The following is a 46,101-nucleotide window of genomic DNA, read 5'->3' on the forward strand; positions in this document are numbered from 1 at the left end:
GACATGACCGAGCACATGCCCTGCGCCGGCCTCGAACGAACCGACGACTTTATCGGCAGGCATACCGGCGACGAGCGCCATGACGATCGACGTTACGAACAGAACGATGAATGGATTAAGGCGAAAACGCGCGATCAGGATGACGAGCGCGACAATTGCGGCGGTGGCCAGAGAGATGGCAAATATTGCGCTCATCCCGTGAGAACTCCTCGTTCCTGTTTTGATCACGTTCTTAACGTCGTGACGCAATACGGATAATGTTTCTAAAGGAAACGTGATGCCCATGGCCTGCGACGATGGTCCGCATCTCAGGTTTTCTACTGGAAACACCATGCCGCACGTGAAATGTTGACGCGCTGAGCAATTCACTGTGTCACTTCAGATCGAAGACCGGAGGACAAATACATATATCGGCAGGCAAAGCGAATAATCACCGAAACCGTCTTTTTTCAAACAGACACGGTGATGCCGCCGTCTACCATCAGGACATGACCATTGACGAAACCTGATGCGTCAGATGCAAGGAACACGGCTGCACCGACAAGTTCTTCAACACGTCCCCAGCGTCCCGCAGGCGTGCGTTTGCAAAGCCACTCGGTGAATTCCTTATTCGCTACCAGAATCTCATTCATTTCCGTCTCGAAATACCCTGGAGCAAGACCATTGATCTGCAGGCCGTGTCTCGCCCAGTCGGTCGCCATGCCTCTGGTCAGATTCTTTACGGCACCCTTTGTCGCGGTATAGGGAGCGATTCCCGGACGAGCGAGCTCGCTTTGCACGGAACAGATATTGATGATCTTGCCACGCCCACGCGGGATCATCTGGCGGGCGACAGCCTGTCCGACGAAGAAAACAGCATTCAGATTTGTTGCGATCAACGCATCCCAGTCAGCACGTGGAAACTGATCAAGGGGAGCGCGCCGCTGGATACCGGCATTATTGATCAGAATGTCGATCGGACCAACGTCACGCTCGATTGCATCGATTCCGGCGATGACGGCGGTCTGATCAGTTACGTCAAAAGATGAGGTCACCGCTTTCAGCCCGTCCTTCGCGAGGGCTGCTTTGGCTTCTTCGAGTCGGTCTGAATTACGACCATTCAGGATAAGTTCTGCTCCATGTTCCGCAAGACCTTTTGCCAGAGTGAAACCGATGCCGCGCGAAGCCCCCGTTACAAGAGCTCGTCGTCCTGCGAGCGAGAAGAGACCGGCATCTGACATATCCGCCTCACCTTTTTCTGAAATAGCCTGACCTAGCAGGCATTTTCGCAGGAACGGAAACACGTATCCGTGCGCCTCAGGAGCATTATTCGGGCAGAAGCACCCGCCTGAACAAAAATGGCTGTCCGAACACCCGTTCAGAGTAGTATCCGTGAACGGATATGAGTTGATGGCAGTCTAATCTGCTCCACCATCTGTCTCTCCGAGCGCAATTCGGACTTCTGCGATCAGCGCTTCCAGTGATGGCGGCAACCAGCGTGCTTCGCGAACGTAAACACCGAGATCGGTCGTCGCGCCGACATCGCGCAGTGGGACGTGTACCAGGCCTGTATTACCTGGTTCGAGCGCCAGCCAGGACTGGAAGGCTATACCCGCACCCTCGGCGACCATGCGGTTCGTCAGTTCGATCGAACCGGTCTCCACGACGATACGCAACTGTTCGCGCTGAGAGCGGAGGAAAGGCTCCATGACCCATCTTAATGACAGGGTGGAAGATGGCAGAATGAGGGGAAATTTCAGACATTCAGAGACCGAAACTGTGGCTTTTCGGGCAAGAGGATGGCCTTCCGGCACTATAGCGCCGACCGGAAATGTGGCGACGGTGATCTGACGCAGATCGGTCAGCGGCTCCAGTGAGAAAGCGATACCAAGATCAGTCTGACCGCTGCTCAGAGAGCGGGCGATCATACCGGGTGATCCCGGTTCAGCGTGAATGACGATGCCCGGATGGCGCGTCATCATGCGCTTCAGGATACGTGGCAGGAGACCACCCATGACCCCGGCGACCGCCATCACACTGACACGTCCCTCCTGACCTCCTCGCAATGCGGCGATGCGTTCGTCCGTACGGCGGGCGTCTTGCACGACAGTGACAATATGACGTGCGACGATTTCTCCTACGGCAGTCATTACCATGCCGCCGGGAAGTCTGTCGAAGAGGGGCGCCCCGATTTCGGCTTCCATCTGACCGAGTTGTCTGGTGAGAGCAGAAGGTGTGATGTTCAGACGGCGTGCGGCCTCACGGATAGAACCGTATTCACGTACTGCGTCGAAATAAAGAATGGCCCGGTCATGCAGCCGCATAACCTGTCCTGGACGCCACGGCCTCACAGTGCGTTATTCTTCCGGTGCAAAAGCCGTTCAATAATTTCCGCCGCGACGAAAGCGGCGATGATGGCCGGACGCTTGTCTCTGATCCCGCGATTTCCAATCGGGCACACCAGAGAGGCAATGCGGCTTTCGGACAGGCCCACCTCACGCAACGCACGCTCCAGACGCCGGCGTTTCGTTATTGAACCGATCATTCCGACATAAGTCAGATCACCGCGCTCGAGCAATTCAGCAACGATCACGCCGTCCAGAGCATGATTATGGGTCAGGACGAGGGCACCCGCACCAGCGGGAGCCCCGGCGACGACACGCTCCCAGGCTCCATCCGATACGATCTCGACTCCCGGTGGAACAATCCCGAACTCCTCAGGACGGGAATCCACCCAGATCAGACGCAATGGCAACAGCACCAGAGCAGCAGCAAGGGCTCGCCCAACATGGCCAGCTCCGAAAAGCAGCAGCACGGGAAGGCGAGTAATTTCAGTTCTGAACTCTTCAGCCACGCGTTCGAGGCCCTGGTCATCAAGGCATTCGATTTCGACGGCAACACTGCCACCACAACACTGCCCACTCTCCGGTCCGAGCGGGATGATGAGTTCTGCAGTACCACCGTCTCCCGTGAGCATGTATCTGGCCTCCCGGATAGCTCGCCATTCGAGTTCACCTCCGCCTATCGTGCCCCAGCTTTTATTGGCATTCACCAGCATGAAAGCACCTGCTTCTCGCGGAGTAGAGCCAAGCGCTCTCCGGATGGTCAGGCGCGCAACAGGAGCCTCCATTTGCCGCCAGCGGCTAATGGTCTCACAGATGCCATCCATCTGGTCCTCTCACGCAGTCCCTGCTGCTGCACGGCCAGAGGCCTCCGCACGAAGACGGCTGGCGCAGCGCAGGATAGTTTCCGGTGTAGCAGGCGCATCAAGGCGTGGGCAGGTATGATAATCATCCAGGCTGGCAAGCGCATCGGATATGGCATGAAGAACGGACAGGCCATGTACGAAAGGCGGTTCGCCCACGGCTTTGGAGCGGAAAATCGTCTCTTCCTGGTTAGGCGCATTATCCAGCAGGCGAACATTGAAAATACGCGGACGATCAGAGCAGCCCGGTATCTTATAAGTGCTGGGGGCGTGTGTCCGGAGCCGGCCGGAGGCGTCCCATACGAGTTCCTCCGTTGTCAGCCATCCGGCACCCTGCACGAAGGCGCCTTCGACCTGGCCGATATCGATGGCCGGGTTCAGCGACTGGCCGGCATCATGCAGGATATCGACGCGCTCGATGCGCATCTCACCGGTTAGCGTATCGACGGCGACTTCGGAACAGGAGGCGCCATAAGCAAAATACAGGAATGGGCGACCCCGACCCGTATCGGGATTCCAGTGAATCTTCGGTGTTTTGTAGAACCCGTTTGATGACAGAGATATCCTGGCAAAATAGGCGGCTTTAATCAGATCTGGAAACGGGATCAGAATTTTGCCAGCCAGCACACCCTCCGGTGTGAAAGATATCTGTTCCTGCGGAATGGACCAGTGTTCAGCAGCGAATATTACCAGACGGGTTTTGATCTTACGGACGGCATCGAGCACGGCCATCCCGTTAAGATCGGCACCGGAGGAGGCTGCCGTTGCAGAGGTGTTCGGAACTTTGCCTGTATTTGTAGCGGTAATACGCACGCGGTCAGCTTCAAGCGCGAATTCGCGCATAACGATCTGAACCATTTTGGTATGCAGTCCCTGCCCCATTTCGCACCCGCCATGATTCACCTGCACGGAGCCATCCGTATAGATGTGCACGAGAGCACCGGCCTGATTGTAATGAGTGGCCGTAAAAGCAATACCGAACTTAACCGGAAGGAGTGCTATACCTCTTCTGATAAAATGACTTTTTCCGTTGAAAGCCCTGATCGCCTTCCGACGATCTTTATAGTCGCAGTCTTCGGCAAGTGTTTTCATGATATCCGCCGCGATGCTATCTTCGACATTCATGTGATAGGGAGTCAGATCGCGGGGTGTTCCGGTTTCATACGTGTTGCGAAGACGCACGTCCAGCGGATCGAGGCCCGTAGCGTATGCAATTTCCTCGATTAAACGCTCGGCGCCGACGATGCCTTGAGGGCCACCAAAACCGCGATAGGCCGTATTGGACTGCGTGTTAGTCTTCAGAGGTTCGGAACGCAGGCGGACGGTCGGATAATAATAAGCGTTGTCTGCATGAAACAGAGCCCGGTCGGTGACGGGACCGGAGAGATCAGCAGACCAGCCACAGCGGGCAGCGAGCACCATGTCGACAGCATAGATACGACCATCATCATCAAAGCCGACATCATAATCGATGACGAAATCATGGCGTTTTCCAGTTATGACCATGTCATCATCGCGGTCGAGACGCAGTTTCGTCGCCTGGCCAGTGAGGGATGCGGCGAGAGCCGCAAGACAGGCCGGACCGTTGGCCTGAGTTTCCTTACCGCCAAAACCGCCACCCATGCGGCGTACCTCGACCGTAACAAGTGCACCAGGACAATTGAGCACATGGGTGACCATCAACTGGGTTTCGGTGGGATGCTGAGTGGAGGACCATATCCGCATTTCGCCCTCCTCGCCGGGAACAGCCATTGCGGCCTGTCCCTCGAGGTAGAAATGCTCCTGGCCGCCAACACTCAGACTACCCGATATGCGGCGCGGAGCTCTCGAAAGCGCGGCTTCGGCATCTCCCCGACTCATGGTAAGAGAGCGCCAGACAAGCGGGCTGCCAGCAGCCCGCGACTGAGCAATATCGAGAATGGCAGGCAGATCTTCGTATTCGATTTTAGCCAGCCGCACGGCGGCGCGGGCCTGCGCACGGGTTTCGGCTACAACAGCGAAAATCATCTGTCCATAATAGGAAACAATGTCTTCTGCCAGAAGTGGTTCGTCATGTTTTCCGACAGGGCTGACGTCATTATGACCAGGAATGTCTTCTGCTGTCAGAACGAGAACGACGCCCGGCGCGGCGCGAACTGCTTCCATATCCATTGCGAGGATGCGTGCATGGGCTTTCGTGCTGAGACCGGGCACCAGATGCAGAAGACCTTTTGGTTCAGGCAGATCATCGATATAGGCAGCACCGCCGGAAACATGGAGAATGCTACTCTCATGACGCTGAGACTGCGACGCACTTCCCTCCACAAGTTTCAATGTGCCATCGTGCGACGCCGTTCGGGAGTCCAGGGCAGTCGCTTCAGCTGTCGTTCCGTCGATGACTTCAGTGGAAAGTCCCACCATACCGGCTCCGAGATCAAATGCGCTGTCGGACTCAGACATTGACCGCCTCCCCATGGATGCTCCAGACGGAAACCTGCGCTGTATCAGATCCGGTTGTTTCGACATAAAAACGGGTCAGCAGATTACGAGCAACTTCCAGACGATACCACGATGTAGCACGTAGATCAGAAAGCGGCGCGAAATCCTGACTGATGGCGTCACGAGCGGCGGCAAGCGCAGCAGCGTCCCATGGATTGCCAGTCAGTGCGGCTTCGGCAGCAGCAGCGCGCTTCGGTGTGGAAGCCATGCCACCGAAAGCGAGACAGGCTTTCCGGATAATACCGTCGCTGATGATCAGCGAAAATCCAGCCATGACAGCAGAAATGTCCTGATCGAAGCGTTTAGAAATTTTATAGCCGCGAAACATTGTACCCGCTTTCGGGACCGGCACAAAAACAGCTTCGATAAATTCATCCGAAGCGCGATCCTGGACCCCATAATCGATAAAAAAGCCCTCAAGAGGTATCCGTCTTTTTTTATCGCCACGCCTGAGAATAAGTTCGGCGTCGGCGGCGATCAGCAGTGGCGGCCCGTCTCCAATGGGTGACCCGTTTGCGATATTACCGCATAGCGTAGCGGAGTTTCGGACCGGACGGGCGGCGACACGCCGAAGGGTGTCGCGCATTTCAGGGTATACGGCACAAAGCGGCGCTTCGGCCTCGCTCCAGGTGACCGCGGCGCCGATTGTCGCGCCATCTTCGGTGACGGTGATCTTCCGCAATTCAGGAATGTGACCGATGAACACTACATGGGGCAGTGTGCGACCAAGTTTTGTAACCCAGAGGCCAACATCCGTGGCACCGGCAACGATGCGAGAGGCGGGATCAGCCATGAGAGTAACAGCGAGTTCATCTGCGCTGGCAGGAATAGTCAGGCGGGCATTCTTCGTTGCGATAGACACCCCTTCTCCGCTCTCCATCATGGTCAGCCGCTCACCAATTTTTTTTATTTCAGCGTCGAAGCGGTCTGGCCCGGCGACAAGAGCCTGGCGCATTGCCCGGACTATCGGAGCGTAGCCGGTGCAACGGCATAGATTGCCAGCCAGAGCATCATCTATGTCAGCATCCGTAACTTGGTCTATCATCGAGCCGACACGTTTGCGGAAGGCAACCATCGACATAACGAAGCCAGGGGTACAAAATCCGCATTGCGAACCATGCTGGTTCACCATGGCGCACTGGACCGGATGCAGGACACCGGACGGATCACGGAGATCCTCGACTGTGTAAATCTGGGCGCCATCAAGCATAGGCAGGAACTGGATGCATGCATTGACAGCGTTCCATGAGAGATGGCCCGCACAGGCGTTGCGCCGGACGATAATGATGGCACAAGCACCGCAATCGCCTTCGTTGCATCCTTCCTTTGTGCCAGTCCGTCCCCGGGTTTCGCGAAGCCAGTCGAGGGCGGTCACGCTCGGCAGCACATCGTGCAGGACAATATATTCGTCACCCAGCCAGAATCTGATCGTGTCGCGCATTCGTCCCCCTGCAAACCCGGTTGCCACTAGTTCTTCAGCCGATATTCCCCCCGGAACAGATCAACCGCATCTCTGGCAGGCATCGATCCTATAACGAGGATCGGGCAAGGGCAAAGCTCTGTGATCCTGTTTCAGCGAAAGCCACAGATATCGTAGTTTTTGGGATCCCCAGCTTCCGTGCCACTCCTCGGTCCTGCGTTCATTATGGAAAGAAAAATGCAATGAAATATTATGCAGTTATCCTTGCAGCATGTGCGGTCTTAATGATTATGGTTACGCCGGAAAATACGCAGGCGCAGACAGTACAGTCGGCTCATCGCGAACTTCTGCTTCAATCGACATCGTCCTGGAACGGAAAAGCCTATACGCATTACCCGTCTGGCCAGCCCCAACTGACCACGATCAAAATCACTCTTGCACCACATACCGCGCTCCCATGGCATACACATCCGATACCGAATGCCGGCTATATCCTCGAAGGGCAGCTAACCATTCATGACCGGACGAGTGGAGCCGCACATACTTTCCATAAGGGAGAAGCCTTTTCAGAATCCGTCGATGACGAGCATCGTGGCGAAAGTGGAGACACGGAAACCAAAGTACTCCTGACTTATGCAGGAACGCCGGGCCTGCCGACTTCCGTGCCAGCGAAAGGTGAAAAGCCTGAGTACTGAGAGCTAAGGGACGTTCTCCCGTACAGATTTAGGTCAGCTTCTTTGGAGATTGCCTGTAGCGTACCGCCATGGCCCTGATCGTGAAAACGTGTACTCCTATGAGAACGCCGTTACAAATCTGCACAGGCCTCATAGTCTGTGTTGTTTGCTGATCACGAGAGAGGGAGTAATAGGAGCCATGCTCGTTTACGCCTCCTCATGCAACGCTGTCATTTATGCATATTTTATACCTCATGTTGGGGGTTATCAGACGCACAGCGAATGCTACATTAATCACCTGATTGCCAGACCTGCGACGATCCGGGCGCTCGTAAGGCCGCTCTGCCCGTGCTAAAATTAAAAACACTCGATCGGTATGTGATGCATCAGCTGTTCATGGCGTTGCTTGCAACCACCGGTGGTCTTGCCGCACTGATCTGGCTCACCCAGTCGCTCAGATTCGTATCGCTTGTTGTAGATCGTGGTCTGTCGCTTCGAGTGTTCATTGAGCTTACCAGCCTGATGATCCCATCATTCGTCGCTGTCGTGTTGCCGATCACGACATTCGTAGTGACTCTTTTCGTTTATCTTCGTCTCGCCGGTGACCGCGAGCTTACAGTGATGCGCGCCGCAGGCCTCTCGCCTTTCTCACTGGCCCGACCCGGGCTGATCTGCGCTTCCGTCGCGATGCTGCTCACCTTCCTGCTTAATCTGTGGATCGTGCCTGTTTCCTATCGGGATTTCCGGCAGTTCGAATTTCAGATCCGGAACAAGATGGCGGCATTCCTGCTTCAGGAGGGAGTGTTCACGAAACTCTCGGAGGCGATGACCGTGTATGTGCGTGAACGCGATCACACCGGAATGCTGCGAGGGATCATGGTAGAGGACGACCGTATTCCGAACAGTCGGGCGACGATCTTTGCGGAGCGGGGCACGATGCTGATTGTCAACGATCAGCCACGCGTAGTGATGTATGATGGCTCGCGGCAGGAAATCGACCATAAGACTGGTCGCCTTACCTTGCTGTTATTTGATCGCAACACGCTCGATCTGACATCTTCGAAATCCGATCAGGTACGCCCTCGCGACGCGGCAGAAATGTCTCTGTCGGAACTGCTCAATCCGGACCCGAAGGAAGTCAGCGAGCGTGACAGAGGCAAACTTGCGGTCGAAGGGTGGCGAAGGATGACATCTCCGTTCACTGCGTTTTCCTTTGCAATGATCGGCATGGTTGCGATCCTTCGGGGAGCTTTTTCGCGCCACGGCAATATCAGCCGACCGCTTTTCGCCGTTCTGACTGTAATTGGTCTTCTGGCGCTCAATCTCCTGCTGCAGAATCTTGCCAGCCGCAATATGACGCTGATCCCGCTGATCCTTGTGGAGGCTGTCGTCCCCGGCATGATCTGCGCGGTACTTTTGTTTGGCTCTGAATACAAAGCGGCACGGCTGACAGTTCCGTCTGCTTCCCGTCCGGGTATCTGAGGGCTGTCTGGTGGTCATTTCCGTCACGCTTTCGATCTATATCGCGCGTCAGTTCATGTTATCAGTTCTCGCGATGACGGCGTCTCTTACGGGAATTGTCTGTCTGTTCGATTTTATCGATCTGCTAAGACGTGTAGCTACAAAGCCGGACGTGCCGACAAGTCTGGTTACCGAAATCGCCGGCCTGCATATTCCTTATTTCTTCATGGAGATCATGCCGTTCGGCGTGCTTCTCGGAGGAATCGTCTGTTTCTGGCGGCTGACCCGCTCATCCGAACTGGTGGTTGCCCGTGCAGCAGGTATTTCGGCGTGGCAGTTTCTTGCTGCCCCCCTCGCCTGCGCTCTGGCGCTCGGAGCTTTAACGACGGGTGGGATCTCTCCGTTATCCTCCGCAATGTACGGACGCGCAGAGGCACTGGACGAACAGTATCTGCGCACAGGAGGTGGTCCACTGACCATGTCCGGCGCGTCGCTCTGGCTGCGACAACTTGATTCAGGCCTCGACGAGCGCGGTGTGGCGATTCTGCATTCACGCGATACACACCTGACACACGGGACACTTCAGATCAGTGATATCAGCGTGTTTCGCATCGACAGGCACGACCACCTCATTCTGCGGATCGAAGCGCCTTCTGGTTGTCTGGAGGCAGGACAGTGGCGGCTTAATCAGGCGCGCACGCTGAGGCCGGACGAAATTGCCGGACCACCGCAGACTGTCTTTTTACCGACGGATCTAACCCTGGCCCGTGTTCAGGAGAGCTTTGCCTCCCCTGATACGCTATCTGTCTGGGCACTCCCGGGTTTTATACGACTGCTGGAACGGTCAGGCTTCTCATCGATTCGTCACCGGCTGCATTTTGAAGCGCTTCTTGCTCTTCCGATCCTTGCGGGAACGATGGCGCTGGTTGCTGCCGGGTTCTCTATGCGGCCCACGCGGCGGGGCGGTGTGGCAAAGATGATCGGTTCGGGCGTAGCCGCCGGATTTCTGTTGTTCACAGTCTCGAAAGTTGCTGAACAATTTGGTAATTCAGGTGCGCTGCCACCATTGCTCGCAGCCTGGGCACCCACCGGAGCCGGACTTTGCCTCGCGGTCTCATTGCTATTGCACCTGGAGGACGGCTGATTGCCCTTTCCGATAACCAGCTTCACGCGTTTCCCCTCCCGCAGGGTCAGGCGCGCGGATGCCGCGCGGCTAAGAAACACGGGAGAGGAAAGTCATAAGCTGCTGACGGGTACGGGTGCCTTCCGGATGGGACTGGGCGCGGCATCCGTTCTTTTCGCGGCTTCATCACAGACAGCCTATGCGCAGTTCAGGCCGACGCCCTTACATGTGAATACGGGCAGCACGTCGTCCCGGAATGACCCTGTCACCTTTCAGTCCGATAAGGTAAGCTATGATGATCATGCTGGCGTCGTCACCTGGACTGGCAATGTGCAAGTCTGGCAAGGCGACCGCATCATGCGCGCCGACAAAATGACGTATGACCGCAATACGGGTGTCGTCGCGGCGACAGGTAATGTCGCCTCCAGCCAGCCGGACGGGTCGGTCCTGTTTTCTCATTATGCGGAACTGACGGGAAACATGCGTGATGGAGTGATGACGCACGTCAATGCGCTAATGAACGATAACGCAAAACTGGCCGCCAACGGCATGCGGCGGACAGGTGGTAAGATCAACGACCTGACACGCGCAGTTTATACGGCCTGTGAAATCTGCGCGAAGAACCCTTCACGAGCACCCTTCTGGCAGTTTCGCGCTTATAACGCGACGCAGGACCTTCAGCACCAGGAAATTGATTTTCGGGACGTCTACTGGGATATTCTCGGCATACCGGTGCTTTATCTGCCCTATTTTTCAATGACTGATCCGTCTGCGAAACGCCATAGTGGCTTCCTGATGGCTGGCGTCACACCGCATGATCGGTATCTTGGTACTTATGTCACAATTCCATATTACTGGGTCATTGACGACCAGTCCGATCTGACAGTGCAGGGACTCTTCTCGACAAAGACCGGACCTCAACTCAGCACCCAGTATCGTAATCGCTTTAATTTCGGCACGCTTAATATTCTCGGTGGTGTTGCCTACGATGATTATCGTCACAAAGGATACACTAACGATTTCGGCGACGCTGTCGGGGCGCAGAACGATCGCGGCATTCAGGGGTATGTGTTTGCCCGTGGTGAGGCCTCGATCACAAAGGCCTGGCGTGGTGGCTTTAATGTGCAGATTGCGAGTTCTGCCAACTACATGCGCGATTATCGCGTTCAGGGCTATGGCTCGGATACACTGAATTCTACCGCGTATCTCGAAGGCTTCGGAACAGGCGCCTACAGTCGGCTCGACGGGCAATTTTATCAGGGCCTGAACCAGGGTGTCATCCGCAACAGTGATTTGCCATTCGTTCTGCCTCATTACGAATACAGCTTTCTCTCGCAGCCTGACATTTTTGGCGGCCGGCTGGGCGTTAACACCAACGATTTTTATGTCTATCGTTCCAATGGGGTGAGAGATCAGCGTGGTGAAGTGCAGCTGAACTGGAACAGGCCGTTCAGGACCAGCCTTGGCCAGAAATATCTGGTGACGCTGCGGCTTGATTCGATGGTCTATCGGGCCACCCATCTCTATCAGCAGCCAGCCTATTATAATTATGGACGGACGGCTGTAGTCGGCCAGGTGGTGCCCACTGTAGCGGTGAAGATGAACTGGCCATTTCTGCGCCAGTTTATGAAGGGTCACGGTACGCAGATTTTCGAACCAATCGTCCAGGCGATTTATGCGCCGAACACAGGTGACGGCATGTCACGCAATATGCCGAACGAAGACAGCTTGAATTATGAGTTCACTGACTCGACGCTGTTTTCGCTTAACCGGTTCCAGGGCACGGACCGGATTGATGGCGGCCTGCGCGGTAATGTCGGAATGCATGGCAACTGGACGTGGAATGGTCATGTCGTTGACATCCTGGTAGGTGAGAGCTTCCAGGAGCATATCGAGCATGATCGCCTGCCCTATTCAGGCCTGAATCATCACATGTCCGACGTGGTGGCCCGGGCTCGGGTAGAGCCAACGCAGTATCTCGGATTTACCGCACGAACGCGCGTCAATCCCAAAAATGGGGACATTGATTTCGGTGATGCTCTGTTCAATATCAATGGACCGCATTTTGGTATTAATGGCGGCTATGTCTGGGAACCTGTAACGCCGTTTTATTATTATGTGAACGACTATCGCACCGCGAATCCACCTTCAGTCTATTACCAGCGTATGAATGAAATCAGTGGTGGGGTTTCGACATCCTGGGCAAGCTGGCATGCTTCTGTCTTCGCCCGTCGGGCGCTGTCGCGTAAGCAGTTTGTAGCGATCGGAGCAAATGCGGGGATTCAGAATGACTGCTTCGGACTGGATGTCATGTATCTGAAACAGTACACAACGATTGGTGGTCAGCAGCGCAACTCCACCGTCCTGTTTACTGTCACACTGAAGAGCATTGGTGCATTTGGTCTGAAATAGAGCGCTGATGACAGATAACCGGGGTGGCCTGCCTGCTAATTTAATACGCTTCAAATATGCGCCACACTCCGGTAAAAGCGACTACCCCATAAAAGCTAACTGCCCCAACAAGACGGTGAGAGACCAAGCTGAATGAGACTGAGCCTTTCTGTTACGGGGTCTGCCCTTGCCCTTGTGATTGCCCTTGGCCCGGTCTTCTGCCCGACAGGTGCATATGCACAACACCATCACCGTGTACATGAACAGTCCCAGAGCGACTCATCGGTACAATCAGCTGAGGTAGAGGCTGCCCGGCCTCATTCGGCGAAAGAAGCCGGACAGCCGCTGGGACAGTCCCAGGATGCGATTATCGCGGTTATCAATGGCATTCCGCTTACAAAGCGTGATGTGGATAATCGCGGACGGCTGTTCGCACTCTCAACCGGCCTTCCCGTGGAAGGTGATGTGATGAGCCGGATGCGCCCTCAGATCATCCGACAACTGATCGACGAGCGGCTCCGCACACAGGAGATTCTTTCCCGGCATATTAATGTTACACCGGAGCAGATTGCCGACGCGATTTCGGGCATCGAGAAACGAAACGGGATGCCTCAAAATGCGCTGCGCGACCGCCTCGCACAGGATGGCGTATCGCTGACGACGCTGATTGATCAGATTCGCGTCCAGATCGGCTGGACACAGGTGCTTCGTCAGGAGCTGGGTGCCCGTTCCCGAATGACGTCACAGGAGATTTCGCAGCGAACAGAGGCTCTGCAGAAGCAGGAAGGTCGCCCGGAATATTTCATTAGTGAAATCTTTGTTCCTGTTGAAGACGCCCGTCACAGCGAGACAGAACTGAAGTTCACGGAGACCATCATTCAGGAGCTTCGGAGAGGCGCGCCTTTCTCGATTGTTGCGGCGCAGTTCTCGCAGGCGCAGAGCGCGCTTGATGGCGGATCAATGGGCTGGGTTCAGGAAGATAGTCTCGATCCGGAAGTGGTGGCTATGGTGCGCCGAATGCCGGAAGGCGCGATTTCGAACCCGATCAAAGTGGCTGGCGGCTATGTCATCGCGACGGTTCTTGGCAAACGGATTATCGGTCATCAGCCTGGAACATTGCTGGATGTAAGGCAGGCGTTCATTCCTTTTGCCGAGCATCTGAACCCGCAGAACCCGACACCACAGCAGCGACAGGCTCTCCAGACCGCTGTCCAGATCGCGCAGCAATCCCATAGCTGTGAGGATCTGGTGGCCGCGAACAAGAAGCTGGGAGAGGTTCGTCCATCCAACCCAGGAGAACTCCAGCTTGAACGGCTGAACCCGCAGATGCAGCAGGTTCTTGGAACCCTGCCTGCCGGCAAAACGACGCGGCCGCTGGTCTCGGAAGATGGCATTGCTCTGCTGATGGTCTGTTCCAAAACCACTAAGAACTTCGCAAGCCGGACGCCAAGCGAGATCGCGGATCAGTTGCTGAACGAACGTGTCGAGCAGACAGCACGACAGCTGGATCGGGACCTTCACCGCAGGGCGGTGATTGAGATGAGGTCGAAAACCTGATCAGACAAATGACGCGCGAGCCACTTTCCTCACTTATAAGTCGTCATAATTTTGATGCGCGGCGCGCACTGGGTCAGCATTTTCTCCTTGACCCGGCTATTACGACAAGGATTGCTGAGCTGTCGGCTCCACTGGCCGGACGTCACGTTGTCGAGGTCGGCCCTGGTCCGGGTGGTCTGACTCGTTCACTGATCGACAGCGACGCAGCTTCGGTTACTGCTGTAGAGATCGATCCGCGGGCTGTGGTCGTTATCCGAGAACTGCAGGAGGAAGCGCCAGAGCGACTGCGTCTGATTGAGGCTGACGCTACCCGGCTTGACCTGACAACTCTCTGCCCTGCCCCACGCCGGATTGTGGCGAATCTCCCTTATAATGTCGCAACACCGTTGCTGATCGGCTGGCTGCGACAGGCGGCTTCATGGGAACGTCTGACGCTGATGTTTCAACTGGAAGTCGCCGAGCGTATCTGCGCTGAACCAGGCAGTGAGCATTATGGCCGGCTTGCAGTCATTTCACAGTGGTGCGCAGTGTGTTCGCAGATCATGCGATTACCACCGGGTGCGTTTTCTCCACCACCGAAGGTCTGGTCGGCGGTGGTGGAACTTACACCGCATCCGGAACTACCGGATATCAAATTATTCCGCGCGATGGAACAGGTGACCGCCGCTGCATTTGGCCAGCGGCGAAAGATGCTGCGTGGGGCGCTGAAAGGTATTGGCGGCGAGCGTCTGCTGAATACAGCTGGAATCGATGGTTCGCGTCGCGCAGAGACGCTCGGCATTGCCGAGTTTGATCGCCTCGCACGATGTCATCTTGCTGCGCCTCACAGAAATGAAAAGCAGAAATAAAATCTACACTATCTGGCTGGATGAGAAAATGGGAGTATGTCGTTAATTTTCAGGGACAAGAAAGCACTCTATCATTTCTGGCTCAGATTTACGGGCTGTCAGAAGCGTGGCGGGGTGGATCGTATAGATTTAATCTCTGTCCGCTTACGCGGATCGTTGCCCGGCGGCGGAAGATAAAACCTTCCGGTGGAGATTCAATACTGAATATGAGAGGCGGATTGCAGATATTCTGCGTCAGAACATTACTTGGCTGGAACGGGGCGAAAAGCTGATTAACGAGATTGTCTGAAAGAATGAACAGAATCGGTCAGGTATTTTCCCTGACCGATCCCAAGCTTCTTCTGCGCCGCTCTTAGCTTGCAAGGAACGGTCTGCCTTCGTGTGCCACGAGAAGATCGTGCATGTCGGTTGCATGCTCTTCTTCCTGGGCCAGAATTCTTTCAAGCATGATACGCGTGGTCGGGTCCCTGTCTCCAAAATAACGTATCAGTTCGCGATAATGCTCGACTGCAACGCGTTCAGCGACGAGGTTCTGTTTCACGAGATCGACCAGCGAGCCGGGCTGACCATATTCAGCGGCAGAACGTGTGGCGAGACCTTCCGGATTGAGATCAGGCACGCCGCCCAGCTGATCGATCCGTTCGGCGGCCCATTGCATGTGCGTCTGCTCTTCGCGCGCATGTTCTGCGAATTCGGCCGAAACACTCTCACTGTTGATACCTGAAACGGCAATTGAATTCATCGTATAGCGCAGGACACAAACAACTTCTGTAGCCACCACAGTCTGCAGCAGTTCGATAGCCTTCTTTACGTCACCTTCGTAAGCCGGGGTGACTGCACCATCGCCTATTGATTTCCTGGCCTTTTCGCGCAGCGTCTGAATATCGGACAGAAAGGTATTATCCGTCTGTTGTGTTGTCATAGGTACGCAACTCCTCCGTTGAGGTCCGTTCATAAAACGGAGAACCCATGCGAAGGTTTCAGATTATGTCTGACAATCCTGCCAAAAAATGACGAATTCGTCAGGAAAGACTGTCCTGCGCTTCCTTGCCGCGCGGCAGATCCGCAAGTCGCTCGGGCCGAAAACCTGTTGCCACTACATAGAGTTCACTGGAATCCTTACGGCTTGCGGGAGGCTTGGCATGACGTACGCTGGTGAAAACCTTTTTCATCGGATCAAGCATTTGTTTCTCTGATCCGCCCTGAAAGACTTTGGCGACGAACGTGCCGCCTTCGGCCAGTACATCGAGCGCAAAATCGAACGCACCTTCCGCCAGACCGATGATTCTGAGATGGTCTGTCGGCGCGTGGCCTGTCGTGTTAGGTGCCATGTCGGACAGAACAAGATCTGCCCTGCCGCCGAGCATTTCAATCAGCCGGCCGGGCAGTTCCGGATCTGTGAAGTCACCTTCGATGATTTCCGCGCCCGGAACTTCATCGACCGGCAAAAGGTCGACCCCGACGACGCGGGCAGCACCACGTTTGACCGCAACCTGAGTCCATCCGCCCGGCGCTGCACCGAGATCGACCACGCGCTGGCCGGGTCTGATCAGATGGAACCGGTCATCAAGTTCAATCAGCTTGAAAGCAGCCCGGGAGCGCCAGCCCTGTTTATGAGCAGCCTGCACGTACGGATCATTCAGCTGCCGCGCCAGCCAGCGCTGCTGCGCTGTGGTCCGGCCGCGTGACTTCTTGAGCGACACCGCCTTTGCACGAATGTTTTGTGGTGCGAGACCGTCATCATCACCGGCGCGGGTGCCGGGTGCGGTTTTCTTCGTGAGTGCGCGTCCGGGTACGCGGGGTGTCTGGGCGCTTCCGGACGAGGAAGCGGGATGGCTGCCGGAACCACGTTTTGACGGAGGAGGTCTGGAGGTCAAGAGATGTACTTCTTCTGTCAGAGAGGCACCCGGTTACCCGTGCGTCCGGCGTTGCCTGCCACGCGGGCCGGAGGTTCCGTTGCGTTTTGTTCCCGGTGCTCCGCTGTCCCGCATCATCCGGGTCAGCAGGCCATCACGCAGTCCCCGGTCCGCGACGACGATGTCAGACGACCAGAGAGACAGGAAGGCTTCGAAAATGGCGCAGCCGGGCAGAACATAGGATGCACGTTCCGGACCGATGCACGGATGGGCATGCATGCCCCGGCTCCCCATGCGGTGCAACCGCGAAATCGCCTTGCGTGCATTGATCACACCGAGGCGATAACCGTCGATGGCACAACGCGAATAGCGGGGCAGATCGAGATCCAGGCTCGCCAGGGTTGTCACGGTTCCGCTTGTGCCGACAACGCGTACGCTGCCGCTGAGAATCTCCCGGCCTATTCTGTGCGTGGTCTCAAAGGCCTCAAGATTCTCGCGGACATGAGCGACCATTGCACGGTAGTCTTCAGGTCCCTGGGACGAGAACTGTTCGGATAATGTGATGACACCGATCGGCAGGCTGATGAAACCGATGACATCATGGGTCCGCCGGTCTTGGTCGAGGCGGACCCATGCGATCTCGGTTGAGCCGCCACCGATATCAAGAAGCAGGCCACGACCGGGCTGTGCCTGTTCTCCGGGGGCTCTGATGGAAACGGTTCCGGCTGCGTCATGATGAATGCCGGAGAAAAGCAGGCCGGCGCAGCTTTCGACGGCGAGTTCGGCTTCCTCACGACCAGAGATGATCTCGAATTCGAGGCCGGTTTCGGCACGGATACGCTCGATGAATGCGCGGCCGTTTCGTGCCCGGCGGCAGGCTTCCGTTGCGACCGCCCGGAAGCCGTAAGGTTTTCTGCGTCCGAGCCTCGCAGCGCAGGCGCGGAGAGCATCCATCGTACGGGTCATGGCGTCTTCGCCGAGTTCGCCGGTCCGGTGCAGGCCCTCGCCCAGCCTGACAATGCGGCTGTAACTGTCCACGACGCGGAAGCCGCCGTTCGCTCTCGCGGCAATCATCAGGCGGCAGTTGTTTGTTCCGAGATCGATGGCGGCGAAGATATCGTCATTGTCGCTGCCGGAAGACGATCGCTGGCCGGGCGCCACAAAGCTTCCTGCCGGCCCTGATGCCGGTTTCACCGAAGAAAACAGAGATTCGCGGGTCCGGGCGTCTGAGGGACACTGTCCGGGTGAAACAGGAAGAAAACTGGCTGACACGGGCGGGAGGGGAAGCGGTACCTCCTGACTCCGGGGCCAGGCGCGGGAACGGTCCATCGTCTGGTCCTTAGGTTAGGGCGATTTTATGGCAATATTTCAAGAAAATGACGGTGCCGGCAAGCAAAAACTTTCTGGCTGTTACACGGTCCAAAAAGGGCCTTGCCCTGTGTGGCTCGAGATGGTAACAGCCTGCTCACCGCAGAAACGGTGGCCTTTGCGGCCCGGTTTTGTATCCCACTGGGGGATAGTTTAGCGGTAGAACTACCGGCTCTGACCCGGTCAGCCCTGGTTCGAATCCAGGTCCCCCAGCCATTTTTTGCGTCTTCCCTGAATAAGCCGGTTTGTTTTTAGCTGTCCTGACGGGTTTCAGCGCGCCGGAACTGTGTCGTCCGACCGGAAGGGCGGGGCGGAGATAGCGTAGAAGCTGAGCGGGCCCTGGCGGGAGGCCTCGATTTTGTGATCGATGCCGGCGGGGATTCTGATCAGGTCTCCGGGGGCCACTTTCGTCGGTGTGGCGTTCAGCCAGACGGTGCCGGTGCCTGACCGGATCAGGAAAACTTCCTCTGATGTGATGTTGTGGCTGGCCGGGTAGGCGGAGCCGGGGGCGAGCGTGAAGAGCGCGATGCTCATGCGGTCCGAGCGGAGGCCGGCGTTCTGGCCGAGCAGTTCCTGGAGCGTGCTTTCTTTTGTGGGGTGGATGGCGGGGACATCTGCGGGGCTCAGGTGCTGGGCTTCCGCGGGGGCGGCCAGGGCTGTGAGGGCGGCGGCGAGGGTGAGGCTGGCTTTCATGGCCGGGCGGCCTCGGTTCGTGTGAGAGCGGTGATCTGGCGGGCGGCGGCGGGATATTCGCGGATGAGGGCGGCGCGGGTGGCGAGTTCGAAGTCCTGCGGGATGAAGCCGGGGGCCATGGTGGTGCCGGTGAAGGACCAGCCGCGCGGGCCGGAAGGAGCGGAGCCCTGCCAGACGTCGTGAGGGACGACGAGGGCGGGGTTCGCGGCGCCGAGAGTGGCCTCGCGGGACTGGCCATCCGGGGCGAGAAGCAGGAAATGGACGGGGTCGCCGCCGTAAAAGTGCCAGACTTCGTCGGTTTTCAGGCGGTGGAGGGCGGAGAAGCCGGCGGTGGTTTCGACATAGAGGATGGCGGTCGAGACGGGGTGGCGGATGCCGCTGTAACGGGCCGGGAGGGCGGCGCCGTCGATGGTCTCGCCGGTGCGCTGGACCTGGGCGAACCAGCCGCCTTCCTTCGGGACCGGCTGCATGTGGAAGCGGGCGATGAGACTGGCGGCGGCCTCGGGCGGGGCGGCGGGGGTGCGGGCGTGTGCCGGGGACAGGAGGAGCCAGGCGGTGGCGAGGGTGGTCAGGACGGGGGCTGCTTTGCGGACTGGTCCGGAGGGGGCTGATCTGGCGGGGCGCATGGGGGTCGGAACTCTCCGGGGTTCGTCTGAGAGGCGGGGTGAACTCCCCTGCCCTGCTTCGTTGTTTTACCGGGGATGGCGGTTCCGGCGAAGGCGTTTTTATGGCGTCGGAGGGGCCTGGTTTTCCAGATGGGTCGGGGTGTTTTTCGCGTTCATCACGGATTGTTTCTGTGGGGTGTGGCGGGGCGGCCGGGCTGAGGGGCGGCGTGTGGTCCGGTCGGGTCGGGCTGAGGGTGGCTGCGGGGTGGCATGGCGAGGGCTCCGGTTGTGGTGATCCGTGATTGGGACTGTCTCTGGCGGGGCGCGGGAGAATTTATTTTTCTTTTTGGGGGTTGGTCCGGTCCGGGGACGTAAGGGATTCCAGAGAGTTCCGGACAAATATGGTTCGGAGTCGGAATGGTTTTTCGATTCGGTTTCTCAATGATTTTCCGGGCTGGATTTCACTGGCTGAAGGGTGGCGTCTGTCGGGGTGGTTTTCGGGCTGGTTTTCTGCGGGCTGGTCGGGGCGGGCCTGTTGCGGCGGGCGCTGGCTGCTGATCGTCCTGTTCCTGCCCGCGATGCACTGGTCCCGTTCGGCCGGGGGCAGTTTGCAGGTGGAGGCGCTGCTGCTGGCTGTGGCGATGCAGGGCGAGGCGCTTTCGTGCTTTTGCGGCGTGTCCGGGCAGACGATTGTTGTGACCGGGAATATTGTGAAATTTGCTGATAATATTGCGAGGTTTCTCTGCAATCTCTTCCGCCGAGGTGGTTTTCCTCTGCCCGGATGAGAGGCGATGGGGGATGACGGGTGGCATTCACTGAAAAATCACTCGTCCTGTCGGTTGTTTCCTGACACATGGGGAAGGAGTTTTCGCATCCGGATCATAACAGAGGAGCAATGATCCTGTGAATCTTTCCCGCCGCAGAACACTCTCCCTGTTTTCTGGTCTTTTTGCCGGGGGAGCGACGTTTTCCGCATCGGCTGCCGATGATCCGGTTTCCGCGCCGATCGGGATGGAGGGCAGCCGTGTTGTGATGGATGTCACGATCAATGACGGCCGGAGCTACAGATTTGCTATCGACACAGGCGGCGCGGCGAGCCTTATTCGCGAAAGTGTCGCACGGGAAGCGGGTTTATCCGCCTCCGGCTTTGCAAGTGTGGGTGTGTTTGGCAGCAATGACCCGCGACGGGTTTATGAGGCTGATTCCGTTATATTCGGGGGTGTGATCCGTCAGAACGGCGCCCGGTTTGTGGCGGTTCCGGGTGACGGTCTGGGGAAGGACATAGCCGGCAGTCTTGCTTCCGGCATTCTGACGGCCCTGCCGAGTGAACTGGATTTTGACGCTTTCGAGTGGCGGCTCTGGCAGCACAGCCGGCCTGCGCTGACCGGATTTACCGCCCTGAAGGCGGCATTCAGCGATACTCCTTCCATGGACTGGTCCCCTCTTCTGCTGGCTGATGCGAGGGTGAACGGGGCGGGTTATCGTTTTCTGCTCGATACCGGCTCTCCGTCCTTTGTCCGGCTCAATCACCGGACGGCGCGTCAGCTGGGTCTGTGGTCTGATGACCGGCCTTTTGCTCCGCTTTATGGCGGACGACGCATTGTGCGGATTTCCTCTCTGGAGTTTGGCGGTTCGACCTTTGAGCGACCTCTGGCGCTGTTGCTGCCGGACAATCAGGTGGCGGAGATTTCTGACGGCCTGATCGGGTTGCCGATAATGCGACGGTTCAATTTTTTCTGTGATCGCCGGAGGGATGAGATACTGGTCCGGCGGAACGGGACCGGTGCGGCGCCGGAGCATTATCCTCTGTCCGGGCTGGAGATCGGGAAGGATGGCCGGACGGTGCTGGCGGTTGGTACGGGGAGTCCGGCGCAGGAAGCTGGCGTGCGGGCCGGGGATGCTGTTCTTGCTGACAGTGGCTGGGATTTTCGTGAGGGGATGAACGGGAAAGAGGGGGATAGGGTTAGTCTGCGGGTTGGGCGCGATGGTGGGGAGCGGGAGGTTTCTTTTGTGCTGTGGGGGTGGCTTTAGGGGGAGTGACGCCCTGTCTGCTACCGGTTTGAGACAGCAATGCGGGGGGAACCGAAAGTCGGCTTTGTGTCGAGCGACCGGTAAAACCGGACATTCACATAGTCGACCTGCAGCGAAGTCGATCATGATCGCGGCGGTCAGCGCGGAGACCTCATATATCGCAGCTTCGCTCGCCATAATAGCGTCCCAGTTTGTTATTGTCCAAAAGAGCCATTTCGCCTTAAATACGTAACAAGGGGACATACAGGAATTAGCCATGAAAATCATGTCGGCGCGCGAAGCGAAGAACGGATTCGGGCTGATGATAGATACCGCGCGCACGGCTCCCGTGCTGGTCCAAAAGCACGGGCGCGGCGTCGTGGTGGTAGTGGCGGTTGAAGAGTACGAGCGATTAAAGCGCCTCGATTGTCAGAGAGCCTCGACAAACGCTGGTCGGGACTAAATGGGCATTTTGGGCGATAAAGTGAGATTTAAGGGGGCAATGTGGACAAGAATGAAAAGCAAAAGCTGAGCGAAAGCGATATTTGCGACTTGTTCATAACTCCTGCCATCAAACGGGCCGGTTGGGATCAATTCAAGCAAGTTCGGCGCGAAGTCACGTTGACTCCCGGCCCCGTCATTGTACGGGGCAACCTTTCATCACGAAATAAAAAGAAGAAGAAGTTCGCCGATTATGTTCTGTCGTGGCTGCCGGGATTACCGCTCGCCATCGTCGAAGCGAAAGACAACAAGCATGGTGTCAGCGATGGACTGCAACAGGCGTTAGGCTACACTGAAATTCTTGACCTGCCGAGCGCCTTCAGTTCCAATGGCGATGGCTTTGCGCAACACAACCGTGCCGTCGCCGATGGTGAGGATATAGAAACATCGTTCGGCATAGATGACTTCCCGGACCCAGAATCGCTCTACACCCGCTATTGCTTGTTTCACGGCATTGAGCCTGACGAAAAGCCATTGGTTGAACAGCCTTACTATTTCGACAGTTCGGGCAAAGAACCGCGCTATTACCAAGTAGAAGCCATCAATCGCACCATCGAGGCAATCGCTAAGGGGCAGCGCCGAGTGCTGCTGGTCATGGCAACAGGCACAGGCAAAACCTACACGACGTTCCAGATCATCTGGCGCCTTTGGAAAGCTAAGCAAGCTAAGCGCATCCTTTTCCTCGCTGATCGCAATATCCTCGTGGATCAGACATTAGTGAACGACTTCAAGCCATTCGGCGAGGCCATGACCAAGGTGCGGAATCGCAAAATCGATCCGGCCTATGAAATCCATTTGGGATTGTATCAGGCTCTTACCGGCCCGGAGGAAGCCGACAAAATCTTCAAGTCCGTGTCTCGTGACTTCTTCGACCTGATTGTGATCGACGAATGCCACCGTGGGAGCGCATCGGAAGATAGCGCATGGCGCGAAATTCTCGATTATTTCAACGGTGCGATTCAAGTGGGCATGACCGCCACGCCCAAGGAAACGGAATACGAATCCAACATCACCTATTTTGGAGAACCAGTTTATACCTACAGCCTCAAACAGGGAATCGAGGACGGCTTCCTAGCCCCGTATAAAGTCGTCCGTATCGACATCGACAAGGACGTCCTAGGCTGGACACCTCCCGCTGGCATGATTGATGACCTTGGCAATCCAGTGGAGCAGCGCGAATACAACCGCGCCGATATGGATCGCATCCTTGTACTTAATCAGCGAACCAAGCTTGTTGCGACGCGGGTGATGCAATACCTCAACGCCACCGATCCGATGGCGAAAACTATCATTTTTTGCGAGGACATCGACCACGCCGAACGGATGCGGAAGGCCATCGTTAACGCGGCTGGCAAGATCGCGCGCGACAACCCCCGTTATGTCATGCGGATCACAGGCGATAGCGTCGAGGGCAAAGCCCAACTCGACAACTTCATCGACCCGGAGCAGCCATTTCCGGTTATCGTCACCACGTCGCAGCTATTAACTACAGGCGTCGATGCAAAAACCTGCAAGCTGATCGTACTGGATCAAACAATCAAATCCATGACAATCTTCAAGCAGATCATCGGGCGCGGAACGCGGATTGATGAGGACAACAACAAGTTCTTTTTCACCATTATGGACTTCAAGAAGGCGACGGAGCTGTTCCGCGATGATGCCTTCGACGGTGCGCCGGTCGTCATCTACGAACCTGACGACGATGATGATCCTGTCCCACCTGACCCCGAAGGGCCGGACGACGACGACGATGATAACGTGGATGACGATACCGGCAGCGGCACAACCAAGATTGTCGTGTCGGGTGTCACCGCCCGCATTATTGCCGAACGCATCGAGTATGTCGGCAGCGACGGGAAGCTGATTACCGAAAGCTATCGGGATTATGCGCGCAAGGCGATCATGTCCGAGTTCAGCTCACTGGATGACTTCATCAGGCGGTGGAACGAAGCTGACCGCAAACAGGCGATCATTGATGAGCTGGAGGAGCACGGGGTCGTCCTTGCCAGCCTTCAGGAAGCGGTAGGGCGCGATATTAGCGACTTCGATCTACTGGCCCACATCGCCTACGACCAGCCGCCGTTGACCCGGCGCGAACGGGCGGATCAGGTCAAAAAGCGTAACTACTTCACCAAGTATGGTGACACGGCACGTGCAGTTCTGGAGGCGTTGCTCGACAAATATGCTGATGAAGGTATCGCCACCATTGAGGATACCAAGGTACTGCGCCTTCAGCCGTTTCATGGCATCGGCACTCCGCTCGAAATCATCAAAGGTGCGTTCGGCGGCAGGGCCGGATATGACGCGGCGCTCAGCGAACTAGAACACCAGATTTACGAACAGGCATCCAACGAATGAGCAATGTTTCCGGCGCAGTAAAATCAATTCAGGACATCATGCGCAAGGACGTTGGCGTCGATGGCGACGCGCAGCGCATCAGCCAGATGGTCTGGATGATCTTCCTCAAAATCTATGACGACCGGGAGGAAGAGCTTGAGCTGACTGAGGACGGCTTCACCTCGCCCATCCCCGAGCGCTTTCGCTGGCGCAACTGGGCGCAGGACCGCGAAGGCATCACCGGCGACGCTCTGGTCAAGTTCGTGGAAGAGTTGTTCGTCAACCTCAAGACCCAGCTTCCCACGATCGGCGATGTGGGCAAGCGCGCGCAGGTCATCCGCGACGTGTTCGAGGACACCTACAACTACATGAAATCCGGCACGTTGATGCGGCAGGTCATCAACAAAATCAACGAGATCGATTTTAACAGCACCAATGACCGGCATACCTTCGGCGCGATCTATGAGCAGATTCTAAAAGACCTTCAGAGCGCGGGCAACGCGGGCGAGTTCTACACCCCCCGTGCTGTTACCAAGTTCATCATCGACCGGCTGGCGCCGAAGTTGGATGAAGTGGTGCTAGATCCCGCCTGTGGCACAGGTGGCTTCCTCGCTTGCACCATCGACTACAAGCGGCAGTTCGTGAAGTCACCAGATGATGAGGCGCTGCTGCAATCGACCATCCGAGGCGTCGAAAAAAAGGCTCTGCCACATATGCTGTGCGTCACCAATATGATCCTGCACGGCATCGACACCCCCTCCGGCATCGTTCACGGCAACACGCTCGAAAAGCCCTACCGCGATTATGGCGAGCGCGACCGCGTGCCCGTTATCGCCACCAACCCTCCGTTTGGCGGCATGGAGCAAGACGGCATTGAAGGGAATTTCCCGTCCAACCTCCGTACCCGCGAAACCGCCGATTTGTTCATGGCGCTGATTATCAAGCTGTTGAAGAACGGTGGCCGTGCCGCAGTGGTACTACCCGATGGCTTTCTCTTTGGCGAAGGCGTCAAGACCACGCTCAAGCAAAGCCTGATCGAAGAATGCAACCTGCACACCATCGTCCGCCTGCCCAATGGCGTGTTCAATCCCTACACCAGTATCAAGACCAATATCCTGTTCTTCACCAAAGGCACACCGACCAAACAGACGTGGTTCTATGAACACCCTTATCCGCCGAGTGTCACCAGCTACAACAAGTCACGCCCGATGCAATTCAAGGAGTTTCAGCCCGAACGCGAATGGTGGGGCAAAGAGGCCGATGGATTCAAACATCGCCGCGAAACTGAACAAGCATGGAAGATTAGCGCCGAGGAAGTGGCCGCGGGCAACTATAATCTCGACTTGAAGAACCCGCACGTTACCAACGGGGAGAGCCACGACCCTGATGAGCTTCTGGAGCGCTACGCGGCGCAACAGGCGAGCATCCAGTCTCTACGCGATCAGTTGAAGGCCATCCTGTCCGATGCGCTTGCAGGTGACGCATGACAGTCGATATTGCATCGCTGGTTAGCGACAATCTGGATATCTGGACAACGGCAATTGAGCGAAAATCCGGCTTAGGGCGTGGCGGCGGAAACCGTATCAACCTCTATGGTATCGACCGCCTACGCTCGTTAATCGTGGATTTGGCTGTTCGGGGAAAGCTGACATCGCAGCAGCCAGATGAAGAACCTGCTGCCATGGCACTGGCAAAGTTCGCTAAAGCTAGCCGTCGCAAAATTGAGTTGGGTCAAGCGAGGAAGCCTAAGGCAGTGCTCCCCCTTCCAGCCGATTTACCCAATCTACCGGAAGGCTGGGTTTGGACGCAGCTAGGCACGATCGCCGAAATCAGCCCGTCGAACAGTGCAGACGATCAAGTTGATGCCTCGTTCGTGCCTATGGCGCTTGTATCGACGCGGATCGATGGAGCGCATGAGGCCGAAATCCGCAGATGGAGCGAGATCAAGAAAGGGTTCACGCATTTCGCGGAGGGGGACATTGGCTTAGCCAAAATTACACCATGCTTCGAGAACGGTAAGGCGGTAATTTTCGAGAATCTTGCCAATGGAATCGGTGCGGGAACGACAGAGTTGCATGTTGCTCGGCCGTGGTCGGATGATGTCAACCGTCGCTACCTACTTCTGACGATGAAGACCGCATCCTATTTACATCAAGGCGAAGCAAGAATGACAGGCACCGCCGGTCAGAAGCGCGTGCCCCGGTCCTATTTCGAATCATCCCCACTTCCGCTGCCACCCCTTGTTGAACAGCAGCGTATCGTCACCAAGGTCGATGAACTCATGGCGCTGTGCGATGCGCTGGAAACGGAGAGCGCGTCGGCAATAGCCGCACATCAAACGCTGGTTGAAGCTCTGCTCACCACCCTGACCACCAGCACTGACGACGCCGACCTCGCCACCAACTGGACACGGCTGGAAGCCCATTTCGACATCCTCTTCACCACCGAAGCCAGCGTCGATGCTCTGAAACAGACGATCTTGGAACTCGCGGTTGCAGGCAGGCTGATCGCGAGCTCGGGGGCAGTAAAACAAGGAACTTTGGAAGATGCTGGGGAATGGGTAGGAGGCCACGGTTTCCCAAAACAATATCAGGGCAATTCAACCGGCGAGATTCCTTTCCTGAAGGTATCAGACATGAACCTGCCAGGTAACGAGCGTGAGATCACAGTCGCAAATAACTGGGTTTCGCCTGAGTCCTTGAAGTCGATGAAAGCGCGAGCACATCCTGCAGGCACGATTATTTTTCCAAAAATTGGCGGCGCGATAGCTACCAACAAGCGGCGTATTTTATCTGTTTCGGCTGCTATTGATAATAACTGTGCAGGTCAGATTCCTGCCAAAGGGATCAATATAGACTGGCTTTTCATGGTGCTCAGCTCGATCGACATGACTCAATATCAGGCAGGCACTTCAGTCCCTGCCTTAAATATGAAGCGATTAGCTAAGCATGCCATAGCCATTCCTAATGAAGATGCCCAAAAGGTGATTATCACAAAGGTTCACGACCTCATGTCACTCTGTGAGTTATTGGCGGCTCGGGTGGCGGCCTCAGTTGAGACGCAAAGACACTTGGCGGATAGAATCGCCGAATTGATAGCAGCCTGAACCATATGGCAACCGACCACGAAAGCGCAAAAATCTGGTGTGATGAGGATGGTCATCGCAAATATGGGGATTTCGCCGACTTCAACGAATGGTTCGATAGCCCTGAGGGCGCTGAACTGCGCGTTCAGGCACTTGTGGAAGGGTTGGCAAGCCCCAGCAAGGCATTCTTCGCTGGCGACCGGGCAGCCTATAACGTCATGCTGGATTGGTTCCGGCTCGAACGCCGCAACGAGTGGCTGAGCGCCGAGACACTACAGGAGCTTGTTGGCGACACTCATTGGTCCGAGCGCAACTCAACGCGATTCGATCAGCTCTGCGACCGGATGGCGGCAGGTGATGTCGTGCCCTTCATCGGTGCCGGGCTGTCCGCGCCAGGCGGTTTTCCGACATGGAAAGATCACCTTCGCCAGCAGGGCCGAACGGCAGGCATGGCTGTCGCCACCGTCGAAGACCTGCTGGCGCAAGGGCACTACGAAGAGATTGTCGATCAGATCGAGCAGCAGCGCGGACATGATGTATTTGCGCAAGAACTTCGCGATGCCTTCACCAAACATGGAACCGTCCCGCCAGTCTACTATCTGATTGCCGAACTGTTTCAGGACACCCTCATAACCACAAACTATGATCGGCTAATCGAACAAAGTTTCGACTCTGGCGGCAGTAAAGCGGTGGAGGTACTGACCCCCGCCACGATCTTGAAGCCGCCCGATGCTGTCAAGGTGACAGTCGTCAAGCTCCACGGCAACGTTGGTGCGCCCGGAACGTGCATCCTGAGCAAGGGGCAATATGACGCGGCTTATGGCGCGGACGCCATTGACCTTACTCGACCAATCCCACAAGCGCTCGACTACTATTTCCGCAACAGTAGTCTTCTGTTTCTGGGCTGCGGCCTCAATCAAGACCGCACCCTCCGCGTGTTTGAGGCTATCAAGATCAAGGCAAGGGCAGACGGCGCGGACCTGCCACAGCATTTTTCCATCGAGCAATGCCCCGGCGATGAAGCAGCGCTGATCGCCCGCAACGAATATCTACTGCGTATCGGCGTCACCCCTATTTGGTTCCCCGCTGGTGATTTCGATTTCGTCGAAGGTATCCTGCGGCTGGCGCGCAACGAGCTGCACTTTCGGCAAGAGTAACGGATTAGAAGTTGAGGCAAGTGCTATAGCGATGGATGAATAGCTATTGTCCTCAAGAGAGCTTGTCGGCAGGTTATTTCCCACACTCAAACCTATGACATGGCCGGCTCTGTTGCACAAAATGTTGAGTAGCTGCGTTTTGATCTTTGATCCTCTAATTTTTTACCAGACGGCCTGCGTGAGGGGTATTCCGAACGCGGCGTAGCAATTAAGGATGGCAACACGGACGTGAACCGTTTTTTGTTCTGGGAGTTATGTCCGCTTTACGAAAAGCCAAATTCTTACCGAAGTGTCCGACATGAGGGCGTAATCGGACATTGAGATTCGTTGATTAAACAAAACCATTGTCGTTTTGAACCTAGAATGATGTCTACTTACTTTTCAGATTAGCCTGATGGTTTCCAAAGGTCTGTGACCTTTGGCGGGGTTCGGGGCGGAGCCCTGAGGCCCCTTCCCTTTCGGTGGTCAGTTACCCGCCCGCGCGGCGGGCGAGGTCGATGCGCTGGACGTTGGTGAATTCGCGAACGACGGCGAGTTTGTGGTCGGGGCGGAGGCGGACGGTGCCGTCGGCCCATTTGGCCATCCAGCGGATGAGGCCTTCGGGGTTGGCGAAGTGGTTGCCTCTGAACTGGAGGACCATGCCCTTGGGGCCGGCTTCGAGGCGTTCGATGCCGGCGGCGCGGCAGTTTCGTTTCAGTTCGACGACATCGAGCAGGTTTTTGAGTTCGGGCGGGACGGTGCCGAAACGGTCTACGAGTTCGGCTTCCGATGCGAGGGCGCTGATGCGGCGGCAGAGGCCGAGGCGGAATTTTATATTCGGATGCGCCCCTGACGGGATCATTTATATAATCCGGCATGGACTGCCATGAAAGGATGCGCGCGGAGCGATCGCGCCATATTCGGGAAGATCCCTGCATCTCCCGTGGCTCTGACGGGGCTTCCTGATTGTCTCATGATCGGCGGCACGCATCTTCAGGCTCATCGCGCGGCGGTATCGCTCCGCAAAAAGGGTTGCTCTGTGCAGGATCGGATGAACATGCGATGGCCTGAATTCGAAGCTCCACGCTGTCTGCGATGACGCATGTCATCTGGTCACCGACAAAGGAATACAGCGGTTGCTTCAGAGAGGCCCTTACAGAGGCGTCTCCGGCGTGACTGAACGGGAAGAACGATCAGCCATTGAGCGAAGCTGAAGTCTGACGATCGACGGAGATCGTCTTCTCCGGTGTCAGCGCAAAGTCTCCTGACGGAACGGCGGCCTCATCAGATGTTCTGGCCTGATCGTCAGAATACAGAACGACACGGTTTCGACCGGAGCGTTTAGCCGCATAGAGCGCCTTGTCGGCCCAGGCAAATACGTCGCTGAACCGGGACAGGGAGCCACTGCAAATACCGATGCTCAGTGTGACTGTGAATATTCGGGAATCCGCCTTGTGTGAGTGCTCACGGAATATGTCTCTGAAGGTCTCGGCAAAGCCGATGATTTCCTGTTCCGTCCGGTTCCGCAGGATGATAACGAACTCCTCACCACCGATCCGGAAAAATACATCCTGACTCCCTGTAAGCCGGCGACCTGCAGAAGCGAGAGCCATAAGTACGGCGTCGCCAGCGGCATGGCCATAGGTATCGTTGACTGCTTTGAAGTGGTCGATGTCAGCGAGCAGCACGGCAAAGGTGTCCCTGTCGCTGGCATGCTGACTGATCCATTCATCCATGGCGCGGCGGTTGCCGATCATAGTCAGGGTGTCCTGCATAGCCAGACTGCGATGCCTTGCTGAGATCTGTTCGCGAGACAGGGCAATAAGAAGGAAGATGACACCGAAGACTTTTGTGACGGCCAGGGCATTATATGTGACAATCGCCCACAGCGCCGTGGGAGCAGAGCCGAGCGGCTGCGGCAACCATGGTGAGAGAACCATGCACAATATGATGACAAATCCGTAAAAAATCAGAAGTCTGAACAGGAAGAAGCTGGCGGGCGTTGCGGTTGAGCCAGCTTTGCGGACATCGCGCGCAGCAGCGAAATGAAAGCCGGCAATGAGGATCAGCCATAAGGCGTGATTTACACGCTGCAGCAGGCCCGTGGAGCCGGCAAGGGACGAAAAGGCAAGCATGATGAGGCAGAGGACGACATGCAGAATATAATGGACAGGTTGTCCTGCGACGAGACGGATAGCCTGCCATCCTGTAGCGGTTGCAAGGCCGATAAAGAAAACACCGAGCCGCAGCCCCCACAGGCCGGGAAGTATTTCGGGGTGAGCCAGGATCAGGGCGGCTACAGCGCCGCACAGAAACGGGGTGAGATAGTAAAAACCGCTCCAGGACCGGCCGGCACCCGGGGCAAGCAGCATAAAGCCGATGCCGGCCAGCAGTATAACAGCTGCATCGCAACAGATCAGAGGTACAGCATTATCGGGAGTAAGAGGTGGCGGGATGATTTCCGGCATTATGGGCGGCTGACTGCTGACGGGTGCAGGGCACACGTATGCCCGGAAAAGCACGCAGCGAGATATGAGGAAGCGGCCCGCTTCCGGTATGGTAGCGCGGCGGTTTCGAACATCAGCGACTGACCGTCTGTTGTCATTCCGTTCGCCTCTGTGCTGACAGCCTGATCACAGGTGGCAAAAAAATCTTACTAAGGCGTTCACGTTAAAGTATCTTTTAAGAACGAGCTCTGAAGTCAGAGCTCTCCCGGAACGTGGCGCGTCGGAGAACGGAGATACTGGAATCCGGAGTAATATCATCTGCTCTTATGCATGATGACGGATGATGTGATCTCGCGAACTGTAATCCTTTAACATATCAGACAGAGGATGTTGCCTGCTCCTGCAATATTCTGCTCTGGATGCGCGAAAATACGAAACAACGGCAGGCATGCGGTTATCGGGAGCAAAATGGCCAGAAACCCCGGCCTGAACTAATCCCCCGCGCTGACATTTACAGGGTAAATGATATAATCCAGTCCGCGTCTTCCACAAATAGTGTGGTCGTCTGGTATGGGCCGGTAATAAAAATCAGTTATCGTCTGTTCCTTTTTCAGGTGGTAATATGCTTCAGCATATCAGGTTTATATTACCATATAAAGTCATTTTATTCTTCTAGATTCTATCTGAATAAGTATCTTCCTCCGACAGATGACCATAAACCACAAGTATTATTGAACATATTCTATATGACCTGTCGTTTTTTTGAAAAGAGGTTGAGGCCTTAAAGCTTTCCTTTGACGATCAGTTGCTCGCCGGAACGCGGCGGGCGAGTTTTTCGAGGGCCTGGGTGACGCGGCGGGCGAGGTCGATGCGCTGGACGTTGGTGAGTTCGCGGACGACGGCGAGTTTGTGGTCGGGGCGGAGGCGGACGGTGCCGTCGGTCCATTTGGCCATCCAGCGGATGAGGCCTTCGGGGTTGGCGAAGTGGTTGCCTCTGAACTGGAGGACCATACCTTTGGGGCCGGCTTCGAGGCGTTCGATGCCGGCGGCGCGGCAGTTTCGTTTCAGTTCGACGACATCGAGCAGGTTTTTGAGTTCGGGCGGGACGGTGCCGAAACGGTCCACGAGTTCGGCTTCCATGGCCTCGCTCTCGGCTTCCGATGCGAGGGCGCTGATGCGGCGGTAGAGGCCGAGGCGGACGGGGAGATCGGTGACGTAGGTGTCGGGGATGAGAACGGGGAGACCGAGGACGATGTTGGGGGTCCAGTCGCGGTCGGCGGCGCGTTCCCTGCCCTTTTCGGCCCGGAGGTCGGTCACGGCGTCCTGGAGCATCTGCTGGTAGAGCTCGATGCCGACTTCGCGGATGTGGCCGGACTGTTCGTCGCCGAGGAGGTTGCCGGCGCCGCGCAGGTCGAGATCGTGGGAGGCGAGCGTGAAGCCGGCGCCGAGAGTGTCGAGCGTCTGCATGATTTCGAGACGCTTCTGGGCTGACGCGGAGAGGACGTGGGTCTGGGGCCAGGTGAGGTAGGCGTAACCGCGCTGCTTGCCGCGACCGACGCGGCCGCGGAGCTGGTAGAGCTGGCCGAGGCCGAACATGTCGGCGCGGTGGATGATGAGGGTGTTGACGGCGGGCATGTCGAGGCCGCTTTCCACGATGTTGGTGGAGAGCAGGATGTCGTGCTTGCCGTCGGCGAACTCGGTCATGACGCGTTCGAGTTCGGTTGGGGAAAGCTGGCCGTGGGCCTGGATGAGCCGGGCGTCGGGGACGATCTCGCTGAGGCGCTCGCCGAGACGGTTGAGGTCTTCGATGCGGGGGGCGACGCAGAAGATCTGGCCGCCGCGGAAACGTTCGCGCTGGATGGCCTCGCGGATGACGACGCTGTCGAACGGCATGATGAAGGTGCGGACGGCGAGGCGGTCGGTTGGCGGGGTGGCGATGAGGCTCATTTCGCGCACGCCGGAGAGGGAGAGCTGGAGGGTGCGCGGAAGGGGTGTTGCGGAGAGGGTGAGGACGTGAACGTCCTCGCGCAGGGCTTTGAGTTTCTCTTTATGGGTGACGCCGAAATGCTGTTCCTCGTCGATGATGAGGAGGCCGAGATCGGCGAACTGCACGGTTTTGGCGAGCAGGGCGTGGGTGCCGATGACGATGTTGACGGTGCCGTCGGCGAGGCCTTTGCGGACTTCGGTGGCTTCTTTTCCGGTGACCATGCGGGAGAGCTGGGCGACGCGGAGGGGGAAGCCCTGGAAGCGGGTTTCGAAGGTTCGGAAGTGCTGGCGGGCGAGGAGCGTGGTCGGGACGACGACGGCGACCTGGGTTCCGGACATGGCGGCGACGAAGGCGGCGCGGAGGGCGACTTCGGTTTTGCCGAAGCCGACATCGCCGCAGACGAGGCGGTCCATGGGGCGGCCTGAGGCCATGTCTTCGAGCACGTCGGCGATGGCGTGGGCCTGATCGTCGGTTTCGACGAAGGGGAAGCGGGCGCAGAATTCTTCCCAGAGGCCTTCGGGCGGAGCGAGCGAGGGGGCTTCGCGCAGGGCGCGGGCGGCGGCGGTTCGGATGAGGGCGCCCGCCATGTCGCGGATGCGCTGCTTCATCTTCGCCTTGCGGCTCTGCCAGGCGACGCCGCCGAGCTTGTCGAGGGCGACGCCGGCCTGATCGGAGCCGAAGCGGCTCAGCAGTTCGATGTTTTCGACGGGGAGATAGAGTTTCTGGCCGCCGTCGTAGAGCAGGCGGAGGCAGTCGTGGGGCGCGACGCCGACGCTGACGGTTTCCAGGCCGTCGTATCGGCCGATGCCGTAATCCTGGTGGACGACGAGGTCGCCTTCGGTGATTTCGCCGGCTTCGGAGATGAGTTCGTCGGCGCGGCGGCGTTTGCGGGGCGGGCGTCCGATGCGTTCGCCGAGGAGATCCTGTTCGGAGATGATGGCGATGTCGTCGCCGATGAAGCCGCGGTCGATGCCGAAGGTGAGCAGGCCGATGGGGCCGGGCTTCATTTTTGCGGCCTGGGTCCAGGAGTCGAAGGTTTCGACGGCGAGTTTATTGTCCTGGAGGAGGGTTCTGATGCGTTCTCGGGAGCCGCGTGTCCAGGCGGCGATGTAGCAGCGGCGTTTTGTATCGGCCCAGGTCTGGGCCTGATCTTTCACGAGGGTGAAGACCTGTTCGCGCTCGCCCTGGGGGGTGAGTTTGGCGAACATGATGCCGGGGCGGCCGAAGGCGTCGATGCCGGCGGTGCCGTCCGGTTTTGCGAAGGGGCTGAAGCGGGTGACGGGGTGGCGGCTGAGAGCGGCGTCCCAGGCTTTGCGGTCGAGGTAGAGGAGGTGTGGCGGGAGGGCGCGGTAGGGGGTTTCGCCTTCGCGGGGCGGGGTGCGGCGGGCTTCGTAGTGATCCTGGATCATGTCGAAGCGGGCGGCGAGGGATTCGTCGACCTGGTGGTCCAGGGAGATGGCGGCTTTGGGAAGGTAATCGAACAGGGTTTCCATTTCTGTGTGGAACAGGGGGAGCCAGTGTTCGATGCCGGTGTAGCGGCGGCTTTCGGTGACGTGTTCGTAGAGGGAATCGGACGCGGCGGCGGGGCCGAACTGGTCGCGCCAGGCGGATCGGAAGCGGGAGACGCTTTCCGGGTCCAGCGAAAATTCCGAGACGGGGCGGAGGGTGAGGCTTTTGACGGTGCCGGTGGAGCGCTGTGTGCCGGGGTCGAAATTGCGGATGTTATCGACTTCGTCGCCGAAGAGGTCGAGGCGGACGGGTTCGGGCTGTCCGGCGGGGAAGAGGTCGAAGATGCCGCCGCGTGTGGCGAATTCGCCGGGCTCCATGACGGTATCGGTGCGGGTGTAGCCGTTGGCGATGAGGAGTTCGATCAGGAAGGACTGATCGAGGCTTTCGCCCTGAGCGATGGTGAGGGACTGGCCTTCGAAGGCTTTGCGCGGGGAGACGCGCTGCATGAGGGCGGCGGGGGTTGTGAGGACGATGCGTCCTTTTTTCTTCGGGTCCGGTTTTTCGAGCAGGCGGGTCAGGGTGGCGACGCGCTCGGCGATGATGACGGGGTTGGGGGAGACGCGGTCGTAGGGGAGGCAGTCCCAGGCGGGGAAGCGGAGGGTTTCGATATCTTCGCCGATATAGGTGAGGAGGTCGCTGAGCCGGGCCATGGCGGCGTCGTCGCGGGCGACGTGCAGCACGGGGCCGTTGTGTTCGCGGGCGCGTTTCGCGAGGAGGAAGCCGTCGAATCCTTCGGGGGCGCCCCAGACGGTGGTGGCCCGGGTTGCGGTTTTGACGTCAGCGTCCATCAGCGACAGTTCCATGAGGTTGGGGCCGGCCTGGTTTTGTGCCGGGGGTCAGTCTGGTTTTGCGGGCTCGCTGATGATTCCGGCGCGTCGGTGGGCGTCGTTCAGCAGGGCGCGCAGCATGGGGGTTTCATTTTCGGGCGGTACGGGGAGGCGGTTGAAGAGCCAGTCGGTGAGGATGGGGTCGGGGGTTTCGAGGACGGCTTCGATATCGTCGAGGTCACTTGCGGTCATGGTGCTGACGTGCCGCTCGACGAAGCCGCCGATGAGGATATCGGTTTCGAAGGTGCCGCGATGCTGGGAGCGGAACAGGAGGCGGCGGCGGCGGCGCTCCAGGTCGGCCTGTTCCTCTGCGGAGGATGTGACGGGGGTGATGGTTTCGTTTTGTTCCATGGCGCCGCTGTCCTATAGCCTTGTGGCTGATGCCTGTCAGCCCGCCAAAAAAGGCCGTTGTGCCGCCCGTGTCCAGACCGGATCGTCCGGGGGAAGCGTCTCCCATGTCTCCGGCGCATGGAGCGGCTTCTGTTTTGCCGCCTGTTGCAGTGCCGGTTTGTGGGCCGGTTTCTGTATCGGTTCCGGCTGTGGTGGCTCCCCTGCTCTCCCCTCTGGCCGGTCTTCCGGGGATGAAGCCGGCGATTGCGAAGCTGCTGGCGAAGGTGTGTGGCGGGCCGTCGGTGACGGATCTTCTGTTTCACATGCCGGAGAGCGTGACGGACCGGCGGTACCGGCCGGATCTGGGGTCTGGCCCCGGGGCGGGTCAGCCGGGGATGGTGGCGACGGTGGCGGGGACGGTGACGCGGGTGGTGGCGCCGGCGCATCGTCGTCAGCCGTGGAAGGTTGTGATTGAGAACGCGACGGGGGCGCTGGAGATTGCGTTTTTCTCGCGGTGGCAGGCCAGGCGGGCGGTGACGGGGGCGGAGGTTCTGGTTTCGGGGCGGCTGGAGTTGTTTGGTGGCCGGCTGACGATGAGCAATCCGGATTATTTTGTCTCTGGGGAGGATCAGATTCCGGCGCTCGATCCGGTGTGGCCGCTGACGGCGGGGCTGTTTGGCGGGCAGGTCCGGGTGGCGATGCGGCGGGCTTTCGCGCTGGTTCCGGAGGGGCTGCCGGAGTGGCAGGATTCGGGCGTGGTGGCGCGGCATGGGTGGCCGGATTTTCGCACGGCGCTGCTGTGGACGCATTTTCCGGGGGATGATCCGGCGCTGCTGGTGGGCGATGCGTGGCGGGGAGCGCGGCGGAAGGCGCGGGAGCGGCTGGCGTGCGATGAGCTGCTGGCCGATCAGATTGCGACGTTGCTGGCGCGGGAGGCGAACCGGGAGCGGCCGGGGCGGTCGCTGACGGGGGACGGGGCGTTGCGGCGGGAGGCGCTGCGGCGGTTCGGGCATGTGCTGACGGCGGCGCAGGGTCGGGTTCTGAAGGAGATTGACGGGGATCTGGCGGCGCCGCGGCGGATGGTGCGGCTGCTGCAGGGCGATGTGGGCGCGGGCAAGACGATTGTGGCGCTGCTGGCGATGCTGCGGGCGGCGGAGGCGGGCTGTCAGGCGGCGATCATGGCGCCGACGGAGATTCTGGCGCGGCAGCATTATGCGACGTTTCAGCGTCTGTCGCCGGTTCCGGTGGTGTTTCTGTCGGGGTCGGTACGGGGACGCGCCCGGCGGGAGGCGCTGGCGGCGATTGCGGACGGGTCGGCGGTGCTGGTGGTGGGGACGCATGCGCTGGTGCAGGAGGCGGTTCATTTCCACGATCTGGCGCTGACGGTGATTGATGAGCAGCATCGGTTTGGTGTGGGGCAGCGGATTTCGCTGACGGAAAAGGGTCGGGCGGCGGATATGCTGGTGATGACGGCGACTCCGATTCCGCGGACGGTTCTGCTGGCGCACTGGGGTGAGATGGATGTGAGCCGGCTGGACGGGAAGCCGGCGGGGCGGAAGCCGATCCGGACGTCGGTGCATGGGCCGGAGTCTTTTGAGGAGGTGCTGGCGGGGCTGGGGCGGGTTCTTGCGGGCGGGGCGCGGGTGTTCTGGGTGTGTCCGCTGGTGAGCGAGAGCGAGACGCTGGTGGATATTGCGGCGGCGGAGGCGCGTCATGCGGCGCTGACGGAGCGGTTTGGCGGGCGGGTTCAGGTCGGGCTGGCGCATGGGCAACAGGATATTGCGGTGCGCGAGGCGGCGCTGGCGGCGTTTGCGGCGGGGGAGTCCCGGCTGCTGGTGGCGACGACAGTGATCGAGGTCGGGGTGGATGTTCCGGCGGCGACGGTGATGGTGATCGAGCATGCGGAGCGGTTCGGTCTGGCGCAGCTGCATCAGCTGCGGGGGCGGGTTGGCCGGGGGGCGGCTGAGTCTTACTGTCTGTTGCTGCATGGATCTGAAACGGGGGTTGTGGCGCGGCAGCGTCTGGGTCTGTTGCGGGAGACGGAGGACGGGTTTCTGATCGCGGACGAGGATTTCCGGCTGCGTGGCGGGGGGGATGCGACGGGGGTCCGGCAGTCGGGGCTGCCGGGTTTCCGGATTGCGACGACGGATGAGGGGGAGTTTGATGCTGCCGCGTTACTGGCGCTGGCACGGCAGTCGGCGGAGATGAAGGTCGGGAGGGTTTTGCAGCAGGGACATATGGATGCCGCGATTGCCATGCTGCTTGCGGTATTTAGTAAGACTGATTTCCAGAGAACAATACAGTCTGGCTGATTCAGGTATATCTGTTCGTTTTTTAGACATGCTTTTAAGTGCCTATTTACATAAGACTGGTACCACGACCTGCAGAGTACGGCAGGAGTGCAGAGAATATTTCAGGCATCTCCGCTCATTTATAAGACAAGGCACGGTATCGCGGTATGCATGACCCGAATCTTTCCCCGATCAGCCGCGATGCGTATCTTGGTTCGCTTGCGCGGGTGATCATGCAGCTCCTGCCCTGTGACAATGTTTTTATTGTCGGTCAGGCGGACGACGATCCACAGCCGGAAATTCTGGCGCGGGCCGGCGATCCGGCGGAGGTGGATATCGGTGCGCTGATCCGCGGACTGGAAGGGTCGACGAGCCAGCTTGCGGCGGAGAACGGGGTCAGGGCCGGGATTTTCGCGCATGAAATCAGCGGGTTTCATGCCTGGGTCACGCGGCCTCTGGAGCATGATGGCGGGGGTGCGGTATTTTTCCTGTGCCTGAATCATGCGAAACAGTCTTTTGAATCATCGTCTCTGACCCGGCTGGCGACGCTGACCGCCTCGACCGATCCGACGCCGAAGGGTGGTCACAGGCCGCATGTCCGGCCGCCATCGGGGAGTACCGCGCTCACGCGTTATCTCGATACGCGGATTACGGCGATGGGAATTTCCAGTGCCTCGCCGCTGGCTTTGCTGCGGCTCGATCTGGGGCGCATTGGTCCGATCAATGACAGTGACGGGTGGCCGGTCTCGGATGGTCTGATTGAAAACGCTTATGTGCTGCTGAGGGAGATTGCTCCGGCTCCGTGTTTCACGGTTCATCTGGGCGGGGGGAGTTTCGCGATTGTCGTGCCGCTTGAGCGCGATGTGGAGAAGGCCGAGCGGCTGGCTGATGACATCATTGCGCGGATGAACGAGGGCAAGGACAGGCCCGACAGCGGTTTTCCTTTCGAGCCTTATATTGGCTGGGCGGCCTGGCCGTTCGATGCTCCGGATACGGACACGCTGATCGGGTTTGCGAACGCGGCGCTGGCGCGGATCAGGGGGCTGCGGGCGGGACCTCATATCAATCGGGTGGCGCCGGAGATTGCGCATGCGCATTCCGACCAGATCGGGATGGAGGCTGATCTTCGCAAGGCGATTTCCGAGGGGTCGTTTACGCTCAACTGGCTCCCTGTGCTGGAAACCAGCACGGAACAGGTGATTGCGTTCGAGGCTCTCGTGCGGTGGGACCGTCCCGGGCATGGGCCGGTTGATCCTTCGGTTTTCCTAGGCTGCGCGGAGAATGCGGGGCTGATCGAGGACATTGATCGCTGGGTGCTTCAGACGTCCTGTCGTCAGGCCAGTGTCTGGAAGACGCCGCTGGGTCTGAGCGTCAATGTTTCGCCTTCATGGCTGGAAACCGAACGTGTCGCCTCGACGATTGCTCATGCGCTGAAGACGAGCGGGCTGGAGCCGGCGCGGCTTCAGATCGAGCTTTCGGAGCGGCGCAGTTTCGGGCCTGCGGACAGCGCCCGCAAAGAGCTGGCGCGTATCCGGGGGCTGGGAGTCCGGCTGGTTCTGGATGATTTCGGGACGGGTTTCGGGGCGCTTGAGCGTCTGACGAATTATCCGTTCGATCAGGTCAAGCTCGACCGCATGTTCGTCAGGCGGCTTGGGGAAGACAGTCGTGTTGAGACGGTGCTTCGCTCCACGCTTTATATGATTCACTCACTGAACATGACGTGCTGCGCGGAAGGCGTGGAAACCGAGGAGCAGCTTGGTTTTCTGGACGCGCATGGGTGTGAGGAGATTCAGGGCTTTCTGATTGGGCGGCCGACGATTCAGCTTCCGGAATACAGAGGGTCCTGAAGAAGGGGCTTATGTAATCTGCAAACAGGAGACGGAGCGGGCGTTGCCCTGCACCCGGAAGGGATCTTCACGCGCAGACGTGTTGCGCACGACGCCCCTTCACCCTTTTTGATTAACAGCCCGGGATCAAAGGGACCGCGTCCCTTTGTGGGGTTCGGGGCAAAGCCCCGAAAAGCTGCCGCGCCGAAGAATAAGAGCGCGGCATAAGGGCTGATCGGGTTCAGAACTTCGCGGAGGCGGCCAGTGATCCGTAATTGAACAGGCCGCTGCGGGCGGTGCTGAACTCCTGGGTCTGCCAGACCTGGCTGTAGGAAATACGCACTCCGTAGAACATCACGGCGACGCCGGCGTGGATTTCGCCCACATCCCACTTTTTGTTCACGTGCGGGGAGTTGCTGCGCATGGTGTTGCCCTGGAGCGAGGCGTCGTAGCCGACGGCGTCGCCGGTCACGCCGCCGAAGAAATACCAGGGGACGGCGCGCGTGCCTTTGTAGGCGTCTGTGCCGTCGGTTCCGGCGCCGATGGTCGGGACGCCGAAATCGCTGTCCAGGCCCTGACCGAAGCGGATTGTGTCGCCGATGGTGCCTGCGGTCCGGTAATCGCCGACGCGGGCGGCGACTGTCGGGAGCATGTCGAAGGAGATGCCGTTCCGGCCGCCGAGTGTGCCGAGGGGCAGGCGCCAGGTGCGTCCATACTGGACCTGGAAGATCGGCTGGTTGGAGAGCTGGTGACGCCAGCCTTTGTTGCTGGTGTCGCCGATGGCGCCGTGGAAGCCGTTCTGGAGCTGCTCGCCAAGGGCGTCCGGTCCCATGATGCCGAACTGGATGCCGAAGACACCGCGCGACAGGTCGGTGTCGCTGATCAGGTTGACGGTGCCGAGCAGGAGGCTGGAATAGGGCCGGTCGCGCGGGGACGGTGTGGCGATCTGGGTATTGGACGGTGTGAAGATAAGCTGCTGGACGCCGATGCTGATCCGCTGCATGCCCGGGCCGAGGATGGCGCGGTTAACGGTGGCGATCGGGGCGGGCAGATTATCCGTGCCGGATGTCCAGTTCAGGCGGAGGCCGCTCGTATAATACTGGTCTGACGTGCCCTTTAATGTGGACACCGCGTCATTTTCGCCCTGCAGGGTCCAGGTGCCCTGATTGTCCTGCAGAGGAGTCGCATGGACTCCGGACGAGACGGCCAGGCCTGCTACCGCCGCGCCAGCCGCCACGAAAACTTTCCAGTGAGAGCCGGGGCCGCGCTTCAGACCGTGCCGCATTCTTTATTTTCCTCGCGTGTCTGCCGCCCACGCACGGGAATGACGCGGGCATGTCATTCTCTGCTGATCGTTTAAGACAAAACAGCCTGATAAGAAAGGTCCTATGGAAATTCAGTAATGTTGCTCAGCGGGGCCGGCATGTGGCGCAGGGCTGGTCCGGTAATGGCCGGATAACGGCCCGAAAGGTAATAACGCGGGACGGCGTCTACGGATCTCATTGCAAGAAATTCATGTGTACAGGGGTGCAATAAGCAAAAAGACAGTAGCTTTCGGGTGACACCTTATGCTTTTCTGTGTCTGTCCCCGGTGACCACCCGGAAACCCCGGATACCGGAATTCAAGGTTGAGACGACATGTGCCGCGACAGGGCGACCATTACGGCGCCGTCTCTCCCCTCCCCCGGATTTATTTCACAAGGCGACTTTTTTCGCCACACCAGACCTCGGGATCAAGACCGTTGAGAAGTAACAGAACCGACCGCAGCTCCCGCTCTCCCCGCCGCGGCGGATTTGACGATGATTTTATGAGCGCACCCTCACCTTATGATCGCGGCAACTCGCCTTTTGGCGGCGCCGGCGCAGGTGGCGGGGATCGTGGCGGATATGCGCCTCGTCGTCCCAGCAGCCCGCAGGTGATCGCCTCCGGACCGGAAATCGACGCCACTGTGAAGTGGTTCAACGGCGAGAAGGGCTTCGGCTTTGTCGAGCTGGCTGACGGTTCGGGTGACGTGTTCCTGCATGCGAACGCCCTTTCGCAGGCTGGCCATGACAGTGTGAGCCCCGGTGCTACGCTTTCCGTTCGGATCGGACAGGGGCCGAAGGGTCGCCAGGTCGCGGAAGTTTTGACGGTTGACGAGAGCACGGCCCAGCCTGAGCGTCCCCGTTCACCTGGCGGGTTTGGCGCTCCGCGTGGCGCCGGCGGGTTCGGTGGTGGCCGTGCGCCGCGTCCGGCTCCGGATCTGTCCAGCGCTGAGGAAGTTCGTGGCACCGTGAAGTGGTACAACGCCACGAAGGGCTTTGGCTTCATTACGCCGGACCATGGCGGCAAGGACATCTTTGTTCATGCGTCCGCTCTGGAGCGCTCGGGCATTGGTTCCCTCAACGAGGGTCAGGTCACGAACGTGAAGGTGGTTCAGGGCCAGAAGGGTCCGGAAGCTGCCGCGATCAGCGTCGACTGACACGCATAGCATGGAGGTGACGGCTCTTCGGGGCTGTCATTCCTATGGAAAAGCCGCTGTGGCCCGTGAGGGTTTGCAGCGGCTTTTTTTATGGCGCTTATGTGTTTTGCAAACCGGAGACAAGGCAGGGCCTGGTTCCCTCACCTCTTTGATTTCATCAACCGGGATCAAAGGGCCTGCGGCCCTTTGTGGGGTTCGGGGCAAAGCCCCGAAAAGCCATCCCGCCTGTCTTTGCAAAGTATATAAACGCCTTTTTTATTGGAATATTCTGCCTGGTTTTTGGGGCGTTACCCTGGGATCAAAGGACCGCAGGCTCTTTGATCCCGGTTTGTTTAAACGTAAAGACGTGAGCGAGAGGATCCCGGTCTCCGGGCGTCAGGGCAATCAGACCGTGAGAGTGCCGGCGATGTGGGTTGTCACGTTGCCGCCGATCCAGATGTCGTCTCCTGATTTGTCCACGAAGACGCGGCCGGCGCGTTTCAGGACCGTGCCCTGGCTGGCGATGTAGTGCTCCGGTGCGATGCCGCTTTCGATCAGCCACTGAGCGATCCCGGCATTGAGGCTTCCGGTGACGGGGTCTTCCCAGCCCCCCTCACCTCCCACGAAAGCGCGGACTTCGAACTGAGCGCCGGTTCCGTCACGGGCCGGATTCCATGGGGCGACAACGCCGATTTTCTGGCTGGCAAGCGCCTGCCAGTCCGGGGTGATGCGCAGGACGGTCTCACGGTCGCGCAGGCGGAGGATTTTCCAGCCGGGGCCGTTATCGGCCCATGCGGCGTCTGCGAGATCTTCGGGACTCAGATGGAGTCCTTTGAGAGCCTGGGCCAGTTCTTCGGGATCGACGGGGCCGGTGCGGCGGCGGGGCGGGGCGGCGAAGGCAAGGCGACCCTGATCCCGGCGGACGGGGATGAGGCCGGCGTCGCATTCCTGAATGACGGTGTCGTCTCCGGATTTGCCGCCCAGGGAAAGCCAGACATGGGCGCTGCCGAGGGTCGGATGTCCGGCGAAGGGCAGTTCCATTTGGGGTGTGAAGATGCGGACGCGGTAGTCGGCGTCCGGGCGGGTCGGCGGGAGGAGGAAGGTCGTTTCGCTCAGATTTGTCCAGTTTGCGATCCGGGCCATCTGCTCGTCGGACAGATCTTCCGCATCGGCTACCACGGCAAGCGGGTTGCCGAGAAAAGGACCGCTGGCGAAGACATCGACCTGACGGAAGGGGCGTTCTTTTGTCATGCGTCTTTACTCCACGGGGTCTGTTTGCGGCGCGGTCGCGGCGGCTGTCTCTGTCGGGGCCTGTATCGGGGCCGGATTATGGAGGGCGACGACGGCGCGGGCAAAACTGCGCCGGCGGCAGTCGGATTTTTCCGCGGCGGCTTTCATCGGTGACGAGGTTTCGTCGAGGTCGCCGCAGGCTTTCATGGCGGCTCTGTCGAGGCGGGTCAGGAGATGGCGCATCCGGGCGGGGTCGGTCAGGTCGGCGCGGGTATAGGGGACAGCGATCTTTTCTACGCGCTCGTCCTCTTCCTGCGCGGCGGCCGGGGTATGGATGGCGAGAAGCAGGGCCAGACCACCGATGAGGGTGACGGCGAGGCCGGTTATATCCAGCCATTCCGGGGACCGGGTTGAAACAGGAGCGAACCGTAAGGGACAGGGTGTGTCCGGAGGAGACCGGAACATGGGACAATCCTTATTGTTATAGTACAATTACTGTCGAATCGATTCGATTGTTTTAGATTGACATCTTTTTTATGGGGTTCAATCACTATATTGTCCTGGTTCAATCTGAGCGTCGGAGAGGGATATGTGGCTGCCGGAACTGTCGTCGGGGTCTGCGCCGCTCTATGAGCGGCTGGTGCTGGCGATGACGCGGGACATCCGCGACGGGGTGCTGGCGGCGGGGGCACGGCTGCCGCCTCAGCGCGAACTGGCGTTTCGTCTGGGTGTCAGCGTCGGGAGTGTGACGCGGGCCTATGCCGAGGCGGAGCGGCGCGGGCTGCTGATGGCGCATGTCGGGCGGGGATCGTTTGTGCGGGGCGGGCTGACGGCGGTGCCGGATATTCCCACAATGGGGCATGGCGTTCTGCCGGGCCGGGACACGGACGGACACAGCGGCGGACCGATCGATCTGCGGTGCAATACGCCGCCGCCGGTGCCGCTGATGGCGGATCTGGGAGCGGCGCTGACGGCGCTGATGGCACAGGGGGCGCTCGATCCGGCGGTACATTATATTCAGGGGGCCGGGCTGCCGCATGTACGGGCGGCGGGGGCGCAGTGGCTGGAACGCACATATGGTCTGACGTTCGATGCGGAGAATCTGATTCAGTGCAATGGCGGGCAGCATGGGATTGCGCTGGCTTTTTCGTCGTTTTGCGGGCCGGGCGAGACGGTTCTCTGTGAGTCCACGACGTTTTACGGCGCACGCATGGCGGCGGATCATTTGGGGCTGAAGCTGCGGGGGCTGGCGATGGATGAGGAGGGGCTGCTGCCGGAGGCGGTGGACCGGGCGGCGGCGGAGACGGGCAGCCGGCTGCTGTTCACGCTGCCGACGCTGCACAATCCGACGACGCGGACGATGTCGGAGACGAGGCGGCGGGAGATCGCGGCGGTGGCGCGGGCGCGGGATCTGCTGATTCTGGAGGACGATGCGTATTACGCCTATTCCACGCGGCTGCCGCAGCTTGCATCCCTTGCGCCGGAGCGGACGCTTTATCTGGCCAGTCTGTCGAAGGGCGTCTGTCCGGGGTTCCGGCTGGCGTTTCTGTCGTTGCCGCCAGGTCTGCCACGGGAGCGGCTGATGCGGGGCATCCGGGCACTGGGTTATTGCCCGCCGGCGCTGGGGGCGCTGGTGTTCAGCCAGTGGGTTGAGGATGGGCGGATCGACGCCATCGGGGATGCGGTGCAGGCGGAGGCGGCTGTGCGGTGGGAGATGGCGCGGGAAAGGCTGGGCGGACTGATCGCTGCTCCGGGGGCGGAGCGTTCGCCGCATGCGTGGCTGCCAATGGGGGCGCTGGAGGCGGAACGGGTGACGGCGCGGCTGTTGCGGGCGGGGGTTGAGATCACGCCGCCGGATGCGTCGGCTGTCTCGGTGGAGGCCGATACGGGGTTGCGGCTGTGTCTGGGGGCGCCACGGAATCGTGGTGAGCTGGAGCGGGCGCTTTCAGTGACTGGCGATGCTGTGCGGGGCGCCGGTGGACGCGACCGGGACGGGATTATCTGAGGGGCCGGAGTTTCCGGTTTCCGGAGGTGATGGCGCCGGCTGTCTGGTGGGGAGCCGGTTGCGAGGTGTTTTTTTGTGGGGCGCGCCTGTCTGGTGCGCCCCGTCTCAGTTTCTGAGATCAGTAGCCGGGGCCGGTCGGGTATGGGGCTGCCGGATAGGCCTGTGCCGGGTAAGGCGCGGCTGTGGCCGGGTATGCGCCGCCCGGATAGGTCGGATAGGGGGTTGCGACCGGGGCGCCTGAGCCATAGGCGCTGCCGGCGACGACGCTGCTTATGATGCCTGTCGCGATGGCTGCGAGCAGGAAGCTGCCGCCGTAATCGATCCAGCGATATCCCGGCGGGGGTGCGTAGAGGCCACGGTATCCGCGCCAGTTATCGACGAACACGCCGCCGCCGTTATAGCGGTCCCCTCTCCGCCACATGCCGCCATGCGGGCCACCGCCGCCGCCGCCACGGAAGTCGCCGCCGCCGCGCGGGCCGCC

The 46,101-nt window shown here is 58.9% G+C and carries 35 protein-coding genes, 1 tRNA gene and 1 pseudogene (1 of these 37 cut by a window edge); 18 read left to right on the forward strand and 19 right to left on the reverse strand.

The genetic code is table 11. The annotated features are described in order from the left end of the window. The 6 genes from GOB93_RS12990 to xdhA all read right to left on the reverse strand — a co-directional run. Positions 1-195: the 5' end (the start) of a GntT/GntP/DsdX family permease gene (locus GOB93_RS12990; RefSeq protein ID WP_173583933.1), read on the reverse strand. 1,149 nt of this gene lie to the left of the window's left edge; the window shows 195 of its 1,344 coding nt (coding positions 1-195); its start codon is at positions 193-195; its stop codon lies off the left edge, out of view. 254 nt (positions 196-449) lie between these two features. Next, complete coding sequence (locus GOB93_RS12995; RefSeq protein WP_173583934.1) at positions 450-1,220, reverse strand: SDR family oxidoreductase; 771 nt, start codon at positions 1,218-1,220, stop codon at positions 450-452. A gap of 177 nt (positions 1,221-1,397) precedes the next feature. After that, positions 1,398-2,303, reverse strand: a complete 906-nt coding sequence (locus tag GOB93_RS13000) for a LysR family transcriptional regulator (protein WP_173583935.1) — start codon at positions 2,301-2,303, stop codon at positions 1,398-1,400. Between the two features lie 23 nt (positions 2,304-2,326). After that, positions 2,327-3,148, reverse strand: a complete 822-nt coding sequence (gene xdhC / locus GOB93_RS13005) for a xanthine dehydrogenase accessory protein XdhC (protein ID WP_173583936.1) — start codon at positions 3,146-3,148, stop codon at positions 2,327-2,329. Between the two features lie 9 nt (positions 3,149-3,157). Beyond that, positions 3,158-5,623 (reverse strand): xanthine dehydrogenase molybdopterin binding subunit, encoded by a 2,466-nt coding sequence (gene xdhB, locus GOB93_RS13010; RefSeq protein ID WP_242010764.1) that lies wholly within the window; start codon positions 5,621-5,623, stop codon positions 3,158-3,160. Then, positions 5,616-7,103, reverse strand: coding sequence for a xanthine dehydrogenase small subunit (gene xdhA / locus GOB93_RS13015; protein ID WP_173583937.1), 1,488 nt, complete (start codon positions 7,101-7,103; stop codon positions 5,616-5,618). The genes xdhB and xdhA overlap by 8 nt, the downstream gene beginning before the upstream one ends. A gap of 221 nt (positions 7,104-7,324) precedes the next feature. Here xdhA and GOB93_RS13020 point away from each other — a divergent pair, with 221 nt between their 5' ends. The 6 genes from GOB93_RS13020 to rsmA all read left to right on the forward strand — a co-directional run bounded on the left by GOB93_RS13020 (position 7,325) and on the right by rsmA (position 15,136). Further along, the gene (locus GOB93_RS13020) at positions 7,325-7,777 is read left to right on the forward strand and encodes a cupin domain-containing protein (RefSeq protein ID WP_173583938.1); all 453 of its coding nucleotides are present in this window, start codon (positions 7,325-7,327) and stop codon (positions 7,775-7,777) included. A 327-nt stretch (positions 7,778-8,104) separates the two neighbouring features. Further along, on the forward strand, positions 8,105-9,238 hold the full coding sequence (gene lptF, locus GOB93_RS13025) for an LPS export ABC transporter permease LptF (RefSeq protein WP_338422373.1): 1,134 nt from the start codon (positions 8,105-8,107) through the stop codon (positions 9,236-9,238). Between the two features lie 10 nt (positions 9,239-9,248). Further along, positions 9,249-10,361 (forward strand): LPS export ABC transporter permease LptG, encoded by a 1,113-nt coding sequence (gene lptG / locus GOB93_RS13030; protein ID WP_173583939.1) that lies wholly within the window; start codon positions 9,249-9,251, stop codon positions 10,359-10,361. A gap of 126 nt (positions 10,362-10,487) precedes the next feature. Continuing rightward, positions 10,488-12,752, forward strand: coding sequence for an LPS-assembly protein LptD (locus tag GOB93_RS13035; protein WP_173583970.1), 2,265 nt, complete (start codon positions 10,488-10,490; stop codon positions 12,750-12,752). 132 nt (positions 12,753-12,884) lie between these two features. Continuing rightward, entirely contained in the window at positions 12,885-14,288 is a 1,404-nt protein-coding gene (locus GOB93_RS13040; RefSeq protein WP_173583940.1) for a peptidylprolyl isomerase, read from the forward strand. 8 nt (positions 14,289-14,296) lie between these two features. Next, positions 14,297-15,136 (forward strand): 16S rRNA (adenine(1518)-N(6)/adenine(1519)-N(6))-dimethyltransferase RsmA, encoded by an 840-nt coding sequence (rsmA, locus tag GOB93_RS13045; protein WP_173583941.1) that lies wholly within the window; start codon positions 14,297-14,299, stop codon positions 15,134-15,136. 352 nt (positions 15,137-15,488) lie between these two features. Here the strand turns inward: rsmA and GOB93_RS13050 are convergent, their stop codons facing one another. The 3 genes from GOB93_RS13050 to GOB93_RS13060 form a co-directional block, all read right to left on the reverse strand. Then, positions 15,489-16,058, reverse strand: coding sequence for a ferritin-like domain-containing protein (locus GOB93_RS13050; protein ID WP_173583942.1), 570 nt, complete (start codon positions 16,056-16,058; stop codon positions 15,489-15,491). Positions 16,059-16,158: 100 nt separating this feature from the next. Then, entirely contained in the window at positions 16,159-17,013 is an 855-nt protein-coding gene (locus tag GOB93_RS13055) for an RlmE family RNA methyltransferase (RefSeq protein ID WP_173583943.1), read from the reverse strand. A 33-nt stretch (positions 17,014-17,046) separates the two neighbouring features. Beyond that, positions 17,047-18,153 (reverse strand): Ppx/GppA phosphatase family protein, encoded by a 1,107-nt coding sequence (locus tag GOB93_RS13060; protein ID WP_338422374.1) that lies wholly within the window; start codon positions 18,151-18,153, stop codon positions 17,047-17,049. Positions 18,154-18,502: 349 nt separating this feature from the next. Here GOB93_RS13060 and GOB93_RS13065 point away from each other — a divergent pair. Next, positions 18,503-18,576: transfer RNA gene (locus tag GOB93_RS13065), tRNA-Gln, on the forward strand. A gap of 54 nt (positions 18,577-18,630) precedes the next feature. Here the strand turns inward: GOB93_RS13065 and GOB93_RS13070 are convergent. Together GOB93_RS13070 and GOB93_RS13075 are read right to left on the reverse strand one after the other, a co-directional pair. Beyond that, positions 18,631-19,053: a cupin domain-containing protein gene (locus GOB93_RS13070; RefSeq protein ID WP_173583945.1), complete on the reverse strand. Its 423-nt coding sequence runs from the start codon at positions 19,051-19,053 to the stop codon at positions 18,631-18,633. After that, positions 19,050-19,679 (reverse strand): cupin domain-containing protein, encoded by a 630-nt coding sequence (locus GOB93_RS13075; protein WP_173583946.1) that lies wholly within the window; start codon positions 19,677-19,679, stop codon positions 19,050-19,052. Before GOB93_RS13075 ends, GOB93_RS13070 begins: the two co-directional genes overlap by 4 nt. A 380-nt stretch (positions 19,680-20,059) precedes the next feature. Here GOB93_RS13075 and GOB93_RS13080 point away from each other — a divergent pair, with 380 nt between their 5' ends. From GOB93_RS13080 to GOB93_RS13110, 7 genes are all read left to right on the forward strand, one after another. Beyond that, the gene (locus tag GOB93_RS13080) at positions 20,060-20,443 is read left to right on the forward strand and encodes a hypothetical protein (protein WP_173583947.1); all 384 of its coding nucleotides are present in this window, start codon (positions 20,060-20,062) and stop codon (positions 20,441-20,443) included. Between the two features lie 118 nt (positions 20,444-20,561). Then, on the forward strand, positions 20,562-21,689 hold the full coding sequence (locus GOB93_RS13085; RefSeq protein WP_173583948.1) for an aspartyl protease family protein: 1,128 nt from the start codon (positions 20,562-20,564) through the stop codon (positions 21,687-21,689). A 256-nt stretch (positions 21,690-21,945) separates the two neighbouring features. Further along, positions 21,946-22,131, forward strand: a complete 186-nt coding sequence (locus GOB93_RS13090; protein WP_173583949.1) for a type II toxin-antitoxin system prevent-host-death family antitoxin — start codon at positions 21,946-21,948, stop codon at positions 22,129-22,131. Positions 22,132-22,172: 41 nt separating this feature from the next. Further along, positions 22,173-24,527, forward strand: a complete 2,355-nt coding sequence (hsdR, locus tag GOB93_RS13095) for an EcoAI/FtnUII family type I restriction enzme subunit R (protein WP_173583950.1) — start codon at positions 22,173-22,175, stop codon at positions 24,525-24,527. Then, positions 24,524-25,993 (forward strand): type I restriction-modification system subunit M, encoded by a 1,470-nt coding sequence (locus tag GOB93_RS13100; protein ID WP_173583951.1) that lies wholly within the window; start codon positions 24,524-24,526, stop codon positions 25,991-25,993. Before hsdR ends, GOB93_RS13100 begins: the two co-directional genes overlap by 4 nt. Next, positions 25,990-27,612 (forward strand): restriction endonuclease subunit S, encoded by a 1,623-nt coding sequence (locus tag GOB93_RS13105; protein WP_173583952.1) that lies wholly within the window; start codon positions 25,990-25,992, stop codon positions 27,610-27,612. Before GOB93_RS13100 ends, GOB93_RS13105 begins: the two co-directional genes overlap by 4 nt. Positions 27,613-27,617: 5 nt before the next feature. Then, positions 27,618-28,748 (forward strand): SIR2 family NAD-dependent protein deacylase, encoded by a 1,131-nt coding sequence (locus GOB93_RS13110; RefSeq protein ID WP_173583953.1) that lies wholly within the window; start codon positions 27,618-27,620, stop codon positions 28,746-28,748. A gap of 469 nt (positions 28,749-29,217) precedes the next feature. Here GOB93_RS13110 and GOB93_RS13115 read toward each other — a convergent pair. From GOB93_RS13115 to GOB93_RS13130, 4 genes and pseudogenes are all read right to left on the reverse strand, one after another. Beyond that, a pseudogene (locus GOB93_RS13115) lies at positions 29,218-29,556 on the reverse strand (TRCF domain-containing protein); the annotation flags it as partial. Between the two features lie 364 nt (positions 29,557-29,920). Next, positions 29,921-31,195, reverse strand: coding sequence for a GGDEF domain-containing protein (locus tag GOB93_RS13120; protein WP_173583954.1), 1,275 nt, complete (start codon positions 31,193-31,195; stop codon positions 29,921-29,923). 780 nt (positions 31,196-31,975) lie between these two features. Beyond that, positions 31,976-35,458: a transcription-repair coupling factor gene (mfd, locus tag GOB93_RS13125; protein WP_173583955.1), complete on the reverse strand. Its 3,483-nt coding sequence runs from the start codon at positions 35,456-35,458 to the stop codon at positions 31,976-31,978. Positions 35,459-35,506: 48 nt separating this feature from the next. Then, positions 35,507-35,848, reverse strand: coding sequence for an FAD assembly factor SdhE (locus GOB93_RS13130; RefSeq protein ID WP_173583956.1), 342 nt, complete (start codon positions 35,846-35,848; stop codon positions 35,507-35,509). A 230-nt stretch (positions 35,849-36,078) separates the two neighbouring features. Between GOB93_RS13130 and GOB93_RS13135 the strand changes: the two genes are divergently transcribed. After that, entirely contained in the window at positions 36,079-38,139 is a 2,061-nt protein-coding gene (locus GOB93_RS13135) for an ATP-dependent DNA helicase RecG (protein ID WP_242010770.1), read from the forward strand. Between the two features lie 146 nt (positions 38,140-38,285). Then, complete coding sequence (locus GOB93_RS13140; protein WP_242010765.1) at positions 38,286-39,965, forward strand: GGDEF domain-containing phosphodiesterase; 1,680 nt, start codon at positions 38,286-38,288, stop codon at positions 39,963-39,965. Between the two features lie 220 nt (positions 39,966-40,185). Here the strand turns inward: GOB93_RS13140 and GOB93_RS13145 are convergent, their stop codons facing one another. After that, on the reverse strand, positions 40,186-41,229 hold the full coding sequence (locus GOB93_RS13145; RefSeq protein ID WP_173583958.1) for a lipid A deacylase LpxR family protein: 1,044 nt from the start codon (positions 41,227-41,229) through the stop codon (positions 40,186-40,188). A gap of 457 nt (positions 41,230-41,686) precedes the next feature. Between GOB93_RS13145 and GOB93_RS22040 the strand changes: the two genes are divergently transcribed. After that, positions 41,687-42,406: a cold-shock protein gene (locus GOB93_RS22040; protein ID WP_173583959.1), complete on the forward strand. Its 720-nt coding sequence runs from the start codon at positions 41,687-41,689 to the stop codon at positions 42,404-42,406. Between the two features lie 384 nt (positions 42,407-42,790). On the opposite strand, the gene GOB93_RS13155 is transcribed toward GOB93_RS22040, so the two are convergent. Then, positions 42,791-43,636 carry a PhzF family phenazine biosynthesis protein gene (locus tag GOB93_RS13155; RefSeq protein WP_173583960.1) on the reverse strand — a complete coding sequence of 282 codons (846 nt, stop codon included), beginning with the start codon at positions 43,634-43,636 and terminating at the stop codon, positions 42,791-42,793. A gap of 6 nt (positions 43,637-43,642) precedes the next feature. After that, a complete protein-coding gene (locus GOB93_RS13160; RefSeq protein ID WP_173583961.1) occupies positions 43,643-44,080 on the reverse strand; it encodes a UrcA family protein in 438 nt (145 codons plus the stop codon). A gap of 124 nt (positions 44,081-44,204) precedes the next feature. On the opposite strand from GOB93_RS13160, the gene GOB93_RS13165 reads away from it, so the two are divergent. Next, positions 44,205-45,620 (forward strand): aminotransferase-like domain-containing protein, encoded by a 1,416-nt coding sequence (locus tag GOB93_RS13165; protein WP_173583962.1) that lies wholly within the window; start codon positions 44,205-44,207, stop codon positions 45,618-45,620. A gap of 118 nt (positions 45,621-45,738) precedes the next feature. Here GOB93_RS13165 and GOB93_RS13170 read toward each other — a convergent pair. Next, positions 45,739-46,101: RcnB family protein (locus tag GOB93_RS13170; protein ID WP_173583963.1), on the reverse strand; the 363-nt coding region annotated here is incomplete at its 5' end.

It is taken from the genome of Acetobacter musti (genome assembly GCF_011516835.1).
In the GTDB taxonomy this organism is placed as follows: domain Bacteria; phylum Pseudomonadota; class Alphaproteobacteria; order Acetobacterales; family Acetobacteraceae; genus Acetobacter; species Acetobacter musti.

Coding starts and splice junctions, on each gene's coding strand:
- GOB93_RS13100 (WP_173583951.1), top strand. CDS start 24,524: ATGAGCAATGTTTCCGGCGCAGTAAAATCAATTCAGGACATCATGCGC.
- GOB93_RS13110 (WP_173583953.1), top strand. CDS start 27,618: ATGGCAACCGACCACGAAAGCGCAAAAATCTGGTGTGATGAGGATGGT.
- GOB93_RS13130 (WP_173583956.1), bottom strand. CDS start 35,848: ATGGAACAAAACGAAACCATCACCCCCGTCACATCCTCCGCAGAGGAA.
- GOB93_RS13080 (WP_173583947.1), top strand. CDS start 20,060: ATGGTTCGGAGTCGGAATGGTTTTTCGATTCGGTTTCTCAATGATTTT.
- GOB93_RS13090 (WP_173583949.1), top strand. CDS start 21,946: ATGAAAATCATGTCGGCGCGCGAAGCGAAGAACGGATTCGGGCTGATG.
- xdhB (WP_242010764.1), bottom strand. CDS start 5,623: ATGTCTGAGTCCGACAGCGCATTTGATCTCGGAGCCGGTATGGTGGGA.
- xdhA (WP_173583937.1), bottom strand. CDS start 7,103: ATGCGCGACACGATCAGATTCTGGCTGGGTGACGAATATATTGTCCTG.
- GOB93_RS13070 (WP_173583945.1), bottom strand. CDS start 19,053: ATGAAAGCCAGCCTCACCCTCGCCGCCGCCCTCACAGCCCTGGCCGCC.
- GOB93_RS13035 (WP_173583970.1), top strand. CDS start 10,488: ATGGGACTGGGCGCGGCATCCGTTCTTTTCGCGGCTTCATCACAGACA.
- GOB93_RS13145 (WP_173583958.1), bottom strand. CDS start 41,229: ATGCGGCACGGTCTGAAGCGCGGCCCCGGCTCTCACTGGAAAGTTTTC.
- GOB93_RS13050 (WP_173583942.1), bottom strand. CDS start 16,058: ATGACAACACAACAGACGGATAATACCTTTCTGTCCGATATTCAGACG.
- mfd (WP_173583955.1), bottom strand. CDS start 35,458: ATGGACGCTGACGTCAAAACCGCAACCCGGGCCACCACCGTCTGGGGC.
- GOB93_RS13020 (WP_173583938.1), top strand. CDS start 7,325: ATGAAATATTATGCAGTTATCCTTGCAGCATGTGCGGTCTTAATGATT.
- GOB93_RS13165 (WP_173583962.1), top strand. CDS start 44,205: ATGTGGCTGCCGGAACTGTCGTCGGGGTCTGCGCCGCTCTATGAGCGG.
- GOB93_RS12995 (WP_173583934.1), bottom strand. CDS start 1,220: ATGTCAGATGCCGGTCTCTTCTCGCTCGCAGGACGACGAGCTCTTGTA.
- xdhC (WP_173583936.1), bottom strand. CDS start 3,148: ATGGATGGCATCTGTGAGACCATTAGCCGCTGGCGGCAAATGGAGGCT.
- GOB93_RS13120 (WP_173583954.1), bottom strand. CDS start 31,195: ATGCCGGAAATCATCCCGCCACCTCTTACTCCCGATAATGCTGTACCT.
- GOB93_RS13040 (WP_173583940.1), top strand. CDS start 12,885: ATGAGACTGAGCCTTTCTGTTACGGGGTCTGCCCTTGCCCTTGTGATT.
- rsmA (WP_173583941.1), top strand. CDS start 14,297: ATGACGCGCGAGCCACTTTCCTCACTTATAAGTCGTCATAATTTTGAT.
- GOB93_RS13155 (WP_173583960.1), bottom strand. CDS start 43,636: ATGACAAAAGAACGCCCCTTCCGTCAGGTCGATGTCTTCGCCAGCGGT.
- GOB93_RS13075 (WP_173583946.1), bottom strand. CDS start 19,679: ATGCGCCCCGCCAGATCAGCCCCCTCCGGACCAGTCCGCAAAGCAGCC.
- GOB93_RS13000 (WP_173583935.1), bottom strand. CDS start 2,303: ATGCGGCTGCATGACCGGGCCATTCTTTATTTCGACGCAGTACGTGAA.
- GOB93_RS13105 (WP_173583952.1), top strand. CDS start 25,990: ATGACAGTCGATATTGCATCGCTGGTTAGCGACAATCTGGATATCTGG.
- GOB93_RS13135 (WP_242010770.1), top strand. CDS start 36,079: ATGAAGCCGGCGATTGCGAAGCTGCTGGCGAAGGTGTGTGGCGGGCCG.
- GOB93_RS13160 (WP_173583961.1), bottom strand. CDS start 44,080: ATGTTCCGGTCTCCTCCGGACACACCCTGTCCCTTACGGTTCGCTCCT.
- GOB93_RS13140 (WP_242010765.1), top strand. CDS start 38,286: ATGCATGACCCGAATCTTTCCCCGATCAGCCGCGATGCGTATCTTGGT.